At 65.4% G+C, this 56,637-nt stretch carries 50 protein-coding genes (2 of these 50 cut by a window edge); 23 read left to right on the plus strand and 27 right to left on the minus strand.

The genetic code is table 11. The annotated features are described in order from the left end of the window. The 8 genes from V5F77_RS13045 to V5F77_RS13080 all read right to left on the minus strand — a co-directional run. Positions 1–223 carry the beginning of an ABC transporter ATP-binding protein gene (locus tag V5F77_RS13045; RefSeq protein ID WP_429005857.1) on the minus strand. Its footprint begins 512 nt before the window's first position, so the window shows 223 of its 735 coding nt (coding positions 1–223); it begins with the start codon at positions 221–223; the stop codon falls past the left edge of the window. Beyond that, positions 216–971 carry an ABC transporter ATP-binding protein gene (locus tag V5F77_RS13050; protein ID WP_429005786.1) on the minus strand — a complete coding sequence of 252 codons (756 nt, stop codon included), beginning with the start codon at positions 969–971 and terminating at the stop codon, positions 216–218. The genes V5F77_RS13045 and V5F77_RS13050 overlap by 8 nt, the downstream gene beginning before the upstream one ends. Next, positions 968–1,975 (minus strand): branched-chain amino acid ABC transporter permease, encoded by a 1,008-nt coding sequence (locus tag V5F77_RS13055; RefSeq protein WP_429005787.1) that lies wholly within the window; start codon positions 1,973–1,975, stop codon positions 968–970. The genes V5F77_RS13050 and V5F77_RS13055 overlap by 4 nt, the downstream gene beginning before the upstream one ends. A 14-nt stretch (positions 1,976–1,989) precedes the next feature. Next, positions 1,990–2,862 carry a branched-chain amino acid ABC transporter permease gene (locus tag V5F77_RS13060; RefSeq protein WP_429005788.1) on the minus strand — a complete coding sequence of 291 codons (873 nt, stop codon included), beginning with the start codon at positions 2,860–2,862 and terminating at the stop codon, positions 1,990–1,992. Between the two features lie 537 nt (positions 2,863–3,399). Further along, positions 3,400–4,647 (minus strand): ABC transporter substrate-binding protein, encoded by a 1,248-nt coding sequence (locus V5F77_RS13065; RefSeq protein WP_429005789.1) that lies wholly within the window; start codon positions 4,645–4,647, stop codon positions 3,400–3,402. Between the two features lie 32 nt (positions 4,648–4,679). Further along, positions 4,680–7,052 (minus strand): xanthine dehydrogenase family protein molybdopterin-binding subunit, encoded by a 2,373-nt coding sequence (locus V5F77_RS13070; RefSeq protein ID WP_429005790.1) that lies wholly within the window; start codon positions 7,050–7,052, stop codon positions 4,680–4,682. Next, entirely contained in the window at positions 7,049–7,540 is a 492-nt protein-coding gene (locus V5F77_RS13075) for a (2Fe-2S)-binding protein (RefSeq protein WP_429005791.1), read from the minus strand. The genes V5F77_RS13070 and V5F77_RS13075 overlap by 4 nt, the downstream gene beginning before the upstream one ends. Next, entirely contained in the window at positions 7,537–8,397 is an 861-nt protein-coding gene (locus tag V5F77_RS13080; RefSeq protein ID WP_429005792.1) for an FAD binding domain-containing protein, read from the minus strand. The genes V5F77_RS13075 and V5F77_RS13080 overlap by 4 nt, the downstream gene beginning before the upstream one ends. Before the next feature lie 283 nt (positions 8,398–8,680). On the opposite strand from V5F77_RS13080, the gene V5F77_RS13085 reads away from it, so the two are divergent. Both V5F77_RS13085 and V5F77_RS13090 read left to right on the plus strand, forming a co-directional pair. Beyond that, positions 8,681–9,370, plus strand: coding sequence for a TetR/AcrR family transcriptional regulator (locus V5F77_RS13085; protein ID WP_429005858.1), 690 nt, complete (start codon positions 8,681–8,683; stop codon positions 9,368–9,370). A 41-nt stretch (positions 9,371–9,411) separates the two neighbouring features. Beyond that, complete coding sequence (locus V5F77_RS13090) at positions 9,412–10,215, plus strand: bestrophin-like domain (RefSeq protein ID WP_429005793.1); 804 nt, start codon at positions 9,412–9,414, stop codon at positions 10,213–10,215. Positions 10,216–10,303: 88 nt separating this feature from the next. On the opposite strand, the gene V5F77_RS13095 is transcribed toward V5F77_RS13090, so the two are convergent. Continuing rightward, entirely contained in the window at positions 10,304–11,977 is a 1,674-nt protein-coding gene (locus V5F77_RS13095) for an electron transfer flavoprotein-ubiquinone oxidoreductase (protein ID WP_429005794.1), read from the minus strand. A 244-nt stretch (positions 11,978–12,221) separates the two neighbouring features. On the opposite strand from V5F77_RS13095, the gene V5F77_RS13100 reads away from it, so the two are divergent. Further along, positions 12,222–13,172, plus strand: a complete 951-nt coding sequence (locus tag V5F77_RS13100; protein ID WP_429005795.1) for a uracil-DNA glycosylase — start codon at positions 12,222–12,224, stop codon at positions 13,170–13,172. 21 nt (positions 13,173–13,193) lie between these two features. On the opposite strand, the gene V5F77_RS13105 is transcribed toward V5F77_RS13100, so the two are convergent. The 7 genes from V5F77_RS13105 to V5F77_RS13135 form a co-directional block, all read right to left on the minus strand. Next, on the minus strand, positions 13,194–13,676 hold the full coding sequence (locus tag V5F77_RS13105) for a CYTH domain-containing protein (protein WP_429005796.1): 483 nt from the start codon (positions 13,674–13,676) through the stop codon (positions 13,194–13,196). Positions 13,677–13,907: 231 nt separating this feature from the next. After that, positions 13,908–15,377, minus strand: coding sequence for a pyruvate kinase (gene pyk, locus V5F77_RS13110; RefSeq protein ID WP_429005797.1), 1,470 nt, complete (start codon positions 15,375–15,377; stop codon positions 13,908–13,910). A gap of 189 nt (positions 15,378–15,566) precedes the next feature. Next, positions 15,567–16,445: a 2-hydroxy-3-oxopropionate reductase gene (gene glxR / locus V5F77_RS13115; protein WP_429005798.1), complete on the minus strand. Its 879-nt coding sequence runs from the start codon at positions 16,443–16,445 to the stop codon at positions 15,567–15,569. Positions 16,446–16,543: 98 nt separating this feature from the next. Next, a complete protein-coding gene (gene hyi / locus V5F77_RS13120; RefSeq protein WP_429005799.1) occupies positions 16,544–17,320 on the minus strand; it encodes a hydroxypyruvate isomerase in 777 nt (258 codons plus the stop codon). A 256-nt stretch (positions 17,321–17,576) separates the two neighbouring features. Continuing rightward, a complete protein-coding gene (gcl, locus tag V5F77_RS13125) occupies positions 17,577–19,352 on the minus strand; it encodes a glyoxylate carboligase (protein WP_429005800.1) in 1,776 nt (591 codons plus the stop codon). A 464-nt stretch (positions 19,353–19,816) separates the two neighbouring features. Further along, on the minus strand, positions 19,817–21,187 hold the full coding sequence (locus V5F77_RS13130) for an MmgE/PrpD family protein (RefSeq protein ID WP_429005801.1): 1,371 nt from the start codon (positions 21,185–21,187) through the stop codon (positions 19,817–19,819). Further along, complete coding sequence (locus V5F77_RS13135; RefSeq protein ID WP_429005802.1) at positions 21,184–22,014, minus strand: HpcH/HpaI aldolase/citrate lyase family protein; 831 nt, start codon at positions 22,012–22,014, stop codon at positions 21,184–21,186. Before V5F77_RS13135 ends, V5F77_RS13130 begins: the two co-directional genes overlap by 4 nt. Before the next feature lie 292 nt (positions 22,015–22,306). Here V5F77_RS13135 and V5F77_RS13140 point away from each other — a divergent pair, with 292 nt between their 5' ends. The 9 genes from V5F77_RS13140 (at position 22,307) to V5F77_RS13180 (ending at position 32,401) form a co-directional block, all read left to right on the plus strand. After that, on the plus strand, positions 22,307–23,446 hold the full coding sequence (locus V5F77_RS13140) for a CaiB/BaiF CoA transferase family protein (protein WP_429005803.1): 1,140 nt from the start codon (positions 22,307–22,309) through the stop codon (positions 23,444–23,446). Between the two features lie 30 nt (positions 23,447–23,476). Then, positions 23,477–24,163, plus strand: coding sequence for a class I SAM-dependent methyltransferase (locus V5F77_RS13145; protein ID WP_429005804.1), 687 nt, complete (start codon positions 23,477–23,479; stop codon positions 24,161–24,163). Between the two features lie 66 nt (positions 24,164–24,229). After that, positions 24,230–25,186, plus strand: a complete 957-nt coding sequence (locus V5F77_RS13150) for a LysR substrate-binding domain-containing protein (protein WP_429005805.1) — start codon at positions 24,230–24,232, stop codon at positions 25,184–25,186. A 321-nt stretch (positions 25,187–25,507) separates the two neighbouring features. Then, positions 25,508–26,503 (plus strand): TRAP transporter substrate-binding protein, encoded by a 996-nt coding sequence (locus V5F77_RS13155; RefSeq protein ID WP_429005806.1) that lies wholly within the window; start codon positions 25,508–25,510, stop codon positions 26,501–26,503. A gap of 317 nt (positions 26,504–26,820) precedes the next feature. After that, the gene (locus V5F77_RS13160) at positions 26,821–27,447 is read left to right on the plus strand and encodes a TRAP transporter small permease (protein WP_429005859.1); all 627 of its coding nucleotides are present in this window, start codon (positions 26,821–26,823) and stop codon (positions 27,445–27,447) included. Then, on the plus strand, positions 27,444–28,766 hold the full coding sequence (locus tag V5F77_RS13165; RefSeq protein ID WP_429005807.1) for a TRAP transporter large permease: 1,323 nt from the start codon (positions 27,444–27,446) through the stop codon (positions 28,764–28,766). Before V5F77_RS13160 ends, V5F77_RS13165 begins: the two co-directional genes overlap by 4 nt. A 9-nt stretch (positions 28,767–28,775) precedes the next feature. Further along, entirely contained in the window at positions 28,776–30,293 is a 1,518-nt protein-coding gene (locus V5F77_RS13170; RefSeq protein ID WP_429005808.1) for a fumarate hydratase, read from the plus strand. 91 nt (positions 30,294–30,384) lie between these two features. Then, entirely contained in the window at positions 30,385–31,548 is a 1,164-nt protein-coding gene (locus V5F77_RS13175) for an acyl-CoA dehydrogenase family protein (RefSeq protein WP_394066549.1), read from the plus strand. Between the two features lie 7 nt (positions 31,549–31,555). Then, positions 31,556–32,401, plus strand: coding sequence for an FAS1-like dehydratase domain-containing protein (locus tag V5F77_RS13180; RefSeq protein ID WP_429005809.1), 846 nt, complete (start codon positions 31,556–31,558; stop codon positions 32,399–32,401). Between the two features lie 46 nt (positions 32,402–32,447). Here the strand turns inward: V5F77_RS13180 and V5F77_RS13185 are convergent, their stop codons facing one another. Further along, positions 32,448–33,890, minus strand: a complete 1,443-nt coding sequence (locus V5F77_RS13185; RefSeq protein ID WP_429005860.1) for a sensor domain-containing diguanylate cyclase — start codon at positions 33,888–33,890, stop codon at positions 32,448–32,450. Positions 33,891–34,187: 297 nt separating this feature from the next. Between V5F77_RS13185 and pncB the strand changes: the two genes are divergently transcribed. From pncB to V5F77_RS13200, 3 genes are all read left to right on the plus strand, one after another. After that, positions 34,188–35,480 (plus strand): nicotinate phosphoribosyltransferase, encoded by a 1,293-nt coding sequence (pncB, locus tag V5F77_RS13190; RefSeq protein ID WP_429005810.1) that lies wholly within the window; start codon positions 34,188–34,190, stop codon positions 35,478–35,480. 185 nt (positions 35,481–35,665) lie between these two features. After that, a complete protein-coding gene (locus V5F77_RS13195; protein WP_429005811.1) occupies positions 35,666–36,670 on the plus strand; it encodes a BON domain-containing protein in 1,005 nt (334 codons plus the stop codon). A 98-nt stretch (positions 36,671–36,768) separates the two neighbouring features. After that, positions 36,769–37,026: a hypothetical protein gene (locus V5F77_RS13200; protein WP_429005812.1), complete on the plus strand. Its 258-nt coding sequence runs from the start codon at positions 36,769–36,771 to the stop codon at positions 37,024–37,026. A 27-nt stretch (positions 37,027–37,053) separates the two neighbouring features. On the opposite strand, the gene V5F77_RS13205 is transcribed toward V5F77_RS13200, so the two are convergent. Further along, positions 37,054–37,434 carry a hypothetical protein gene (locus V5F77_RS13205; protein WP_429005813.1) on the minus strand — a complete coding sequence of 127 codons (381 nt, stop codon included), beginning with the start codon at positions 37,432–37,434 and terminating at the stop codon, positions 37,054–37,056. Between the two features lie 229 nt (positions 37,435–37,663). Between V5F77_RS13205 and V5F77_RS13210 the strand changes: the two genes are divergently transcribed. The 4 genes from V5F77_RS13210 (at position 37,664) to V5F77_RS13225 (ending at position 41,514) form a co-directional block, all read left to right on the plus strand. Then, on the plus strand, positions 37,664–38,419 hold the full coding sequence (locus V5F77_RS13210) for a chorismate mutase (protein ID WP_429005814.1): 756 nt from the start codon (positions 37,664–37,666) through the stop codon (positions 38,417–38,419). A gap of 78 nt (positions 38,420–38,497) precedes the next feature. After that, positions 38,498–39,247 carry a transaldolase family protein gene (locus V5F77_RS13215; RefSeq protein WP_429005815.1) on the plus strand — a complete coding sequence of 250 codons (750 nt, stop codon included), beginning with the start codon at positions 38,498–38,500 and terminating at the stop codon, positions 39,245–39,247. 491 nt (positions 39,248–39,738) lie between these two features. Further along, positions 39,739–40,761: a Ppx/GppA phosphatase family protein gene (locus V5F77_RS13220; RefSeq protein WP_429005816.1), complete on the plus strand. Its 1,023-nt coding sequence runs from the start codon at positions 39,739–39,741 to the stop codon at positions 40,759–40,761. 9 nt (positions 40,762–40,770) lie between these two features. Then, on the plus strand, positions 40,771–41,514 hold the full coding sequence (locus tag V5F77_RS13225) for an RlmE family RNA methyltransferase (RefSeq protein WP_429005817.1): 744 nt from the start codon (positions 40,771–40,773) through the stop codon (positions 41,512–41,514). A gap of 18 nt (positions 41,515–41,532) precedes the next feature. Here V5F77_RS13225 and V5F77_RS13230 read toward each other — a convergent pair whose 3' ends face one another. The 7 genes from V5F77_RS13230 to urtA form a co-directional block, all read right to left on the minus strand. After that, entirely contained in the window at positions 41,533–41,886 is a 354-nt protein-coding gene (locus V5F77_RS13230) for an FmdB family zinc ribbon protein (protein WP_429005818.1), read from the minus strand. Positions 41,887–41,950: 64 nt separating this feature from the next. Then, positions 41,951–43,180, minus strand: a complete 1,230-nt coding sequence (gene fmdA, locus V5F77_RS13235; RefSeq protein ID WP_429005819.1) for a formamidase — start codon at positions 43,178–43,180, stop codon at positions 41,951–41,953. A 58-nt stretch (positions 43,181–43,238) separates the two neighbouring features. Beyond that, complete coding sequence (gene urtE / locus V5F77_RS13240; protein WP_429005820.1) at positions 43,239–43,928, minus strand: urea ABC transporter ATP-binding subunit UrtE; 690 nt, start codon at positions 43,926–43,928, stop codon at positions 43,239–43,241. A gap of 13 nt (positions 43,929–43,941) precedes the next feature. Beyond that, a complete protein-coding gene (urtD, locus tag V5F77_RS13245; protein WP_429005821.1) occupies positions 43,942–44,709 on the minus strand; it encodes an urea ABC transporter ATP-binding protein UrtD in 768 nt (255 codons plus the stop codon). Positions 44,710–44,721: 12 nt separating this feature from the next. Continuing rightward, the gene (gene urtC / locus V5F77_RS13250; RefSeq protein WP_429005822.1) at positions 44,722–45,861 is read right to left on the minus strand and encodes an urea ABC transporter permease subunit UrtC; all 1,140 of its coding nucleotides are present in this window, start codon (positions 45,859–45,861) and stop codon (positions 44,722–44,724) included. Positions 45,862–45,872: 11 nt separating this feature from the next. After that, complete coding sequence (gene urtB, locus V5F77_RS13255) at positions 45,873–46,796, minus strand: urea ABC transporter permease subunit UrtB (RefSeq protein ID WP_429005823.1); 924 nt, start codon at positions 46,794–46,796, stop codon at positions 45,873–45,875. A gap of 149 nt (positions 46,797–46,945) precedes the next feature. Then, on the minus strand, positions 46,946–48,226 hold the full coding sequence (urtA, locus tag V5F77_RS13260) for an urea ABC transporter substrate-binding protein (protein WP_429005824.1): 1,281 nt from the start codon (positions 48,224–48,226) through the stop codon (positions 46,946–46,948). Positions 48,227–48,743: 517 nt separating this feature from the next. On the opposite strand from urtA, the gene V5F77_RS13265 reads away from it, so the two are divergent. Together V5F77_RS13265 and V5F77_RS13270 are read left to right on the plus strand one after the other, a co-directional pair. Continuing rightward, on the plus strand, positions 48,744–52,109 hold the full coding sequence (locus V5F77_RS13265; protein WP_429005825.1) for a hybrid sensor histidine kinase/response regulator: 3,366 nt from the start codon (positions 48,744–48,746) through the stop codon (positions 52,107–52,109). After that, positions 52,099–53,031 (plus strand): response regulator transcription factor, encoded by a 933-nt coding sequence (locus V5F77_RS13270; protein WP_429005826.1) that lies wholly within the window; start codon positions 52,099–52,101, stop codon positions 53,029–53,031. Before V5F77_RS13265 ends, V5F77_RS13270 begins: the two co-directional genes overlap by 11 nt. Before the next feature lie 54 nt (positions 53,032–53,085). On the opposite strand, the gene V5F77_RS13275 is transcribed toward V5F77_RS13270, so the two are convergent. Both V5F77_RS13275 and V5F77_RS13280 read right to left on the minus strand, forming a co-directional pair. After that, positions 53,086–53,334, minus strand: a complete 249-nt coding sequence (locus V5F77_RS13275; protein WP_429005827.1) for a hypothetical protein — start codon at positions 53,332–53,334, stop codon at positions 53,086–53,088. A 115-nt stretch (positions 53,335–53,449) separates the two neighbouring features. Further along, a complete protein-coding gene (locus V5F77_RS13280; RefSeq protein ID WP_429005828.1) occupies positions 53,450–54,040 on the minus strand; it encodes a hypothetical protein in 591 nt (196 codons plus the stop codon). 241 nt (positions 54,041–54,281) lie between these two features. On the opposite strand from V5F77_RS13280, the gene V5F77_RS13285 reads away from it, so the two are divergent. Together V5F77_RS13285 and bktB are read left to right on the plus strand one after the other, a co-directional pair. Then, positions 54,282–55,739, plus strand: a complete 1,458-nt coding sequence (locus V5F77_RS13285; RefSeq protein WP_429005829.1) for an MFS transporter — start codon at positions 54,282–54,284, stop codon at positions 55,737–55,739. 141 nt (positions 55,740–55,880) lie between these two features. Beyond that, positions 55,881–56,637, plus strand: partial view of a beta-ketothiolase BktB gene (bktB, locus tag V5F77_RS13290; protein ID WP_429005830.1) — the 5' portion only. It continues 422 nt past the right edge of the window; only the first 757 of its 1,179 coding nucleotides appear in the window; its start codon is at positions 55,881–55,883; its stop codon lies beyond the right edge, outside the window.

Consider the following 56,637-nt stretch of genomic DNA (forward strand, 5'->3'; position numbering starts at 1 on the left):
GCTCAGTGCCGTCGAACCGCACGCGCCCGGTGGCGCGGGGAAGACCTCCACCTTGCGCGCGGTGATGGGGCATCAGCCCCATCACCGCGCGCAAGGTGGAGGTCTTCCCCGCGCCGTTGCGGCCGACCAAGGCGACGATCTCGCCCTTCTCCACCTTCAGGCTCACCTTGTGGAGAATATGGCTTGCGCCGTACCAGGCGTCCAGGCCCTCGATCTCAAGCATAGCCATCGTTCTGACCCAGATAGACGCGACGGACTTCCTTGTCCGTCTGGATGGATTGGGGGGTGCCGTCGGCGATCAGCCGGCCGTGATGCAGCACCAGGATGCGATCGCTCAAGCCGAGGATCATCTTCATCTTGTGCTCGACCAGCAGGATGGTGCGCTCGGCGGCGAGCCGCTCGATCAAGGCGACCATCTCCTTGGTCTCCTCCGGCCCCATGCCGGCGGTCGGCTCGTCCAGCAGCAGCAGTTCGGGGTCTGCCACCAGGGCGATGGCGATTTCCAGCGCCCGCTGCTCGCCATGGGCGAGCGCCTTGGCCGTGCGGTGGCCCTTGGCGTGAAGGCCGACAGCGGCGAGCGCCGCGTGCGCCTTCTCGTCGAGTGCGCCATAGCGCGTGCGGTTGGAGAACACGTCGTAGCGGGCAACGAACGCCTGCGCCGCCACGCGCACGTTTTCGTGCACCGAAAGCTCGGGGAAGATGTTGGTGATCTGGTAGGAGCGGGCGATGCCGAGATGCACGAACTTGTGCTGGCGCAGCCCGGTCAAATCCTTCCCCTTGAAGCGGATCGCGCCGGTGGAGGGCGGCAGCACGCCCGACAGCACGTTGAAGAAGGTGCTCTTGCCGGCGCCGTTCGGGCCGATGATGGCGGTCACCTTGCGCGGCGCGAAACTGGCGCTGATATCCGCCAGCGCGACGAACCCGCCGAAGCTGCGGCCGATGTTCTCGACGGAGAGAAGCGGCGTGGTCATCCATGCGTCCTCCGGGAAATGAGGGTGCCCCAGATGCCCTTGGGCAGGAACAGCACGAAGGCGATGAAGATGAGCCCGACGATGAGCTGCCAATGGGAGGTCCAGAGCGAGGCGACATCCTCGATCAGCAGGAACACCAGGGCGCCCACGAACGGCCCGAAGAAGCTGCCGGCGCCGCCGAGCAGCGTCATCATCACCACCAGCCCCGAGGTCTGGTAGTGCAGCGTATCCAGCGGCACGATGGCGAGATGCAGGGCCGAAAGCGCGCCGGCCAGACCGCAGATGAGGCCGGAGAGGATGAAGACGATGAGCTTGGTGCGCTCCACATCATAGCCGCAGGCGCGCGCCCGGGTCTCGTTCTCGCGGATCGCCTCGATCACCGCGCCGAAGGGCGAATTCAGCAGCCGCGAGACGAACCACAGCGCCAGCGCCGCGAACACCATCAGAACATAGTATTTATTCACCGGATTCAAAAAATCCACGGTGAAGCCGAACAGATTGATGGTGGAGACGGTGAAACCGCGCAGGCCGTTTTCGCCGCCGGTCCAGGAACTGGCCTGGAGCGCCACGTAATAGACCAGTTGGGACAGGGCCAAGGTGACCATGGAGAAGTAGATGCCGCGGGTGCGGATCGACAGCGCCCCCATGAGCGCGGCGAGCACGCCCGCGCCCAGCACGCCCACCAGCATGGCGGGGAACCAGCCGAGGCCGAAATGGGCGATGGCGATGCCGGTGAGATAGGCGCCACCGCCGAAGAAGGCCGCGTGGCCGAACGAAAGCAGCCCGGTGTAGCCGAAGAGCAGATTGTAGCCGACCGCGAACAGGCCAAAGACCAGCACGTTCACCGCCAGCGCCTGCGAGGGCAGGACCCACGGCAGGAGACACAAGGCGAGCACCGAGAGCGGCACGCGCCAGCGCTGCAGCATTGCGCCGAAGCCGGTGGCTTTCACGCCCGTCTGCGCGGCCAGCGGCGGCGCGGCGGCGGAGGCCGGGGAGGGGGACATGGAAGGATCTCCGCTCATGCGCGCACGCTCTGACCGAACAGGCCCTGCGGGCGGAACAGAAGGACAAGCGCCATGAGCGCAAACATGACGATGGTGGCCATTTCCGGGGCGAACAGCGCGGTCATGGAGACCGCGACGCCCACCACGAGCCCGGCGATCACCGCGCCGAGCAAGGAGCCCATGCCGCCGATGACGGTGACCACGAAGGCTTCGGCGAGCACCAGCGTGCCCATTTCCGGCGTGACGTTGCGCATGGGCGCGGCGAGCACGCCGCCGAGCGCGGTGAGCGCCACGCCGAGGCCGAACACCACCAGCCACAGGGCGCTGATATCCACCCCGAGCACCCGCATCATCAACGGGTCCTTGGCGCCGGCCCGCACGATCAGGCCGAACTTGGTCTTCTCCAGCGCCAGCCACAGCGCCAGCAGCACCACCGCGACGAGGCCGACCACGAACAGCCGGTAGAGCGGGAAATAGCCGATGCCGAGATCCACCACCCCGCTCAGCGCCTCGGGTGTGGCGAACGGCACGCCATCGGTGCCGAACACGATGCGCACCGCTTCCACCAGCACATAGCCGAGGCCGAAGGTGAGCAGCAGGGGATCATCCACCGAGCGCTTGTAGAGCGGGCGGATGAGGAACCGCTCGATCAGCATGCCGAACGCGCCCACCGCCAGCGGCGCCAGCAGCAGGGCCCACCAGAAATTACCGGTCTGCTCGGCGACCCACACGCCGGCATAGGCGCCCACCATGAACAGTGCGCCATGGGCGAAGTTCACGATGCCCAGCATGCCGAAGATGATGGTGAGGCCGAGCGCCGCCATGATCAGCACCGCGCCCAGCGCGACGCCGGAAAAGAGCTGCATGAGGATGAGTTCGAGATCCATGTCGGTGTCCGGCTCCGGCTTTCTGTGTCGTGTCCTCTCCCCGACGGGGGAGGGGTGAACTTTGGCTTTCCCTTTCGTCTCCCCCCGGAGGAGCGAAGTCGGGAACTCCCCCTCTCCCCGACGGGGAGAGGGTTGGGGTGAGGGGCGCTCCCAGTGCAGCGGGGCTTGATCCCGCCGTGAGGCTCGGCCCCCTCACCCCTCCGCTGCGCGGCCGACCTCTCCCCCTCGGGGAGAGGTGAACTTTGGGCTTTCCCCCTCTTCCCCCTGAGGGGCGAAGTCGGGAACCCCGCTCTCCCCCCGTGAGGGGCGAAACCGGGCCCCCCCCTCTCCCCGAGGGGGAGAGGGTTGGGGTGAGGGGCGCGCCCGGTCAGGCGGGGCTTGATCCCGCCGGAAGGCTCCGCCCCCTCATCCGTCCGCTGCGCGGCCGACCTCTCCCCGTCGGGGAGAGGTGAACTTCAGTCTTTCCCTCCCCCCCGGAGGGGCGAACTCGGGAACTCTCCCTCTCCCCGAGGGGGAGAGGGTTGGGGGTGAGGGGACTCAGGTCGGGAAGCCCAGCTCCGCGCAGGAGCGCAGCATGTCTTCCGAGCCCGGATCATTGGCGATGATGGCGAACAGATCCTGCTCGTTCGCCATGTCGGCCTTCTTCTTGGACTCCAGCACCAGCACCGCCTGCACCGACTGGTGGTCGCAGGCGCGGTAATGCTGGGGACCCTTGGCGACATCGTATTTCAGGTTCTGCAGTGCCTCGACCATCTTGTCGGTATCGGTGCTGCCGGCCTTCTCGATGGCCAGCAGCAACGAGGCGACGCCGGTGAAGCCGTAGGCGCCGTAATCGGTGGGATAGGCTCCGTTATTGGCGGCCTTGAAGGCATCGTTGAACGTCTTGGCCGTGGGCACGGTGCTTTCCAGGCCCCAATAATAGTTCGCGCCGCCGATCACGCCCGCGAACACGTCGGGGCCCACCGCGAGGCGCTGGTTGTGGAGCAGCACCGGCACCACGATCTGCATCTGCTGCTTGAGGCCGAAATCGTTGGCCTGCTTGATGGAATTGGCCTGGTCGCGGCCGAAATTGCAGATCGCCAGGATGTCCGGCTTCATGGAGCGGATGCGCGGCATCAGGGTCGAATAATCGGCGGCGCCGAACGGGTGGAGGATTTCCCCCACGCTCTCCGCGCCGATGGCGGCGGCGGCGCGCTTGAAGCCGCGCAGCATCTCATGGCCATAGGCATAATCCGCCACGAGATAGGCGATCTTGGAGCCCTTCTTGAAGGTCTTCCTGGCGACCGCCGCCGTCGTCATGTGCGGGTTCAGCGCCTCGTGGAAGGTGAAGCGCGAGAAATCCTTCACTTCGTTGATGGTGTCGGACTGGCTGATCGAGACATAGAGCACGCCGCGCGCGCGGGTCACTTCGTTCACCGCCAGCTGCACCGCGCTGGATAGCGCGCCGACGATCGCATGCACCTTGTCCTTCTCGATCAGTTCGAGGGTGCGGGTCGCGGCCTCGCCGGCGTTCAGCTTGTCGTCGCGCACCAGCAGCTCGACCTTGCGGCCGCCGATGCCGCCCTTGTCGTTGACCAGCTTCACCGCCAGTTCGGCGCTCTTCACCTGGTCCTTCGCCTCGGCGCCGAACGGGCCGGTGAGCGGGGTCGGAAAGCCGATGCGGATGGTGTCGGTCTGCGCCCGCAGGATTGCCGGCGCGGCCATGAGGCCGATGCCGGCCCCCATGCCTGCGAGAACGGCACGACGCGATACACCCGATAACGGCGGCAACAGAAAATTGGCCATGTGTCCCTCCCAGGGGGTATTTTTTTGTCGATTCAGATGGTGCCGAGCGCCCTCAGCAGGCGCGCGGGAGTCATGGGGATCTGCGAGATCGCGGCGTTGAACGGGGCGATGGCGTCATTCACCGCGTTCATTGCGGCGGCCGCGGCGGCGGCCGTGCCGGCCTCGCCGCAGCCCTTGGCACCGAGTTCGGTGTCCTTGGTCGGCGTTTCCATGTGGTCGATCAGGATGTCGGGCATTTCGCACGACATGGGCACGAGGTAATCGGCCAGCGAGCCATTGGTGAGCTGGCCGCTTTCGTCATAGAGGCACTCTTCGAAGAAGGCCGCGCCAAGCCCCTGCACCACGCCGCCGCGCACCTGTTCTTCCACCAGCAGGGGATTGATGATGCGGCCGCAATCCTCCACGACGAAATGCTTGAGGATCTTCACCAGCCCGGTCTCGATATCCACCTCCACATGGCAGCCGTGGATGCCGTTGGTGAAGGCGAAGGGATAGCCCTGCGGTGCGTAATGATGCACCGCCGAGAGCTGGGCATTGGTGCCGGCCGGCAGCGTATCCGAGCGGAAATAGGCGATGCGCGCCACTTCCGCGAGGCTGATGCGCGCCTGCCCCGTGGCGCGCTCGACGACTTCGCCGTTCACCAGATCCAGCGCGTCGGGCGTCGCCTGGAGGATGGCGGCGGCGACCGCGAGGACATTGCCCTTGAGCTTGCGCGCCGCCTGGAGCGCGGTCTCCCCGCCGATGCCGGCGCCCCGGCAGGCCCAGGTGGCCCCGCCATGGGGCGTCACTTCGGTATCGCCGGTGATCACCCGCACGATGTCGCGCGAGACGCCGAGATAATCGGCGACGATCTGGCCCATGATGGTTTCGGTGCCCTGGCCCTGCTCGGTCACCGAAATCAGGCAGCGCACCTCGCCGGAGGGCGTGATCTTGATGATGGCGCCGTCCTGCGCCGAGATCCGCGCGCCGCCGACGCCATAGAAGGCGGGAGTGGGATTGGTGATTTCCACGAAGGCGGCGATGCCGATGCCGCGATGGATGCCGCGCGCGCGGGCCTCGGCCTGTTCGCTCCGCAGGCGGTCGTAATTCATCAGCGTGTGCAGCTTGGCGAGGCAGGCCTGATGGGAGAGCGCCTCGAACTTGTAGCCGGTGGCGGAGGCGCAGGGATAGGCGTCGTCGGCGATCATGTTCTTGGCGCGCACCGCGAACGGGTCGAGCCCGGCCTTCTGCCCGGCGAGATCCACCAGCCGCTCGGTGACGGCGCAGGCGATGGGATGGCCGACCGCGCGATACTGGCTGGTCTGCACCTTGTTCTGGAACAGCACCTTCAGGTCCGCGCGATAGCCGGCGAGCGTATAGGGCGCGCCGATGAGGCGGATCACCTGATTGCCCTCCACCGCGCTGGTGCGGGGATAGGTGGAGAAGGCGCCGATGGCGGTTTCGTCCTCCACATCCATGGCGAGGATGGTGCCATCCGCTGCCACGGCCGCGCGCGCCTTCACGCGATGGTCGCGGGCGTGGATGTCGGAGACGAAGGCTTCCGTTCGGTCGGCGACGAATTTCACCGGCCGCCCGAGCAGCATGGAGAGCCCGACCACCGCCATGTCCTCGTGATAGACATGCAGCTTCACGCCGAACGAGCCGCCCACATCCGGCGCCACCACCCGCACGCGGGATTCGGCGATGCCGTAATGGCGGGCGTAGATGTCCTGGAATTGATAGGGCGTCTGGGTCGCGTGATGAACCGTCAGGCGCTCCTCGCTCGGATCGTAATCGGCGATGATGGCGCGCGGTTCCAGGGTCACGCCGGTGTGGCGGCCGAAGTGGAATTCACCCTCCACCACATGGGCGGCCGTGGCGAAGATGTCGTCCACGCCGCCGGTGTCGAGGCCGGCGCGGAAGCACATATTGTCGGAAAGCTCGGGGGCGACGCGGGGCGCGCCCTCGGCCTGGGCCATGTCGAGGTCGGTGACCGGCGGCAATTCCTCGAAGGTGATCGCGACCATTTCCGCCGCATCCTCGGCGAGGGCGCGGGTATCGGCCACTACGGCCACCACTGCCTGTCCGGCCCACACCGCGCGCTCCAAAGGCAGCGGCAATTGGGGCGGCGATTTCATGCCCTTGAAATGGTCGAGCGTCCCCACCCAGGGCGTACAGAGGCGCGCGAGGTCGGCGCCGGTGGCAACCAGGCGCACGCCCGGCATGGCCTGTGCCGCCGCTATGTCCACATCCGCGATCCGGGCATGGGCATAGGGGCTGCGCACGAAGGCGGCATGCAGCATGCGCGGCAAGGTGATGTCGGTGACATAGCGCCCGCGCCCCGCCAGCAGCCGCTTGGCATTGGGGCGGGACATGGGCTGGCCCACATGGCCGGGCCGGTCGAAGGTTTTGGCGGGCGCGTTCATGGTTGGCCCTCCGCGCCGGCGCGCAGCCGCGCCGTGGTCTCGATGGCGTCGACGATCGCCTCATAACCGGTGCAGCGGCAGTAATTTCCGGAGAGCGCGTCGCGGATGTCCTCGCGCGTGGGGATGCCGCCCTGTTCCAGCAGCGCATGGGCATTCACCAGCACGCCGGGGGTGCAGAAGCCGCATTGCAGCGCGTTGCGCTGGTGGAAGGCCTGCTGCAGCTCGGCGATGGCGCCGCGCTCGGAAAGGCCTTCCACCGTCTCGATCACCGCGCCCTCGGCCTGCACGGCGAGGACGAGGCAGGAATGGACGGGAACACCGTCCATCATCACCAGGCAGGCGCCGCAGGCGCCCATCTCGCAGCCCGTATGGGTGCCGGTGAGTTCGAGGTCGAGCCGCAGGAAGTCGGCGAGCGTGGTGCGCGGCGCGACGGCGCGCGCCACCTCCACCCCGTTGACGGTGAGAGCGAGGGGAACGGGGGCGCTCATGTCGGGGAACTCACGGTTTGCAGCAGCCGGCCCAGAAGCACGCGCGCCAGATGGCGCCGCATGGCGGGGGGCAGGTGCTCGTCCTCGGCGGGGTCCAGCTCGGCTTCGATCAGGCCCTGGACGTGGGCGATCAGCGCCGCGTCGATCTTCTGGCCGGCAAGCGCGGCTTCCACGCTTTTCACGCGGACCGGGGTTGCCGCCACGGAGAAGAAGGCGATGCGGATATGTTCGATGCGCCCGTCGTTTTCGAACAGGCCCTGGAGGCCGGCGCCGACCATGGCATAGTCGCCCCGGCGGCGGGTCAATTCGTCGAACGCCCAGCGATGGCGTGGGCCGACGCTGGGAACATGAAGCGCGACCAGGATCTCGCCGGGTTCAAGCGCGGTCTGGTAGAGGTCCTGAAAATAATCGTCGGCCGGGACGAGGCGTGTGCCCGCCGCGCCGAAGATTTCCATCTGCGCGTTCATCGCCAGCATCATGGCGGGAAATTCGGAAGCCGGATCGGCAAGCGCCACGCTGCCCCCGAGGGTGCCGCGATTGCGGATCGCGGGATGCGCCACATAAGGGGCGGCTTTCGCCAGCAAGGGCGCATGGCGGGCGATCAGCGGTTCGGTGAGCATTTGCGCGTGGCGGGTGAGGCCGCCGATGCGCAGCGTGTTGCCGTCCAGCGTGACCCCGCGCATGTCCGGGACACCGGCGAGATCCACCAGAACCTCTGGAGCCTGGAGCCGCAGTGCCAGGGCCGGCACGAGGCTCTGCCCGCCCGAGATATAGCTGGCATCGCCCGCTTGCGCGAACGCCGCGTAAGCGTCGGCCAAGGTCTGGGCGCGGACATAACTGAAGGCGCGAGCTTTCACGCGCAAACTCCCATGGCGTTTCCTCTCGCGATTTTTGTAACCGCTTGGTCACAAAATAGGCCTCGTCTCCGAACGGTTGTCAATACGAAATGACCATTTGGTCACTTTCTTCAGTTGGGCTATCGAAAGACATGCCGTGCGGAGCGGCCTCAGGCGGGAGAGCGTGCTGTTGGAGAAGGGGGCTTCCTCGCGCCGCAAGGCCAATGACCGGACGCAACCGCCCGCGACGCCGCCGGTCGGCGAGGCGCCGGCCGCCCAGGGTGCGCGCCCCAAGCGCCGCAACATGCGGGCGGCGGACCGCGAGCTGGCCATCGTCGAGGAAGCGGCGCGCTTTTTCGCGGAGCATGGATTCGAGGGGCAAACCCGCGAGCTGGCGAAGCGCATGGGAATCACCCATTCCGCCATCTACCGCCATTTCCCCAGCAAGGAAGCGCTGATCGAGCGGGTCTACGAGCACGTCTATCTCAGCCGCTGGAGCCCGGACTGGGAAGGCGTGGTGAAGGACAGGAGCCGCCCGCTGGAAGCCCGGCTGATCGCCTTCTACCTGCAATATGTGGAAAAGGTCTTTGATTATCAGTGGGTGCGGATCTTCGTCTTTTCAGGACTGAAGTCGTTCGACATCACCAACCGCTATCTCGCCATCGTGCGCGACCTGATCATCCTGCCGGCCTGCGCGGAACTGCGGCACGATCTCGGCCTGCCGACGCCACGGGAAGCGCCCATCAGCGAGCGGGAGGCGGAAATGTTCTGGGGCCTGCACGGGCGCATCTTCTACCTGGCGATCCGCCGCTTCGTGTACGGCACGCCGACCCCCGAAAACCTCGACGACGTGGTGCGCGACGCCGTGAAGAGCTTCCTGCACGGTGCCAGCTTCACCATGCGAGGCATTGTCGAAGGCGAGACGGAAGCCGTCGGATCGGACGAAAGCAATCGCGGTGTTGACCTTGGCGGGGCGAAGGGCGGGCAGTACTAAAGCTTTGCCGTGCGCGACGATGAGGCTGGGAAGCTGGGGCTATGGATATCTGGACCTCGATCGTCGCCACATTCGCGCTCATGCTTGTCGCGGCGGGCGCGGGCAGCCTGCTGGCGAAGCGCCTGCCCGAGGCCTGGCTCGGGGAAGGCTCCATCATGAGCCTGAAGGCGAGCATGGCGATGGTTTCCACCATGTCCGCCCTCTTGCTGGGCCTGATGGTCAATTCAGCTCGCTACAATTTCAGCGAAGCCTATTCGGACGTGCAGAAATACGCCGCGAGCATCCAGTTGACGGATCTGGAACTGCTCAATTATGGCACGGCCGCCTGTGGTCTGCGCCACACATTGCAGGATTATGGCCAGCAGTTGCTTGCCGAAACCTGGCAGAACAATGTTGATTTCTCCCAGGCGCGCACCGACGGGTCCACGTTGAAGGTGATCCTGAGGCTCGATTCGCAGGTTCGCGCGCTCGAGCCCAGCACCGAAAGCGAGAAGCAGGCGCGCCTTTCGCTTCTCGCTTTTGCCCATCAGCTGGTCGAATATCGGTGGAAGGTCTCCGGCCTGGCGCGCACTGCGACGCCGTCGATTTTCATCATCGTGGTGATCAGCTGGTTCTCGCTCATCTTCCTGTATCTGGGCGTGTTCGCGCCGCGCAATCCGCTGGTTGCCGTGGGACACGTGCTGGCGATGATCGCGATTTCCGCCGCCATCTTCCTGGTGATCGAGATGGGCGAGCCGTTCGACGGCCTGATCCAGGTTTCGCCGGCGCCCTTGGTGCGGCTGCTCCATCGCATGGAGGCGGAATCCTGCCCCGCGCTGCTTACCCCGGCGGCGCAACCGGGCTGAGACACCACGCCGGCGGTCGCGGCTCCGTGCCCATGCGGCGCCGTGAGCTGCGCCGCATGGGAAGCCAGGCTGGTGGATCCCAACCCGTTCACATATTGGGATAATTCGGCCCGCCGCCGCCTTCCGGCGCGGTCCAGGTGATGTTCTGGTTCGGGTCCTTGATATCGCAGGTCTTGCAGTGGACGCAGTTCTGCGCGTTGATCTGGAAGCGCGGCGCGTCCGCCCCCTCCTCGATCCATTCATAGACGCCGGCCGGGCAATAGCGGTTGGACGGGCCGGCATAGATGTCGTGCTCGGACGACTTCTGCAGCGCCATGTCCTTCACCACCAGATGGACCTGCTGGTCTTCCTCGTGATTCGTGTTGGAGATGAACACCGAGGACAATTTGTCGAAGGTCAGCACGCCGTCCGGCTTGGGATAGGCGATCTTCTTGCACTGCGCCGCCGGCTTCAGGCTCGCGGCGTCGGTCTTGCCATGCTTCAGCGTGCCGAACAGCGAGAAGCCGAACGTGTTGGTCCACATGTCCACGGCGCCGAGGCCGATGCCGATGAAGGTGCCGAACCTCGACCACAGCGGCTTCACATTGCGCACCTTCTTGAGGTCCGCGCCGATGGCCGAGGAGCGCCAGGCATTCTCGTAGGAGATCAATTCGTCGTGGCTACGCCCTTCGGCGAGCACCGGGGCGAGATGATCGGCGGCGAGGATGCCGGAGAGCACCGCATTGTGGCTGCCCTTGATGCGGGGCACGTTCACGAAGCCGGCCGCGCAGCCCACCAGCATGCCGCCGGGGAACGAGAGCTTCGGCACGCTCTGCCAGCCGCCCTCGGTGATGGCGCGCGCGCCGTAGGAGATGCGCTTGGCGCCCTCGAACGTGCCGCGGAACGTCGGGTGGGTCTTGAAGCGCTGGAATTCGTCGAACGGGGAGAGATAGGGGTTCTGGTAATTGAGGTGGACCACGAAGCCCACCATCACCTGCTCGTCTTCCATATGGTAGAGGAAGGCGCCACCGCCGGTGGAATTGCCGAGCGGCCAGCCGAAGGCATGCTGCACCAGGCCGGGATGGTGATGCTCCTTCTTCACCTTCCACAATTCTTTCAGACCAATGCCGTACTTGCCCGGTTCCTTGCCGGCGTCGAGCGCATATTTGGCGATCAATTGCTTGGTGAGGTGGCCGCGCGCGCCTTCCGCGAACACGGTATAGCGGCCGCGCAATTCCATGCCGCGGGTGAATTCGCCCTTCGGCGTGCCGTGCTTGTCCACGCCCATGTCGCCGGTGGCGATGCCGACCACCGCGCCCTTATCGTCGTAAAGGATCTCGTCGGCGGCGAAGCCGGGATAGATCTCGACGCCGAGGGCTTCCGCCTTCTGCGCCAGCCAGCGGCAGGTATTGCCGAGCGAGCCGACATAATTGCCGTGGTTGTTCATCAGCGGCGGCATTAGGAAATTCGGCAGCTTCATGCCGCCGGCCGGGCCGAGCAAATAGAAATGATCCTCGCTCACCGGCGTGACCAGGGGCGCGTCGGCCTCGGTGCGCCAGTCGGGGAACAGCTGATCCAGGCCGGCCGGGTCCACCACCGCGCCGGAGAGGATGTGGGCGCCGACTTCCGAGCCCTTTTCCACCACCACGACGGAAATCTCCTCGCCGCGCTCGGCGGAGAGTTGTTTCAGGCGGATCGCCGTGGCCAGACCGGCAGGACCTGCCCCCACGACGACCACGTCGTAGTCCATGCCTTCGCGTTCCGGCAGTTCCGCCTCGCTCATCGATTGCTCCCGCATACGTCAGTCTTTTATCCTTGGAGTTCTTCCACGGTTGAAGCGATCTGACAATTCGCTCGTACACGCGTCAGCTTCGCGCAGGGGAAGAATTCGCGCGTTTTTTCTGCGGCGGGAGGGCCGCTCGGCGGGGAAGGCAGGGGGGAACAGCAAATCCGCCGCGCACAATCCCTGCGTTCCCTCCCGCCGCATTCCGCTCTATCCTGAGCGCCCCTCGTTCCACCCGGTCCCCATGGCTTCCTCCTCCCTCGACGACTGGCGCGACATTCTGGCCTTCCATGTGGAGGCCGGGGTGGACGTGGCGATTGGCGAGGACCCGGTGGACCGTTTCGCCGAAAGCGCGGCCGCCCTGGCAGCCGCCGCCGCGCGCGGCCAGGGCGCGCCATCGCGCGGCGCCCTAGGCCAGGCCGGCGCTGCCCCTGCGGAGGGCCGCGCCTTTCCCGGTTCCGCGCGGCAGGAGGCGGGCGGTTCCCCTCAAGTCCTTCCCCCTCGCCCTGCGCCGCCCCGCGCCGCGCCCGAACGGGCGGCGGCCAGCGCTGCGGTGCCGCCGCTCTCCGCCGCGCCGCCCGACATGGCGGAGATGGCGGCCCGCGACATGGCGCGTGCCGCCTCAAGCCTGGACGATCTGCGCGCCATCATGGAGGTGTTCGACGGCTGCCCGCTGAAGCGCACTGCCACCCGCATGGTGTTCGCCGATGGCAATCCACACGCCCGCATCATGTTCGTGGGCGAGGCGCCGGGGCGCGACGAGGACGAGCAGGGCCTGCCTTTCGTCGGCCGCTCGGGACGATTGCTCGACCTGATGCTCGGCGCCATCGGCCTCGACCGCACCAGCGCCTACATCGCCAATGTGATTCCCTGGCGCCCGCCGGGCAATCGCACGCCGACCCCGCAGGAAACCGCCATCTGCCTGCCCTTCATCCGCCGCCAAATCGAGCTGGTGGATCCGGACCTCCTGGTGTGCCTCGGCGGCCCTTCGGCGCAGGCGCTGCTGGCGGCGAGCGAGGGCATCACAAAATTGCGCGGGCGGATGATGGAGTACGACACCGGCACGCGGGTCATCCACGCGCTTCCCACCTTCCATCCCGCCTATCTCCTGCGCACGCCGCTCGGCAAGCGCCTGGTCTGGCGCGACCTTTTGGCGATCGAGGCGTTCCTGGCGCAGGGGGCGAAGGCGGGATGACGCGAGCGGCCGGTTGAGGCGCTACAGATCGGCGCTCTCGTAAGAGCCGGTCATGGGTGCGTTCACCAGGGACGAATTGCGGTAGCGCGGATCGTCGGTGACTTCCGCGCCGATCCAGGGCGGCAGGTCGACCTGCTCCTGCGGATCGGTCAATTCCACCTCAGCCAGCACGAGGCCCTTGTTCTCGGCCTCGAACACATCGACGGTCCAGAGCTTGCCGGCGAAATCCAGCTCGTAGCGGGTCTTTTCGATGAGCGGTTTCATGCACTGCTCGGCGAGCATCAGCTCGGCATGATCCAGGGGAATCTCATATTCGAATTCGGGTCGCGACATGCCCTCGGTGCGCCCCTTCACCGTGATGAAGGCCTTGTCGCCCGCGCGGCGGATGCGCACGGTGCATTCCGGGCCGATGCAGAGGTAACCTTGGGAGAAGAGCGCGCCCCGCGCATCCTGTCTCCAGGCATCTGAGGTCACAAGGAATTTTCGTTCGACTTCGACGGGCATTCCGCGATCCTGGGGACAGGCCGCGAAGGGTCTCGCATCTCGACCCAAAGCGCTACCCGTAAAAATACGGTGGACCGTCAGTAAGCGCCGACCTGCGTCTGAAAGGACGCATTTTGATTATTGTCTACGACAATGAAAGGGACGGTTTTTCCCGTTCCGGTGAGTCTGGTATGCGCAATCGCGCATGGATTGCAGGGAGCGCCCGGCGAGCGGGCGTCCCTTTCGCCGCACTCAGGTCTGAACGCCGTCGAACTTGCTCGGCGGGTTGGTGTCGCCGATGGTCGTCACGCGCATGATGTTGGTGGTGCCCGGCTTGGCGAACGGCACGCCGGCGGTGATGGCGAGGCGATCGCCCGGCTTGCCGAGATCCTCTTCCACCGCGATGCGTACGGCTGTGTCCACCATCTCGCCGAACGAATGGATGTCTTCTTCCGCATGCACCGCATGGACGCCATAGGAGAGGGCGAGCCGGCGGGCGGTCTCAAGACTGGTGGTGATGCCAAGGATCGGCATGGGCGGGCGCTCGCGCGCGGCGCGCAGCGCCGTGGTGCCGGAGAGGGTGTAGGCGACGAGCGCGGTCGCATCCACGGCAATGGCGGTCTGGTAGGTGGCCTTGGTCACCGCATCGCCGATGGTCTTGCCCCATTCCGCCTGGGTGGCATCGAGGGTCTGGCGATAGCCGGGGTCACACTCCACATGGCGGATGATGTCGTCCATGAAGGCGACCGCTTCCACCGGATATTGCCCGGCCGCGCTCTCGGCGGAGAGCATCACGCAGTCGGCGCCCTCATAGACGGCGGTGGCGACGTCGGAGACTTCGGCGCGGGTGGGCACCGGCGCGGTGATCATGCTTTCCAGCATCTGCGTCGCCACGATCACCGGCTTTCCGTAGCGGCGCGATTCCGCGATCATCCGCTTCTGGATCGCCGGGATTTCGGGGAGCGAGAGTTCCACGCCGAGGTCGCCGCGCGCCACCATGATGGCATCGGAGAGCTTCACCAACTCGGTGAGATGCTCCACCGCGGCCGGCTTCTCCATCTTCAGCATGACGGCGGCGCCACGGTCGCCGATCAGCGCGCGCGCCTCATGGATGTCGTCGGGGCGCTGCACGAACGAGAGCGCGATCCATTCCACACCCAGGTTGCAGGCGAAATCGAGATCCTTGCGGTCCTTCTCCGTCAGCGGGGAGAGGGGCAGGACCACGTCGGGAATGTTGAAGCCCTTGTTGTTGGACAGCTTGGTGCCGCTGATGACCTGGGCATCCAGCCAGCCGGGGCCCTTGGCCACCACCTTCAGGCGCACCTTGCCGTCGTCGCACAGCACGGTGGAGCCGATCACCAGCGCCTCGATGATATCGGGATGGGGGATCGGCACGCGATTTTCATCGCCCAGCGTCTCGACGTTGGAGTCGAAGCGCAGCACCTTGCCGGGGGCGAAGGTGATGGCATTGTCCACGAACTTGCCGAGGCGGAGCTTGGGGCCCTGGAGATCGGCGATCACGCCGATGGGGCGGCCGACATCCTGTTCCAGCGCGCGGATGCGGGCGAGCACCTCGCCGTGGTTTTCCTGGGTGCCGTGGCTGAAATTCAGGCGGAACACATCGACCCCCGCCAGGAACAATTCCTTCAGCTTTTCCGGGCTGTTGGAGGCGGGCCCGACGGTCGCCACGATCTTGGTGGCACGCGCGCGCTTCGTCGACATTCTCGTCTCCTCCCGTTGAATGGGTCCGGCCGTGTTTTCGGCTTCTGGCTGGAGCCAACCGGTGGCCGCTAGGTCACGGCGGCCGGTTCGCGCCGGCATTTTCGCGCCAGCCCCGGCAGGGCCGGGGCATCGCTTTTTCATAGAGGACTTAGCCGAAAGTTCTATGACTTTCGGCTAGGTTTTCGGTTTTCAGGCGACCTCGTGATTGGCCAGCAGTTCCAGCGCCTGCACCATGGCGGAATGGTCCAGCTTGCCGCCGCCGCGCGCGGCGACCGCATTGAACAATTCCTGGGCGGTGGCGGTGTTGGGCAGCGCGATCTGCAGCGCGCGGGCCGAGGAGAGCGCCAGATTGAGGTCCTTCTGGTGCAGCTCGATGCGGAAGCCGGGGGCGAAATTGCGCTTCACGATGCGCTCGCCATGCACTTCCAGAATGCGCGAATTGGCGAAACCGCCCATCAGCGCCTGGCGCACTTTCGCCGGGTCTGCGCCGGCCTTGGAGGCGAACAGCAGCGCTTCGCTCACCGCCTCGATGGTGAGGGCGACGATGATCTGGTTCGCGACCTTGGTGGTCTGCCCGTCGCCGTTGCCGCCGACCAGGGTGATGTTCTTGCCCATCTTCTCGAACAGGGGCTTCACCTTTTCGAAGGCGGCATCGGGGCCGCCGACCATGATGGTGAGGGAGGCGGCCTTGGCGCCCACATCGCCGCCGGAGACCGGTGCATCGAGATAATCGCAGCCGAGCGCGTTGATCTTCGCGGCGAACTTCTTGGTCTCGACCGGCGAGATGGAGCTCATGTCCACCACGATCTTGCCGGCGGTCAGGCCCTCGGCGACGCCGCCGGCGCCGAACAGGGCTTCGTCCACGTGCGGGGTATCGGGGACCATGAGAATGATGATGTCGGCATTCTTCGCCACTTCGGCCGAGGAGGCGACGGCGGTCGCGCCCTTGTCGGTGACTTCGGCGGGGATCTTGAACACGTCATAGACGAACAGCTTGTGCCCGGCATCGATGAGGTGGCCGGCCATGGGGGTGCCCATGATGCCGAGACCGATGAAACCCACGTTCATGTGCGTATCTCCTGGATTGGTTTCACCCCCGCCGGGCGGGGCAGGGGTGTTTGGTTGGCGGCCGGCGCCAGCGGCGCGCGGCCGATGGCGGGGTCACGTCACTGGTAATCCTTGATCCAGCCGATGCCTTCGTCGGTGGTGGTCTTCGGCTTGTATTCGCAGCCGATCCAGCCGGTGTAGCCGGCCTCGTCGATGGCTTTGAGCACGAACGGATAATTGATCTCGCCGGTGCCGGGCTCGCCACGGCCGGGATTGTCCGCGAGCTGGATATGCTTGATGCGGGCAAGATTGGCGCGGATCGTGGGGACGAGATCCCCTTCCATGATCTGCATGTGATAGATGTCGTACTGGAAGAAGATGTCGTCCGCGCCCACTTCATCGAACAGCGCAAGCGCCTGCTTGGTGTTGGTCAGGTAGAAGCCGGGGATGTCGCGGGTGTTGATGGCTTCCGCCACGAACGGGATGCCCGCCTTCTTCAGCTCGGCGGCGGCGAACTTGAGGTTCGACACCAACGTCTCGTGCACCTTTTCCGCCGGCACGTCCTTGGGGGTCAGGCCCACCAGCACGTTCAGCGTCTGCGTGCCCAGCACCTTGGCATATTCGATGCCCTTGCCGACGCTGTCCTGGAATTCGCCCACCCGGTCCGGCAGCACGGCGATGCCGCGCTCGCCCTTGGCCCAGTCGCCGGCGGGCAGGTTGTGCAGCGCCTGGGTCAGGCCGTTCTGCGCCAGCTTCTCGGCGAGTTGCTCGGCGGGATAGGCATAGGGGAACAGATACTCGACGCCCTTGAAGCCCACCGACGCCGCCTTGGCGAAGCGTTCGGTGAAATCAAGCTCGTTCCAGAGCATTGTGAGATTCGCTGCGAGTTTGGGCATTCACCTCTCCGCTGGCTTAGCCTGCCTTTTGGACGTTTGCGCTCAACTCCCCGGCGGAAGGCAAGATCCGCGTCGGGTTGGTCTTGGATCGGCGGTCCCGGCCGCGGCGCACGCCGGCCCCGTTGCAGGGATGGAGCAAGAGCGGCACGGCTTGTTTGGAGCCTGCCGCCGCAGCACGAGGCGCCGACAGCATCACTTCGCCCGCACGCGGCCGGCGGGAGCCGGCTGCGGCAGGACGGGGCAAAGCTTTAGCAGATCACTCCGCCGGCTCAACCTGCCGGATCTGCTCCACGGGCACGTCGAGGATCTCCTCGAACTCGTTGATCTTGTCGATTTCGACGCCCATGGCGATGTTGGTGACGCGCTCCAGGATGAATTCCAGCACCACCGGCACCTGATGTTCCTGCATCAGTTTCTCGGCATTGATGAAGGCATCCTTGAACTCGTTCGGCGTGCGCACGCGGATCGCCTTGCAGCCGAGGCCCTCGGCCACCGCCACGTGATCCACGCCATAGCCGCCGATGTCGTCGGAATTGATATTCTCGAACGCGAGCGACACCTCGAAATCCATGTCGAAGCCGCGCTGCGCCTGCCGGATCAGCCCGAGGTAGGAATTGTTCACCACCACGTGCAGGTAGGGCAGCTTGTGCTGGGCGCCGACGGCCAGTTCCTCGATCAGGAACTGGAAGTCGTAATCGCCCGAGAGCGCGACGATCTTGGCGTCGGGGCGGGCGGCGCGCACGCCGAGGGCGGCGGGCAGGGTCCAGCCGAGCGGGCCGGCCTGGCCGCAATTGATCCAGTGGCGCGGGTTGTAGACATTGAGGAATTGCGCGCCGGCGATCTGCGAGAGGCCGATGGTGGTGACATAGGTGACATCGCGGCCCAGCGCCTCGTTCATCTCCTCATAGACCCGCTGCGGCTTCAGCGGCACGTTGTCGTAATGCGACTTGCGCAGCATGGTCTGCTTGCGCATGAGGCATTCGTCCGCCCATTTGGAATAGTCGGGCAGCTTGCCGGCGGCCTTCCATTCCTTGGCGACCGCGACGAACAGTTCCAGCGCCGCCTTGGCGTCGGAGACGATGCCGAAATCGGGGCCGAACACGCGGCCGATCTGGGTCGGCTCGATGTCCACATGCACGAACTTGCGGCCCTTGGTGTAGACCTCGACCGAGCCGGTGTGGCGGTTGGCCCAGCGGTTGCCGATGCCGAGCACGAAGTCGGAGGCCAGCATGTTCGCATTGCCGTAGCGATGCGCGGTCTGCAGGCCGCACATGCCGGCCATCAGCGGGTGATCGTCGGGAATGGTGCCCCAGCCCATGAGGGTGGGGATGACCGGCACGCCGGTGACTTCGGCCAGTTCCACCAGCAGGTCGGAGGCGTCCGCATTGATGATGCCGCCGCCGGCGACGATCAGCGGGCGCTCGGACGAGAGCAGGAATTCCAGGCCCTTCTCGGCCTGGGCGCGGGTCGCCTTGGGCTTGTAGACCGGTAGCGGCTCATAGGTGCTCTCGTCGAACTCGATCTCGGCGAGCTGCACGTCGATCGGCAGATCGATCAGCACCGGGCCGGGGCGGCCCGAGCGCATGACGTGGAAGGCCTGCTGGAACACCATGGGCACCAGCGCCGGCTCGCGCACGGTCACGGCCCATTTGGTGACCGGCTTGGCGATGGATTCGATGTCCACCGCCTGGAAATCTTCCTTGTAGAGGCGGGCGCGCGGCGCCTGGCCGGTGATGCACAGGATCGGGATCGAATCCGCCGAGGCGGAATAGAGGCCGGTGATCATGTCGGTGCCGGCGGGGCCGGAGGTGCCGATGCACACGCCGATATTGCCGGCGACCGCGCGGGTATAGCCCTCGGCCATGTGGGAGGCGCCTTCCACATGGCGCGCCAGCACGTGGCGGATGGAACCGCGCAGCTTCATGGCGGAGTAAAGCGGGTTGATGGCCGCGCCGGGAACACCGAAGGCGCAGGTGATGCCTTCCTTCTCGAGAACGCGGACGGCGGCGTCTATGGCACGCATGCGGGGCATGGTGTCCTCCCTTTTGTCGATTGCTCCTTGGATACTCCTGTGGATTCCCCGCATCTATGGATCATATGGCATGACATTGATGCCGAAATGGCAATAATGGAGAAAAAGCTGTGTCGGCTGAACACTTTGGCAGTGCAGCATGGGTGCCGCGGTGCGATTTCGCGTTGCAGGGGGCGGTCGTCGCTAGGGTGCGGGCGTCCTGGGCGCGCGCCGGGGACGGAGGCGCTTCGCCCGCTCGCCGGGCACCCGCGACCACCGTCGCAGAACTTCGTCGGAATACCGGAGAATCGCCGCGGAAATTGCGCGACATACACGCACTTCTCCGGTGTTCTTCTTTGCCAAGTCATTGTTTCACGTGAAACATTTTTCTCAGGGTTTGGGGGTTTCAGGGGCTTTTCGCCGCCCCATGGCGCCCGACGGTGCGCCCCTGTTTCAGCGCGCCGCCCTTTTTCCTCGAAACACCTTCAACCGCGTGCCAGCGCAGCCAACTGGGCCATGTCCGCGATGGCGCCGGTATCGAGAATGGATCGGGCGAGGTCGGCGGTCTTGGTGCCCAGCACCGGCGTCACCAAAGTGGTGAATTTTGCATCCAGCGCCGCATCCACGGGAAACAGGTCCGGCTCGCCGGAAGGGTCGGGAATGCTGGATTCGTAGGTACCGCCGATGGTGGTGACCGTCAGCAGCGCGCCGAACGGATGCGCGCGGCCTTCCAGCGCCGCATCCGCCTCCACATCGATGCGATCGCACAGCGCATCGATGGCGGGATCGCCCAGCCGGTCGTAATCGTCCCAGCCGAAGGCGCCCTGGTCGAGCGCGACGGCGGCGGTGAAGGGCATGGAGAATTGCCCGTCCACCACCGTGCGCGCCCGCCGCTTCTCCTCCAGCGGCGCGCCGGTCAGCGTGATGCCGTTGGGGTGCAGGCCCACCCGCACCTTCACGATATCGGCGGCGGTGAGCTTGTGTTCGGCCCGCAGCGCCAGCAGCCCGTCGAGCGCGGCATGGGTATAGCGGCAGCTCGGATAGGGCTTCAGCCCGATCTTCATGGTCTCGTACACAGTGCCAAGGTCGCGCACCGCCTTGGCGGGGTCGGCGCCGTCGCTATAGCCGTGCAGAAATCCGTGTTGGCCTTCAATGGCCTGCGCGGCGCCCTTGAAGCCTTCGGCTGAAAGGGTCGCGGCGATGAGCCCGTTCATGGCCGCCGCGCCCACCTGATAGCGCTTGTTCCAGGCGCCATTCACCAGGAATTGCAGTGAACCCGCCGCCTGGCTCGCCGCCACCCCGAAGGCGCAGGCGATGCGCTCGGCGTCCAGCCCCAGCAGCTTTCCGGCCGCCGCCGCCGCGCCGAACGTGCCGGCGGTCGCGGTGGGATGAAAGCCGCGCGCATAATGCACGGTCGGATCGAGCGCGACCCCGAGCCGGCAGCACACCTCATAACCGGCGATCACGGCGGTGATGAAATCGCGTCCGCTCGCGCCGGTCATCTCGGCGGCGGCGAAGGCGGCGGAGACCACCGGGGCGCTCGGGTGGAGCGAGGATTCCGCATGGGTGTCGTCGAAATCCAGCGAGTGGCCATAGACGCCGTTCAGCAGCGCTGCGACCGCGGGCGCATAGGTGCGCGGGGCGCCGACGACGGTGCACAGGCCCGGACCATCAAGGCCGAGGCGCGCCAGCATCGCCCGCACGCTGGCGCTGGAATCCGCATCCGCTCCGCCGCGTGCAATATTGCCGAAGAAGTCGAGCACCAGCCGCTCGGCCCGCGCCACCACCTCGGGCGGGATGTCGGCGAAGGCGAGGCCGGCCACATAGCCCGCGAGAATATTGGTTTCGTCGGTCATTTGGCGTCTCCCTGAAGCGCCGTCGTGCCTTGCGCGCGGGCAAGGATGCCTTCGGCCCGAAGCCGCACCGGCGTGTCGACCATGGCCCCGTCCACCTTCACCGCCGCGCCCCCGGCGGCGGAGGCCGCGAGGATGCGCCGCGCCCAGTCGAGGTCGGCTTGCGAGGGCGCGAAGCCCTTGAGAACCGGCGCGATCTGGCGGGGATGGATGCACAGCTTGCCGGCGCAGCCGAGGCTCGCGGCATAAGCCGCCTCGGCCTCGCACAGCGCCGCATCGTCGAAGGCGGCGGTCACGCCGTCGAGCGGACCGGCGAGGCCGGCGAGGCGCGAAGCCAGCACCAGTTCGCTGCGTGCCACGAGCAGGGCATCGTTGCTGTGGGCGCAGCCGAGGTCGGCGGCAAAATCGATGGAGCCGAAGGCGAGGCGCCGCACCTGGGGCGCGGCCGCGATGGCCCGTGCATTGGCGATGCCCCGCGCGCTCTCCACCAGCGCCATCACCGGCAAGCCACTGAGATCGGGAATGTCGGCGACATTTTCGGCCTTGGGCAAGACCAGCCCGGCGAGCGGCAGGCGCCGCGCCAGGGCCACATCCTCTTCATGCCACGGCGTGCCGGCGGGATTGACGCGCAGGAAGATCGGCCCGCCCCCGGACGGGAAGCCGGCGGCGATCGCCTCGCGGGCGCTCGATTTCTCGGCCACCGCAACCGCATCCTCAAGATCGAGGATGATGGCATCGGCGCCTGCGGCCAGCGCCTTGCCGAACCGTTCCGGCCGGTCGCCGGGAACGAACAGCACCACGAGACGCGCATCGAACAGAGTCTGGGACATGGGCGGGCCTGGGCGAGGAGACATGGGCGGGCACAGTGCCGACCGTTGTGGCCGGTGCAAATAGGGAATTGCTTGCGCGCTCATAGCAAAGACCTATGGCCTTCGTGTCGCGCCATTGCCTGTGCCGCATTATCGCTTTGCGCCGCCGCCATACGATTTCATTATGGCGCCTAGGCCGCATGCGTATTTGTGCTCTGGTGGACTTAAGGCGAATGTCGAGGCCTGTCCGCTCCGCTCCACGCGGCGTGAGCGCGTGCCGGCGCCGCCGGCTCCTCCAACTTTTCCGGTCCCGATGCAAAACGATCTCGAAGGCATCCTTGTCGTGTCCGTGGAGCAGGCGGTGGCCGCTCCCTATCTGTCCTGCCGCCTTGCGGATGCCGGGGCGCGGGTGATCAAGATCGAGCGGCCGGAGGGGGATTTCGCCCGCAATTACGATTCCCTGGTCCATGGCGAGAGCGCCTATTTCGTCTGGTTGAACCGGGGGAAGGAGTCGGTCTGCCTCGACCTCAAGGCGCCGGACGATCTCGCGGTGCTGCGGGCGATGGTGGCGCAGGCCGACATCTTCATCCAGAACCTTGCCCCCGGCGCCATCGACCGCCTCGGCTTCGCACCCGAAAAGCTGCGGGCGGAAAATCCGCGCCTCATCACCTGCTCCATCTCCGGCTATGGCGACGAGGGTCCGTACCGCGACCTGAAGGCGTACGACCTGCTGGTGCAGGCGGAAACCGGCCTGTCCTCCATCACCGGCAACGAACACGGCTCGGCGCGGGTGGGCGTCTCAGTGTGCGACATCGCCGCCGGCATGACGGCGCTCCAGTCGGTGATGCAGGCGCTCTATGCCCGCGAGCGCACCGGCGTCGGGCGGCACATCGCGGTGTCGCTCTATCACGCGCTGTCCGACTGGATGAACGTGCCCTACCTGCAATATGTCTATGGCGGCAAGGTGCCGGAGAAGGCGGGGCTCAACCATCCCACCATCGCGCCGTATGGCGCCTATACCTGCGCCGACGGCAAGGCGGTTCTGTTCTCGATCCAGAACGAGCGGGAATGGCAGATGTTCTGCGCCGAGGTGCTGGGCGATGCCGGCATCGCCGTCGATCCCCGGTTCGACAGCAACAACAACCGCGTCGCCGCCCGCCCGGCGCTGGACGAGGCCATCAATGCCGTGTTCTCCACCCTCACTCGCGCGCAGGCGGTGGAGCGGCTGGAGAAGGCCCGCGTCGCCTACGGGCGGGTCAGCACGCTGGAAGATGTCGCGGCCCATCCGCAGAACCGCTATGTGGAGGTGGATACCCCCTCCGGCCCCGTGCGCTGCCTTGCGCCGGGCGCGGTGGTGGACGGCAAGCCGGCGGAATTCCGCGCGGTCCCGGGGCTCGGCGCGCAAACCGATGCGGTTCGCGCCGACTTCGGGTCCGTGCCGGCCTCGGCCTGACGGGACAAGAAACAGGGAAAGGAAACCTCCATGACGGCACGGCCCACCGGCAATGCGCTCGGCCTTCTCGAACGCTGGCTCGATCCCATCGCCGGCCGCAAGATCCTCGATGTCGGCTGCGGCACGGGGGCGCTCGCCGGCGCCCTCGGCGCGCGCGGTGCCGAGGTGACCGGCATCGACCCGCAAGCCGAGGCGATCGCGGCGGCGCGGGCGGCGGCGCCTGCTGCGCGGTTCGAGCAGACCGGCGCGCAGGCCATGCCGTTCGCCGATGGCGCGTTCGGCGTGGCGGTGTTCCTCAACAGCCTGCACCATGTGCCGGCACCGCTCATGGCCGCCGCGCTGCGCGAGGCGGCGCGGGTGAGCGGCGGCAACGTCGTGGTCATCGAGCCTTTGGCGGAAGGCACCTTCTTTGCCTCCATGCTGCCGGTGGAAGACGAGACCGAGATCCGCACACTGGCGCAGCAAGCCCTTTCCACGGTCGCGGAGCAGGGGCTTCGTGTGCTCGACTGCGTGGAATACGACGATCCGCGCCGGTTCCAGGATCTCGACGGCTTCATCGCCAAGCTGGTGGCCGTTGACCCGGCCCGCAAGCCTGTTGCGGCAGCCAAGCGGGACGAACTCCAGGCTCTGTTCTCGGCGAACGCGGTACCGGACGGCACCATGTTCAGCCTGGTGCAGCCGCACCGCGCCCATCGCCTCGGCTTCGCCGCGTCATAGATTTCCCTTCTCGGTGGGGGGGGGCGTATAGTCCCGGCTTCTGACCTTTAGGGGAAGACGCCGACCGTGGACCTACGCCAGCTTCGCTATTTCACCGCCATCGTGGAGATGGGCTCGTTCTCGAAGGCCGCCCATCGCCTGCGCGTGGCCCAGCCGGCGCTGAGCCAGCATGTGCGCAACATGGAGCTGGATCTCGGGGTGGAACTGCTGTTCCGCAGCCCCCAGGGCGTGCGTCCCACCGAGGCGGGCGAGACCTTGCTGCGCCATGCCCGCCTGATCATCGGCCAGATGGAAGTCGCGCGCGAGGCGGTGAAGGGCGGGCAGGCGGAGCCTTCCGGCGAAGTGCGATTCGGCATGCCCGGCACCATCAGCCAGATGCTGTGCGTGCCTTTGCTGAGCGAGGCGCGGCGGCGCTATCCCAAGGTCAAGCTGCGGGTCGCCGAGGCCATGAGCGGCTTCGTGCTGGACTGGCTGCGCGACGGCAAGATCGATCTCGGCGTGCTTTATCGCACCGTCAATGATCGCGGCCTGACCGCCCATCGCGTGCTGTCGGAGGAATTGTGCCTGATCGGCCCCAAGGTGCCGCCGGAAGGGGAAAGCCATCCCTCGGGCGGGCCGGTGCCGCTGGGGCGGGTGGCGCAGCTCACGCTGATTCTGCCGAGCCTGGGCCATGGCCTGCGCGAACTGATCGAGGAGCGGGCCATGTCCGAGGGGGCATTGCTGAGCACCGTCATCGACATCGACACCTATGGCCAGATCAAGCTGCTCGTGGAAGGCGGCCTCGGCTATGCCATCCTGCCGGCGGCGGCGGTGCGGCGCGAGGTGGAGGAGGGGCGGCTTCTCGCCTGGCCGCTGGGCGTGCCGGTGCTCACCCGCGACCTGCACATCGTGCGGCCCTGCGACCGGCCGCTGTCCAACGCCGTGCGCGCCATCGACGCGCTGGCGCATGCCACCTTGATCCGCCTGGTAAAGGAAGGGGCCTGGGGCGCCACCTTGGCCGACGATTTGGAGCAGGGGGGATAGAGGCGCGTGGCTGCGCGACGGGCCCGTCGCCCGGGGGAGGCTCCAATCCCGTTGAGCTACGGGACAAGCGGAGTTGCACCCCGCACTACATCTGCGTGTGTAGCATTACCTTACGGAAGATGATTTTCGGTCCGGCTATAATATTTTGAGATCACAAGCAGCTTTAAATAGTCTTTGCTTCTGACGCCGCGCATTTTCAAGATGCGCCGGCGCCGATGAGGCTGCCGGGTCCGTCACGGCCCGCGAAGGTCCCCAATGTTGCGAGCGGAGCCACCGCTATCAAGAGGGACCGCGTTGGCGGCACGAAGAGGGAGAGACGCTATGAAGAGGTTCGTATTCGGTGCCGTGATGGCGGTTGCGCTGGTGGGCGCCCCCGCGGCCTTTGCCCAGCAGATCGTGATCAAGTTCAGTCACGTCACGACACCCGACACCCCCAAGGGCAAGGGCGCCGAGAAGTTCAAGGAGCTTGCCGAGAAGTACACCAACGGCAAGGTCAAGGTCGAAATCTACCCCAACTCCCAGCTCTACAAGGACAAGGAGGAGATGGAGGCGTTGCAGCTCGGCGCCGTGCAGATGCTCGCGCCCTCGCTCGCCAAGTTCGGCCCGCTCGGCGTGCGGGCGTTCGAGGTGTTCGACCTGCCCTATATCTTCCCAAACAAAGAGTCGCTGCGCCGGGTCACCGGCGGCGAGGTGGGCAAGGCGCTGTTCGCCAAGCTCGAACCCAAGGGCATCAAGGGCCTCGCCTATTGGGACAACGGCTTCAAGATCATGAGCGCCAATTCGCCGATCGCCAAGCCGACTGATTTCCAGGGCCTGAAGATGCGAATCCAGTCCTCCAAGGTTCTGGAGGCGCAGTTCCGCGCCATCGGCGCGCTGCCGCAGGTGATGGCCTTCTCCGAAGTCTACCAGGCGATGCAGACCGGGGTCGTCGACGGATCGGAGAACACGCCGTCCAACATGTACACCCAGAAGCATTATGAAGTGCAGAAGTATGCCCTGGAGACCAACCACGGCTACATCGGCTATGCGGTGATCGTGAACAAGGCGTTCTGGGACGGCCTGCCCGCCGACGTGCGCACCGAGCTCGAGAAGGCGATGGCGGAAGCCACCACCTATTCCAATTCCATCGCCCAGTCGGAGAATGACGAAGCGCTGGCCGACATGAAGAAATCCGGCAAGATCCAGATCTCTGCCCCGACCCCGGAAGCCACCGCCGCCTTCCGCAAGGCGATGGAGGTGGTCTACACCGAGATGGCGAGCCGGATCGGCCAGGACACCATCGATGCGGTGCTGAAAGAGACCAAGGTCAGCCAATGATCGCCTGACCAAGCAATCGCGCTCGCTTTGCGACGCGCGACTGCTTGGTCTCGCTGGATTCGTCCGGCACTGGCCGAGGGCAGGTAAGGCCAATCCAATGGGCGGGCACGCGTGCGAGCGTGTGCCTCCAGCTTGCCGGCGGGCGCGCCGGAATGGCCGCACCAGAGCCATGCAGAACGCATTCGCAAAATGAGAGCATCGTGCAGGCGCCCGGTCACCGGGCCGCCGAGACGCGCCCGAGAGGGGAGGCCATGGAAGATCCGCTGTACAAGCTCTACACGATGCTCGCATTCACGGCGGTGGTGTTCGTCATCTACATGGCGATCGCGATCCGCACCGAGGGCGCGCGCTCCGCACTGGTCCATGTTCTCGACCATCTCGAGGAAACGCTGATCGCCGTGCTGATCGGAGCGGCGACCCTGCTGATCTTCGTGGCCGTCCTCCAGCGCTACGCGGCCGGCACCAAGCTGCTCTATCCCTATGTGGGCCACATCAATCTCGGCTGGGCGCAGGAAGCGTGCATCCTGATGTTCGTGTGGATGGCCAAGATCGGCGCCGCTTACGGCGTGCGCACGGGCATCCATGTGGGCGTCGACGTGCTGGTGAACCGCCTGCCGGACCGCTCGCGCGCCGTGATGATCCTGTTCGGGCTGCTGTGCGGCGCGCTGTTTACGGCCGTGGTCGGCACGTTCGGGGTCAAGTTCGTGATGGCGCGCTATAGCTTCGGCGACATGACCGCCGAGATGGAGCTGCCGTCCTGGATCGTCTATCTCGCGATTCCCATCGGCTCCTATCTCATGTGCTTCCGGTTTCTGCAGGTGGCCTGGTCCTTCTGGCGCACGGGGACCCTGCCGGTGCACGACCACGGCCACGTGGATGGCCTGGATGAAGACCTGCCCGGGGCCGATTCCTCCGATCTGTTTCCGAAGGAGATCCGCCGGTGAGCGCCCTCATCATCTTCGGCCTGTTCCTGCTCCTGATGATGACCGGGATGCCGATTTCCATCGCGCTCGGCATGACGGTCCTGACCTTCGTCTATACGCTGACCAATATCCCGGTCGACATCGTTGCGCAGAAGCTGTTCACCGGCATCGAGAAGTTCGAGATCATGGCGATCCCGTTCTTCATCCTCGCGGGCAATTTCCTCACCCATGGCGGCGTCGCGCGCCGGCTGATCAATTTTGCGACGTCGCTGATCGGCCATTGGCCGGGCGGGCTCGGGCTCGCCGGCGTGCTCGCCTGCGCCCTGTTCGCGGCGGTTTCCGGCTCCTCGCCGGCGACGGTGGTCGCGATCGGGTCGATCATCCTTCCCGCCATGCAGGCGCAGGGCTTTCCGCCGAAGTTCGGCGCCGGCGTGGTCACCACCTCGGGCGCGCTCGGCATCCTCATTCCGCCGTCGATCGTGATGGTGATGTATTCGGTCGCGACCACCGGCCTGCAGATGACCGGGCCGAACGGTGAGCGCGTCACCTCCGCGTCCATCGGCGATCTGTTCATCGCCGGCGTGGTGCCGGGGCTTCTGCTGGCGGTGCTGCTCGGTGCCACCACCTGGTATCGCGCCTGGAAGAATGATTATCCGCGCATGCCGCGTGCGCCGATGATCGCGCGCTGGCGGGCATTCCGCGAGAGCATCTGGGGCCTCGCGCTGATCGTCATCGTGATGGGCGGCATCTATAGCGGCGCCTTCACCCCGACCGAGGCGGCCGCTGTGGCTGCGGTCTATGCCTTTGTCATCGCCGTGTTCGTGTATCGCGACATGAGCCTCAAGGACGTGCCGCGGGTGCTGCTGTCGAGCGCCAGCATGTCGGCGATGCTGCTCTACATCATCTCCAACGCGGCCCTGTTCTCGTTCCTGATGACCAACGAGAACATCCCCCAGGCCATGACGCAATGGATGGTGGACCTCGGCTTCGGCGCCATCGGCTTCCTGCTCATGGTCAACATCCTGCTGCTGCTGGCCGGTAACGTGATGGAGCCGACCTCGATCGTGCTGATCATGGCGCCGATCCTCACGCCCGTGGCGGTGCGGCTCGGCATCGATCCGCTGCATTTCGGCATCATGATCGTGGTGAACATGGAGGTCGGCATGTGCCATCCCCCGGTGGGCCTCAATCTCTACGTGGCGTCCGGCATTACGCGCATGGGCATCAGCGAACTCACCGTGGCGGTGATGCCCTGGCTGCTGGCGATGATCGCCTTTCTGTTGGTCATCACGTATATCCCGGCGATCACCCTGTTCGTCCCGCACTTGCTGGGCCGCTGAGGGGGAAGCATGAAACCGAGCGTCGTCATTGCCGAGGAGGATGTGGTCGCGAGCGTCGCCGACGCCTTGCAATATATCTCCTATTTTCACCCCGCCGATTACATCGTCCATCTCGCGCAAGCCTATGAGCGCGAGGAATCCCCGGCGGCGAAGGATGCCATCGCGCAGATCCTGGTGAATTCGCGCATGGCGGCGCTCGGTCATCGGCCCATCTGCCAGGATACCGGGCTGGTGGTGGCGTTCATCAAGGTGGGCATGGACGTGCGCTTCGATACCGCCCGCTCCCTGGCCGACCTGGTCAATGAGGGCGTGCGCCGGGCCTATCTGGACGCGGACAATCCGCTGCGCGCCTCTATGGTGGAGGATCCTCTGTTCGCCCGCCGCAACACCCGCGACAATGCCCCCGCCGTGGTCCATGTGGAACTGGTGCCGGGTGGCACGGTGGAAATCTCGCTGGCGGCCAAGGGCGGCGGCTCGGAGAACAAGGCGCGCTTCGCGACGCTCAATCCTTCCGCCTCGGTGGTGGACTGGGTGCTGAAGACGGTGCCGGAGCTGGGCGCCGGCTGGTGCCCGCCCGGCATGCTCGGCATCGGCATCGGCGGGAGCGCGGAAAAGGCCATGTTGCTGGCCAAGGAATCCCTGCTCGAACCCATCGACATGACGCAGCTCCTCGCGCGCGGCCCGGCGAGCCGGGAAGAGGAATTGCGCATCGAGCTCTATGAGAAGGTGAATGCGCTCGGCATCGGCGCGCAGGGGCTGGGCGGGCTCACCACCGTGGTGGATGTGAAGATCGCCACCTTCCCCACCCATGCGGCCTCCAAGCCCGTGGCGCTGATTCCCCAATGCGCCGCCAACCGGCACGCCACCATCGTGCTCGACGGCTCCGGCCCGGTGAAGCTCGACCCGCCGGACCTCTCCGCCTGGCCGCAGATCGTACTGGACCAAACGAGCGCGGTCGCGCGGCGGGTGGATCTCGACACGCTGACGCGCGCGGAAGTCGCTTCCTGGCGCATCGGCGAGAAGCTGCTGTTGAACGGGCGCATGCTCACCGGGCGCGATGCCGCCCATGCGCGCCTGTCGCAGATGCTGCGCGCCGGCGAACCCTTGCCGGTGAGCCTGAAGGACCGGGTGATCTATTATGTCGGCCCCGTGGACGCGGTGCGCGAGGAGGCGGTCGGCCCGGCCGGCCCCACCACGTCCACCCGCATGGACGGCTTCACCGACGAGATCCTCGCCGGCACCGGGCTGATTGCCATGATCGGCAAGGCCGAGCGCGGGCCGGTCGCGATCGAGGCCATCGCGCGCCACAAGGCGGCCTATCTGATCGCCATCGGCGGGGCGGCCTATCTGGTGTCGAAGGCCATCAAGAGCGCGCGGGTGCTGGCGTTCGAGGACCTCGGCATGGAGGCGATCCACGAATTTCTGGTGGAGGATATGCCGGTAACGGTGGCCGTCGATAGCGCCGGGCAATCGGTGCACACGCTGGGGCCGGCGCTGTGGCGTACGCGGATCGCCGAGCGGGTATAGCTTTTACCCTCACGGGGCGATCACTTTTATCACTTTCCAAGATGACCCCATCCCTTGCTAGGGAGGGGGTGGTTTGCTTTGGAGTTGTTTCATGCAGGGTCAGGACGAGGAAACATTCGCCGATATCCGCGATGCGGTGCGCAAGCTCTGCGCAGGCTTTCCGGGCGAATATTGGCGCCGCCTCGATCGCGAGGCGGCCTATCCGTCCGAGTTCGTCGCTGCGCTGACCCAGTCCGGCTTCCTGTCCGCCCTGATACCGGAAGCCTATGGCGGGGCCGGCCTGCCCCTGTCCGCCGCAGCCGCCATCTTGGAGGAAGTGCAGCGGGCCGGGTGCAACGGCGGCGCCTGCCATGCCCAGATGTACATCATGGGCGCCTTGCTGCGGCACGGCAACGAGGCCCAGAAGCAGGCCTATCTGCCCAAGATCGCCTCCGGTGAACTGCGCCTTCAGGCCTTCGGCGTCACCGAGCCGACCTCGGGCACGGACACCTCCTCCATCAAGACCTTCGCGGAGAAGCGCGGCGACCATTATGTGGTCAACGGACAGAAGGTGTGGACCTCGCGGGCGGAATATTCCGATCTGATGCTGCTGCTCGCGCGCACCACGCCGAAAGACCAGGTGAAGAAGCGCACCGACGGCCTCTCGGTGTTCATCCTGGACATGCGCGAGGCGCGCAATGCCGGCCTCACCATCCGCCCGATCCGGGCCATGATGAACCATTCCACCACCGAAGTATTCTTCGACAATGTCCGCATTCCGGCCGAGAACCTGATCGGCGAGGAGGGTAAGGGCTTTCGCTACATCCTCTCCGGCATGAATGCCGAGCGCATCCTCATCGGCTCGGAATGCGTGGGCGACGCCAAATGGTTCATCGAGAAGGCCACCGCCTATGCCAAGGAGCGGGTGGTGTTCGGCCGGCCGATCGGCCAGAACCAGGGCATCCAGTTTCCCATCGCCAAGGCCTATGCCCAGATGCGCGCGGCGGAATTGATGGTGCACAAGGCGGCCGAGCGCTTCGAAGCCGGCCTGGATTGCGGCGAGCAGGCCAACATGGCCAAGATGCTGGCGGCGGATGCCTCCTGGGCGGCGGCGGAAGCCTGCGTGCAGACCCATGGCGGCTTCGGATTTGCCGAGGAATATGACGTGGAGCGCAAGTTCCGCGAGACCCGCCTGTATCAGGTGGCGCCGATCTCCACCAATCTCATCCTGAGCTATATCGCCGAGCATGTGCTCGGCCTGCCACGCTCCTATTGAGGTCGACATGAGCGAGCCCCTCGACGTTGACACCCTGCGCGGCTGGATCGGCCGCACCAATGAGGTGAGCGACCTCGTGACCGCCCGCGCGGTGCGCGAGATGCGCGCCACGCTGAACCGCGATCCCGGCGATCCCGCGCCCGGCGATGAGGCGACGCTGACCGCCCATTGGTGCCTCTCGCCGATCACGGTGGAGATGGACCGCCTGGGGCCGGACGGGCATCCCGCGCGCGGCGGGTTCTTGCCGCCCGTTCCGCTGCCGCGCCGCATGTGGGCGGGCGGGGCGCTCACATTCCACGATGCGCTGCGGGTGCGCGATGAAGCCCGGCGCCTGTCGCGCATCGAGGATGTGGTGGTGAAGGAAGGGCGCACGGGCACGTTGTGCTTCGTCACCGTCGCGCACAATATCTATACGCCGCGCGGCCTTGCCATCGTCGAGCGGCAGGACATCGTCTATCGCGGCGTGGATGCGCCGGCGGGCGGCGCGGGCAAGAGCGAGCCGCCGCCGGTCGCCACGTGGCAGGAGGAGGTGGACACTTCCCCGGTGCTGCTGTTCCGCTATTCCGCCGTGACTTTCAACGGCCACCGCATCCACTACGACCGCACCTATTGCCAGCAGGAAGAGGGCTATCCCGGCCTGGTCGTGCACGGGCCGTTGCAGGCGACCTTGCTGGTGGAATTCGCCGCGCGCCTGCTGGGGCGGCCGCTGAATCACTTCGCGTTCCGCAGCGTGCGGCCGATCTTCGACGGCCAGCCCATGCGCCTCAATGCCAAGCAAGGGGGGCAGGGTCTCGAATTGTGGACGTCCTCGGGCGACGACGGCCGGCCCTGCATGATTGCCGAGGCGAACTGAGCACGGACTGCGCCGGTTTGAGGAGCGCGTCCTTGGCGCGCGCCCCTCAAACAATTTCGACGCGGTTCTTGCCGTTGCGCTTGGCCCGGTAGAGCGCCTCGTCGGCCTTGGCGATCAACTGGTCGATGGGCGAGCCATTCTCCATCTGGGTGTAGACGTGCACCCCGGCGCTCACGGTGAGGCGCTGGGGCAGAGCGGTGCTTGAGGCGATGGCCTGGCGCACGCGTTCGGCCACTTTCGTGGCTTCGGGTGCCGCAGTCTGTGGCAACAGCAGAAGAAATTCTTCGCCACCGAAGCGGCAGACCGCGTCCTGGGCGCGCGAGGCATCGCGCATGCACCGCGCCACTTCCTTGAGCGCGACATCTCCCACAAGATGGCCGTACCGGTCGTTGTACCGCTTGAAATCATCCACATCGACCATGATGAAGGCGAGCGGCGTGCCCTTCGCATTGGCGAGCGCCATCTCCTGGTCCAGCCGCTGGCGCAGTGCGCGGCGATTGAGAATGCCGGTCAAAGGGTCCAGGGAGGCAAGCTGGGTAAGCCGGCCGTTGGCCTCCTCGAGCTCCTTGCGCTTCTGATTCAACTCCTGGATCAGCGCTCTCTGGTCGCTGATGTCCTGGATCTGAGAAATGAAGCAGCGCGGCGAACCATTTTCATTGTGCACCAGGGCGACGTTCAACTGGGTCCAGAACACCGTCCCGTCGGGCCGGACATAGCGCTTCTCCAGTTCATATTCGGAAATGGCCCCGGAACTGATCTGCGCGATATAATCGAGATCCGCCTCCAGATCCTCGGGATAGGTCAGGGACCGGAAATCCCGCGCCTGCAGTTCGGCCTCGGAATAGCCGAACAGGCGGCAGGCGGCGGGATTGGCACGCAGGAACTTGCCGTCGAGGCTGACCAGCGCGATGCCGATGGGCGCATTGGCGAAGGCGGTCTGGAAGAAGGCGATGGCGTCGGAACGTTCCTTTTCCACCAGCCGCCGCTCGGTCTCCAGCATGTCGCGCTCGATGGCGCGGCCGAGCGCCTCCGCCAGCAGTTCGATGAAGGCGAGCAGATCCGGGCAGAAGGGCTCGGCGCGCGGCTCAGGGTCCAGAAGGCTCAGCACGCCGAAGATGCGGTCGCCGATCCGGATCGGCGCGCCGATATAGCTCTCCAGCTTGCTCTCGGCATAGAGCGCGTGGGTGCGCAACTCATGGTCGAGCCCCACGTGGGGACAACTGATCGCTCGCCCGGTCCGCACAGCCACCACCGCGAACGTGCCTTCGAGCGGCGTGGCCACGCCCTCCTGAAGCGGCAGGGGTCGTGAGGATTGCATGCGGCGCGGTATGAGCTTGCTGCCTTCCAAGGAGCTGATGATCGCCACGTCCATGGCGACGACGGTCCGGACGGTCGTCAAGTAATGATCGTACGTCTCCGAAATCGTGCAATTGGTCAGGTTTAGAAGCCTGCGCAACGCGCTTAATGCCTCGGCCCAGTCCCCACCCATCACGTCACTACACTGCGGCTTGCTCAACTGTACCTCCACATAACCGCCGCTCTGGATGAAAAAGATCGAGTTGTCACGTGAAGTCACGTGGGTTCATAGAATTGCAGCCGTCAAGCCCAATTCGGCTCTCAATCAACGTCCGCTAACATAAATTCTACAATGCGCACCGCTGCGTATTCCATCAAACTGCGCCCCTTTAAGGGCTCCGTGGCCTGTGGAACTCCGATTTTATCGGTTGAAGTGGATGTACACCCTGATTGGGGTGGTATAGCAGTCTCCGCCCGGAGCGGGATTGCCATGACCGACATTGCCACGCGCGTTTATAATCATACTTGGAAGATCGACCCCATCGTTCGTTCGGTACTTGATACCGACTTCTACAAACTATTGATGGGACAAACTATTTTCCGCCGGCATCGGGATGTGAAGGTCACCTTCGGCATCCACAACCGCACCAGCCGGGTGCGCCTCGCCGACATTATCGATATCGGCGCGCTGCGCGAGCAATTGGATCATGTCCGTTCGCTCTCGCTCACGCGAGGGGAGTCCACCTGGCTGCGCGGCAACATGTTCTACGGCAAGCGCCAGATGTTCTCGCCCGATTACGTCGCGTGGCTGGAGAACTTCCGTTTTCCCGCCTACCACCTCGAAAAGTGGGATGGGCAGTACGAGCTGGTGTTCGAGGGGCCATGGGTCGAGACCACCATGTGGGAGATCCCGGCGCTCGCCATCATCAACGAGCTGCGCTCGCGCGCGGTGCTCAAGGATCTGGGAAAGTTCGAGCTGCAGATTCTCTATGCCCGCGCCATGACGCGGGTTTGGGAGAAGATCGATACCATCAAAGCGCTCGGCCCGGTGAATGTCGCGGATTTCGGCACGCGGCGCCGCCACGGCTATCTCTGGCAGGACTGGTGCGTGCAGGCCCTTATGGAAGGGCTGGGGGACACCTTCCTCGGCACCTCCAATTGCGTGATCGCCATGCGCCGCGAGGTGGAGGCGACAGGGACCAATGCTCATGAGCTGCCGATGGTCTATTCCGCCCTCGCCCGCACCGATGCGGCGCTGCTGCAGGCGCCCTATCAGGTTTTGGCCGATTGGCAGGAGGATTACGAAGGCAACCTGCGGATCATGCTGCCGGATACCTATGGCACGAGCGGGTTCCTCGCCCACGCCCCGGACTGGCTGACCGCCTGGACCGGTATCCGCATCGACAGCAAGGATCCCATCGAGGGTGGCGAGGAGGTGATCGCCTGGTGGAAGGCGCGCGGGCAGGATCCGCGCGAGAAGCTCGCGATCTTCTCCGACGGCCTCGACGTCGAGGAAGTCGCCCGCATCCATGCCCGCTTCGCCGGCCGGATGCGGCTCGGCTTCGGATGGGGCACGCTGCTCACAAACGACTTCCGCGGCCTTGCCCCTGATGGCGTGCTGGATCCGATTTCCATCGTCTGCAAGGTGATCTCCGCCAACGGCCATCCCGCCGTGAAGCTCTCCGACAACCCGACCAAGGCCATGGGGCCGCCCGCGGAGATCGAGCGGTACCGGCGCCTGTTCGAGGTTGGACCCCAGACCGCGCGACCCGCAGTGGTCTAGCTTGGTCATCGCCGAGATTAAGCTGAGACTAGCTCCTCCGCTCGCGATTGCCTTCTACGAAGCATGCAATAACTTGAGGCAACTGCATTTCATTTGAGCAATGCTGCTCTGCATTATCGGAACCTCTTGGGCCGGGCACGGTTTTTTCGGCATGGGGAAGGCCCCGATCCAAGCAGGAGGAATGCATGCCTCAGAACTGGCGCGCCGAAGACCGGCACCGCAATGACGATCGGTACGGCTCCGATTGGAGAAGTGAAGACAATTTCCGCAGTGGTCCGCGTGGCAACGACGCGCGCGAGACGTACGGCCGCGGACGCGATCAGGGATCGCGTGATGAGGTCGGGCGTGGCGGCGAACGGTATTTCTCGTCGGAATCCACCTATGGCAACCGCCCCGGCTGGCGTGATCCTTCGGGCGCGCGCGAATCGCGTGATGATCGTGATGGGCGCTACCAGGATTATGGAAGCGGACCTCACCGCGATTATGGCCGCGGCCCGCACGAGGATTACGGCTCGGGCCACGAGGAGCACGCGCGCGACGAGCATTATTTCGGCGGCGGCACCTATCCCCGGTCAGACTTCGGATACGGACGCACCCGCGACTCCGAGGCCCGCTTCAGCCGTGACCCTGCGGCCCGGCGCCCGGACTGGGGCCGCGAGGAATGGGGCATGTCCGGGCCTCAGCAAACAGCGCGCGGCTCTTACGGTCGCGAAGATGCGTCGCGCGGCGACGAGCGCGGCCTCTGGGACCGGGCAACCGACGAGGTGTCCTCCTGGTTCGGCGACACCGAAGCGGAAAGGCGCCGGCGCGAAGACCAATACCGCGGCCGTGGACCCAAGAACTATACCCGCTCCGACGATCGGTTGCGGGAGGACGTGAGCGATCACCTGACCGACGACCGCTTGGTGGATGCCTCCGAGATCGAGGTGAGCGTCAGCTCCGGCGAAGTCACCTTGACCGGGACTGTCGCCGACCGCGCCCAGCGTCGCCGCGCGGAGGATGTGGCGGAATGGGTCTCGGGCGTCCGTCATGTGCAGAATAATCTGCGGGTGAGCGAAATGACCTCCGGCCTCGGCCAGGGACATGCCGCCGGCACGCACTCAACCGGTGCGCAGGGATCGGGCACACAGGCGCTCGGCTCGCAAGGGTCCACTACCCAGGGCGACGCGACGGGCTCCGTGAAGCGCTGACCTCTCACGCGACCTTGAAAAGGCGTCCCATTCACGGGGCGCCTTTTTTGTCGGCACGGCGCTTGCTTGTGAAACGGTGGAAATTGGGGAGACCTGCCGTGTCCGATAAAGTCGTCAGCCTGCGAGGCGCTGCCATTGCGCCGGCCCCAGCACCCAATCCCACGCTTGTCGCCGAGCTTGAGCGCCTGCTGGAGGCTGCCCGGGCGGGCGAACTGATCGGTCTTGCAGGGACCTTCCTGCACAAGGATCAAAATGTGTCCTACGCCTATGCGGGCAGTGTCGGCGGTTATGGAATGATTGGTGGCCTGGCGTGTCTCAAGGCCCGGCTGGTGGCGCGCCAGGAATGGGACGCCTGACGGTTCTCTTCGGTCAAGCGGCGCCCCTTACGATGCCGGGTGGCCCGCGCGACGTATCTGGAGCGGCCGCATGGCGACAGACAGGAGCGAGCGGTAGCGACGCCGCGCATCGCTCACCGTTCCATTGTCGCCGATCGCCGCTTCCTGCAACTCCGCCAGGGCAAACGGGCTCGGCTCCACCGGAAGGGCCACGACTTCCGGCACGGCCTCGAGCAGATCGAGCAGATCACGCGCGGTGAGCGCGGAAAGGGCCTGGCTCATGAGCCGGCATTGGTAGGCTTGGCGTTCGGGGGACAGTCGATCCCACGGCTCAAGCAGGGAATAGCGCGCTCGCGCAGCCGCATGGGCTTTCTTTGCCATCCGCTGCACTAAATTCGCCGTCACCATCGCACCCTCTTCGCGCCGCATGCACGTCGCCACCTTGCGTCATGGGTGTTTCCGGACCCTTTCCAGGGATGCAATCGCCCCTTGCGAGGCATGGTGATCGTGTGGCTTGGTCAACGAAGTGTTAGCGCCTTGCTGGCGCGCATCGGGATCGGTTCTCATGCGTTTTCACTATCTTTTTGTTTTTGCTTGCAGTCTCGCTTGTGCTTCAGCTCCGGTGGCTTGGGCGCAGGGAACCCCCGATCCCAAATCCGTGGCTTCGGCCGGCGCCGCTCCTCCCGCCGCATCCCGCCCGCTCGAAATGCTGCGGGCGGAGATCGACCGGGTAGACGGCGACCTGCTGGGGCTCCTGAACGCGCGGGCCGACATCGTCGCGGAAGTTGGGGCCGGGAAGTCCACGAGTGGTGCTCCGGTGTTTCGTCCGGGGCGGCAGACGGCCCTTCTAAACCGGCTGATCGCTCGCAACGCGGGTCCGCAGGCGACGCAGACGATCGTACAGGTGTGGACCGCGATCATCGCCGGGTCGATCCTTCAGCAGAAGCCCGATTTCCGCGTGGCGGTGGCCGGTGGCGAAGCCGAGGCCATCGCGGCGCAGGCGTTTTTCGGCACTGCCATCCCGCAAGCGCGCATTCCTCAGGCGGCCGAGGCGATCGCGGCGCTGGCTGCGGGCAAGGTGGAGGCGGCGGTGCTGCCGGTCGCCGGCACTTGGTGGCTGTCCTTGCCCGAGGGCGTGCGGATCGTCGCCGGCGCGCCGCTGCTGCGGCCTGCCGATGCGCCGCCGCAGGTTCTGGTCCTGACCCGCTACGAGGCTGACCCGTCCGGCCACGACCGGCGCCTGGTGCGCCTCGCACAGCCGCAGCAAGCGGGTCTCGGGGCGATACCCCTTGCCCAGGCCGGCGGCGAAAGCCTGCTCGTTTTGCCGGCGGGAAGCGCGGTCCCTTCGGGCGCGGTCCCTTCGGGCGCGGTCGCCCTCGGCCTGATGGCGGCTCCGCTGGTGCCACGGCACTGAAGGGTTAGGCTTCACCCGTGACGCGGCCGCGTCCGCGCGCTATAGGGATGCCGAAAATAAACGTCGGGAGAAAGAGCCATGGCCGTTAAGCTTGCCGATCTCAAGGTGAAGCTGTTCACCGACGGCGCCGACAAGGCGCAGATCGTCGAGATGGCGAAGCAGGCCCATATCGCCGGCTTCACCACCAATCCCTCGCTCCTGCGCAAGGCTGGCGTTTCCGATTACGAAGCCTATGCCCGCGATCTCGTGGCGGCGGTGCCAGACCGGCACATCTCGTTCGAGGTGTTTTCCGATGAGGTCGACGAGATACGTGCCCAAGCCCGCGTCATCGCCACCTGGGGCGAGAACGTGCATGTAAAGCTGCCGGTCTCCACCACCCGTGGCGAGACGCTCTACGATCTGGTGCGAGATCTGGTGCAGGACGGGGTCAAGGTGAACCTCACCGCCATCTTCTCCGTGCCGCAGGTGGAATTGGGCGTGGCGGCGCTGGCGGGCGGTGCGCCCTCCATCATCTCGGTATTTGCCGGACGTCTGGCGGATCTCGGCATCGATTATGTGCCCGCGATTTCCAAGGCGGTGGACCTCTCCCGCGCGACCTCGAACGTGGAAGTCATCTGGGCCTCCACCCGCGAGGTATGGAACGTGATCGAGGCGGACCGCCTGGGCTGCCAGATCATCACCGCACCCGCCGACGTGCTGAAGAAACTGCCCGCGCTCGGCACCAAGACCGCCGAGCAACTCTCCCTCGACGCGGTCAAGGCGTTCCGCGACGACGCCCTCGCCACCGGCCTCACTCTGGACCTGTCTGGCCGCCGCGCCGCCGAATAGGGCTGCCGGCCGGCCTCTCCCGCAAAGTGGGGAGGCCGGCGCATTGCGCGTTTGTCTCCCGGTGTTACACTTCGTATCGAAGCGACATTTTGACCGCAGGTACGCGAAGCTGAAAACCGGCGCGGGTGCAGGGCGGCGAGGGGTTTGAGATGAGGGACGAGACGCACGGGCCCGCAAGGGGTCCGGAGCGCTCTTGCCAGGAAAATGGGGCCGGGCCTCGCTTTCCTCCGATCCGCACCGCCACCGGCGGGGACACAGCGGCAGGGATCTTGCGTGGTTTTGGGGCGGACGCCGGAAACTGCTGTGAGCCTGACCCGTTTGCCGCGCCTTGTCCGCCGTCCGAGCCTGTCCGCGCCTTCGGTGACCAGCCCGCCCGTGCTTCGCAGGTAAAGGGCGATTCGCCCCGCGTCCCGCTCGGCGACGATGTTTGCGGCAATGACGAGAGCGAGGCGCCGCGCGCGCCGGTTTTCGCCCGTTCGGGGGCTGCAAGCGTGCAGGGCGGAGAGCAAGCCCCGGCCTCGGCCCCCTGCGACCGCGTTTATGCCGCGCTTGATCTCGGCACCAACAATTGTCGCCTTTTGGTCGCCCGGCCCACCTCCCGCAATTTCCGCGTGGTGGATGCTTTCTCCCGCATCGTGCGTCTGGGCGAAGGGCTTTCCGGCAGCGGCCGGCTCGGCGCACCGGCGATGGCGCGTGCCATCGCCGCGCTCGAAGTCTGCGCCGGCAAGATTGCGGCGCGGGGCGTGTCGCGCGCCCGCCTCATCGCCACGGAAGCGTGCCGGGCGGCGGAGAATGGCATGGATTTCTGTGCCGAGGTGGAGCGCCGCACCGGCCTGGTGCTGGAAGTCGTGGACCGCCGAACGGAAGCGGGCCTTGCTGCCTCTGGCTGTGCACCCCTGGTGGACCCCTCCTGCGACGGCGCCATTTTGTTCGACATCGGCGGTGGCTCCACCGAGGTGGTCTGGTTGGGCCGCCGGGCTTCAGGAGACGATGGACCGCCGCGCGCCCGCATCCGCTCCTGGGCCTCCATGCCCGTCGGCGTGGTCTCGCTCGCCGAGCGCCACGGCGGCGTGAAGGTCTCGCGCGAGCTGTTCACCCAGATGGTGGACGAGGTACTCGACATGCTGGAGGGGGTGCGCCAAAGCTGGGGCGTGCGCCCGCCGGGCCGCATCCACCTGCTCGGCACGTCGGGCACCGTGACCACTGTCGCCGGCATCCATCTCGGGCTTGAGCGCTACGATCGGGCCCGCGTGGACGGCGCCTGGCTCAACGCCCGCGATATCAACGAGGTGGTTGACCGGCTGGTGGACATGTCTTTCGAGGAGCGGGTCTCAAACCCTTGCATCGGCGCGCAGCGGGCGGATCTGGTGCTTGCCGGCTGTGCCATCATGGAAGCGGTGCGGGAGGCTTTTCCCACCGATCGCCTGCGGGTGGCCGATCGGGGCTTGCGCGAAGGCATGCTGGTGCAGTTGATGCGGGCGGACGGGGCGTGGCGTCGCCATCGGTCCCAATAGGAGCATCGCGTGACCAATCCAACCCGGGGCCCGGACGGGCGGCCGCTGAAAGTGCGTGTGAAGAACGCGCGCAGCCGCACCACCTCCTCGCAGAAATGGCTGCAGCGGCAGTTGAACGACCCTTATGTCGCCCGCGCCAAGCGGGAAGGCTATCGCTCGCGCGCGGCGTTCAAGCTGATCGAGATGGACGAAAAAGCCCATTTGCTGAAGCGTGGCATGCGCATCGTGGATCTTGGTGCGGCCCCTGGCGGCTGGAGCCAAGTGGCGGCCAAGAAAATCGGCCTGGAAGAGGGGAGCGGCAAGATCGTCGCCATCGACTTGCTGGAGATGGAGCCGGTGACCGGCGTGATCTTCGAGCAGCTCGACTTCCTCGACGAAAAGGCCCCGGCGCGGCTTTTGGAATTGCTGGACGGGCGTGCCGACATCGTCATGTCCGACATGGCGGCCAACGCCACCGGACACAAGAAGACCGACCATATCAAGATCGTCGCGCTCGTTGAGCTGGCGGCGGAATTCGCCCGTCAGGTGCTGGCACCGGGCGGGACGTTTCTCGCCAAGGTCATCCAGGGCGGCACGGAAGGCGTGCTTTTGACCGACCTGAAGCGGGATTTCACGTCGGTTAAGCATCTCAAGCCCGCGGCGAGCCGCGCGGATTCCGCCGAACTTTACGTGCTCGCCACGGGGTTTCGCGGCAAGGCCGATCCGCTGGTCGGCGAAGAGGGCTATGCGCCTATCGGACGAACGGCGGACTGAACGTTTTTCCGCGCCGACCTAATGGCTAATCATCCAGGGCCGGGCCGAGGGAAAGCTCTTCGCGCCGTTCTGCGCGGTCTTCGTTCGGCTCTTCATGCCGCCCGAGCAGCAGCCGCAGCCGGCGCTATGCTTGGATGAAGCCTGCGCCGCCGCGAACTGGCCCACGCTCATTGGGGCATTGGCGCTGCGCTCGTTGGTGGAAAGCGCCGTGCGGCGGCCTGAATCCATCGTGGCGAGGCGCGGCGCGCTGAGAATCGCGCGGGGCGCGGGGGTCGCGCACTCCGGGCAGTCCTGGGGGTGGTTGTATTCGCTCATGGGCCGGGTCTGGGTGAAGGGGCCGCAGGCGTCGCACATATAATCATAGACCGGCATGTCGTCCTCGCTGCTGGTAGGAGACGACCGGGGCGCGCGGCCCCGGCCGGATCGCTTCATCCGATCACAGATCGAGCGAGAGCGGCATGTCGATGGAGCCGTCGAGGAACTTCGTGGGCCCGGCGGACGTGGGATTGATATCGAAATCGAAGATTTCGGTGGGCAGCCAGAGCGTGGCGCAGGCGTTGGGAATATCCACCACGCCGGAAATATGCCCCTGCACCGGCGCGGTGCCGAGGATGGAATAGGCCTGCGCGCCGGAATAGCCGAATTTCTTGAGATATTCGATGGCGTTGAGGCACGCCTGACGATACGCGACGTGCACATCGAGATAGTGCTGGCCGCCGTTTTCGTCCACCGATATGCCCTCGAAGATCAGATAGTCCTTATAATTGGGTGTGATGGGCGAGGGCTTGAAGATCGGGTTCTTGATCCCGTACTTCGCCATGCCGCCCTTCAGCACGTCCACCTTCAGGTGCACCCAGCCGGCCATCTCGATGGCGCCGCAGAAGGTGATTTCGCCGTCGCCCTGGGAGAAGTGCAGGTCGCCCATGGAAAGGCCGCCGCCGTCCACATAGACCGGGAAATAGATCTTCGAGCCGCGCGAGAGATCCTTGATGTCGCAATTGCCGCCATGCTCGCGTGGCGGCACGGTACGCGCGCCCTCGGCTGCCGCCTTGGCCTTCGCCTCGCCGGTGAGCCGGCCCATGTGGGCGGTGGGGCCGAACGGCGGATTGGCGAGCGGGGGAACGCGGGTCGGATTGGTGGCGATGAAATCCACCTCGCGCTTGTTCCAGGTCTCCAGCAGCTTGGGATCGGGCAGGCAGCCGATCAGGCCCGGATGAATGAGGCCGGCGAAATTCACCCCCGGAATATGCCGGGAGGAAGTGAACATGCCCTTGAAATCCCATATGGATTTCTGAGCGGAAGGGAAGTGGTCGGTTAAGAACCCGCCGCCGTTCTTCTTCGAGAAGAAGCCGTTGAAGCCCCACTGGCTGTCCGGCATGGCGCCGATATCCAGCAGGTCCACCACCAGCAGATCGCCGGGCTCTGCGCCCTTCACGCCGATGGGGCCGGAGAGGAAATGCACGATCGACAGATCGATGTCGCGCACATCGTCGGCGCTGTCGTTGTTCTGGATGAATCCGCCGGTCCAATCATAGGTCTCGACGATGAAATCGTCGCCCGGCTTCACCCAGGCCACCATTGGAATGTCGGGGTGCCAGCGATTGTGCACCATGTCATTGTCGTAGGCGGATTGGTTGAGATCGACCTTAATCAAAGTATCGGCCATGGACAGCTCCCAGCTTGCTTGACTCTCTTGGGCGAAGGGACGGCGTGAGGCGGGGGCCTCACACCGAGAGAAATTTGGCGACCTTGGCTTCGTCGATATCGGCCCGCAGGTCCTCATGGACGATCGAACCGTTCTCCAGCACCAGCACCCGGTCGGCGATATCGAGGGCGAAGGAGAGCACCTGTTCCGACACCACGATGGAGAGGCCCTTCTCATCGCGGATGCGCTTCAGCGTGCGGGCCATCTCGCGGATGATGGAGGGCTGGATGCCCTCGGTCGGCTCATCCAGAAGCAGCACCTTGGGTTTGGTGGCGAGCGCGCGGGCGATGGCGAGCTGCTGCTGCTGGCCGCCCGAGAGATTGCCGCCGCGCCGCTTCTTCATGTCGAGCAACACCGGAAACAGCTCGTAGATGTCGCCCGGCACTTTACGCGCGCCGGATGAGACGAGGCCGGTCTCGATATTCTCCTCCACCGTCATGGCGGAGAAGATCATGCGGCCCTGCGGCACATAGGCGACGCCTTTCGCCACCCGCTCATAGCTTTTGAGTGCGGTGATCTCGCTTTGGCCGATGGAGACCTTGCCGGAACGGGTCGGCACCACGCCCATGAGCGATTTCATCAACGTGGTCTTACCCATGCCGTTGCGGCCCATGATGGCAACGATCTCATTGGGCGCGACGGTGAAATTCAGGCCGTGCAGAACCTCGCTCTGCCCGTAGGAGACGACGAGGTTGGAAACGTCGAGCATTTTTGTCGCCCTCTCAATGGCCGAGATAGACTTCGATCACCTTCGGATCGGCCTTCACCTTGGCCATGGATCCTTCGGAGAGGATCTTGCCCTGGTGCAGGACCGTGACCTTGTGGGCGATGTCCTCGACGAACTTCATGTCGTGCTCGATCACGATCACCGAGCGGTCCTTGATGATGGTGTTGAGCAATTCGGCGGTCTTCTTGCGCTCGGCGACGCTCATCCCGGCCACGGGCTCGTCGAGCATCAGCAGCTCGGGGTCCTGGATCAGCAGCATGCCGATCTCCAGCCACTGCTTCTGCCCGTGGCTGAGGAACTCGGCTTTGCGGTGAAGCTGATCGGCGAGAAAAATGGTCTCGGCCACGTGCTGCACCCGGTCGCGTACTTCCGCGTCGCGCTTGAAGGCGAGGGCACCCAGCACGCCGCGTCCGCGCGGGAACGAGATTTCCAGATTCTCGAAGACACTCAGATCGTCATAGATCGAAGGGTTCTGGAACTTGCGGCCCACCCCTTTGCGGACGATCTCATATTCCTTCAGCTTGGTCAGTTCGGTGTTCTTGAACCGCACGGAGCCCGAGGTCGCCTTGGTGCGCCCGCAGATGAGATCGAGCACCGTGGTCTTGCCGGCGCCGTTGGGGCCGATGATGACGCGGATCTCGTTTTCATCGACATAGAAGGAAAGGTCGTCCACCGCCTTGAAGCCGTCGAAGGACACGGTGAGCCCCTCCACGGCGAGGAGGAAATCGGGCGCGATCTGGTCGGTGATGGGAGCGGCATTCATGGGTTTGTCTCCTCACTCGGCCAGGGTCGGGGCGGCGGCGGGCGCGGCATCCCCGCCTGGGGTGCGCTTGCGGGTGAACAGCGCGTCGATGCGCGGCTCGACATAGGAGCGGTAGAGCCCGGCGAGGCCGTTGGGGAACAGCAGCACCACGGCGATGAACAGGCCGCCGAGGCCGAACAGCCACAATTCCGGGAAGCTCTCGGAAAACGAGGTCTTGGCCCAATTCACCAGTAGCGTGCCGTACACCGCGCCGAGCAGAGAGAGCCGCCCGCCCACCGCCGCATAGATCACCATCTCGATGGAGGGCACGATGCCGACGAAGGAGGGCGACATGAAGCCCACCTGCAAGGTGAACATGGCCCCGCCAATGCCGGCCAGCGCCGCCGCGAAGCAGAACACGAAGATCTTGTAGCTGGCGACGTCGTAGCCGGAGAAGCGGACGCGGTCCTCCTTGTCGCGCATGGCGACGAGGATGCGGCCGAGCTTGGAGCGGCGAACGAACTGGCACAGCAGAATGCAGCCGATCAGAAGGCCGCCATTGACGAAATAAAGGATGGTCTTCGCGCCATCGGTGCGGATGTCCCAGCCGTGCAGGGTGCGCAGATCGGTGATGCCGTTGATGCCGCCGGTGTAGCCCTGTTGGCCGACGATGAGGATCGTCACGATCGCCGCCATCGCCTGGGTGATGATGGCGAAATAGACCCCGCCGACGCGCCGTTTGAACAGGGCGAAGGCGATAATCAGCGCAAGGATGGCCGGCACCAGAACCACCGCTGCCAGCGAGAACCCCAGCGATTTGAACGGCACCCAGAAGAAGGGCAGTTCGGTGATCTGGTTCCAGTCCATGAAGTCGGGAATGCCGGGCGTGGACTGGATCTTGGTCGCTTCGATACTGGAGGATTCCAGCTTCAGATACATGGCCATGCAATAGCCGCCGAGGCCGAAGAACACACCTTGGCCGAGCGAAAGAATGCCGGCATTGCCCCAGCACAGCACCAGGCCCACGGCGACGAAGGCATAGGTGAGATATTTGCCCACCATGTTGAGGCGGAAGGGATCGAGGATCGCCGGCAGGATCACGAACAGCAGGGCGGCCAGCAGCAGCACGCCGATGAGATCCTTGGAGCGCAGGGTGAAAGGTTCGCTTTGCATCTGTGCGCTCCTCAGCGGCGGACTTTGAGGACGAAGAGGCCTTCGGGGCGCACCATCAAGATGCCCACGACCACCATGAGGGTCAGCACTTTGGCCATGGAGCCGGACATGAAGAATTCCATGGTCGATTGGGCCTGGGAGATGGTGAAGGCTGAGGCGATGGTGCCGAGCAGGCTCGCCGCGCCGCCGAACACCACCACCAGGAAGGTGTCGACGATGTAGAGTTGGCCCGCCGTGGGACCGGTGGAGCCGATCATGGTGAAGGCGCTCCCCGCGATGCCGGCGATGCCGCAGCCGAGGCCGAAGGTGTAGCGGTCCACCCGCTCGGTATTGATGCCCACCGCCCCCGCCATGGTGCGGTTCTGCATCACCGAGCGCACCTGCAGCCCCCAGCGCGAGCGGTACATGAGGAGATAGACCGCGCCGGCGATCAGCGTGGTGAGGCCCATGACGAACAGGCCGTTGATTTGCACATCTATGGTGTCGGTGACGGGAAGCGAACCCATCATCCAGTCGGGCAGTTCAACACCGACTTCGCGGGCACCGAAGATGGAGCGGAACGCCTGCTGCATGATGAGGGAGAGACCCCAGGTGGCGAGCAGGGTGTCCAGCGGGCGCTTGTAGAGAAAGCGGATCATGCCCCATTCCACCAGCATGCCCAGCGCCCCGCTGGCGAGGAAGGCGACCCCCATGGCAACGAAGAAGTAGATGGGATAAAGGCCAGGCAAATAGCTCTGGAAGAGCTGCGAGGTCAGATAGGTCATATAAGCGCCGAGGATCATGAATTCGCCATGCGCCATGTTGATCACGCCCATCTGACCAAAGATGATGGCCAGCCCGAGCGACATCAATACGAAGACCGAAAACAGGATCAGGCCCGCGAACGCCTGCATGGCGAAGATGGAGCCGAGCTCCCCGAGCGAATATCCCAGCATCAAAGCACCCCCGTGGTGATTTCCTGCCCCTCTCCCCGAGGGGGAGAGGGTTGGGGTAAGGGGCTGTGACTTCACCGGAGAGTCGCGAGCCCCTCACCCGCCGCTTGCGGCGTCAACCTCTCCCCTCGGGGAGAGGTGAAAGCCTCAACTCATTGGTAGCCCTTGGGGAAGGGGTTCGGCTCCACCAGCTCGGCGGTCTCGAAGACGACATCGTACTGGCCGTCGGGGCGGGCCTTGCCGACGCGGGTCTTGCTCCACAGATGATGGTTCTCGTGGATGCGCACATAGCCTTCCGGCGCCTTGTCGAAGGCAACGCCGGGGGAGGCGGCGGCGATCTTGTCGATGTCGAACGAGCCGGCCTTTTCCGCCGTGAGCTTCCACAGCCAGGGGCCGAGATAGGCGGCTTGCGTCACGTCGCCGATCACAATCTTATCGCCATAGGTCTTCTTGAACGCTTCGACGAATGCCTTGTTGTTGGGATTGTCGAGGGACTGGAAGTATTTCATGCAGGCGAAGGCACCCGCGATATTTTCCCCGCCGATGCCCAGGATCTCGTCCTCGGTGACCGAGATGGTGAGCAGCGTCTGCTTGGAGAGGTCGATGCCCGCGGCCTTGAGCTGCTTGTAGAAGGCGACGTTGGAGCCGCCGACGATGATGGCATAGATCACGTCGGGCTTGGTGAGCTTGATTTTGTTGATGGCCGAATTGAACTGCGTATGGCCGAGCGGGAAATATTCTTCGCCCACCACCTTGAGCTTGAGAAAGTTCTCGATGTGCTTGCGCGCGATTTTATTTGAAGTGCGCGGCCAGATATAGTCGGAGCCGAGCAGGTAGAAGGTCTGGGCGCCGCGTTCTTTCACCACCCAATTGAGGCCGGCGATGATCTGCTGGGTTGCTTCCTGGCCGGTGTAGATGACGTTCTTCGACTGCTCCAGTCCCTCGTAGAAAGTCGGGTAATAGAGCATGCCGTTATATTGCTCGAACACCGGCAGAACCGCTTTGCGCGAGGCGGAGGTCCAGCAGCCGAACACCGAGGCGCACTTGTCCTGCACCAGGAGCTTCTTGGCCTTCTCGGCGAAGGTCGGCCAGTCCGAGGCGCCGTCTTCCTGGATGTATTTGATCTTGCGGCCGAGGATGCCGCCCGACGCGTTGATCTGGTCGATGGCCAGCTTCTCGGCCTGAACCGAGCCGGTTTCGGAGATCGCCATGGTGCCGGTGACGGAATGCAGGATGCCGACGGTGACTTCCGTATCGGTAACGGCCAATCCTGTTGTATTCACCGCAGACGTGGCCGGTGCCTGTGCGGCGGCCTGGCTCGAAAATAAGGTTGTGGCCGGGATGAGGGAGGCAAGAGGAAGGGCTGCTGCCCCCCTCAAGACGTCCCGTCGTGTTGCACTCATCTTGCTGTTGCGATCATCGCTGCCCGACATAAAGGTCCCCTCCAGCGCATTACGGATCGAAAACAGGACCGAACGAAGTCCTGCCTGGGTTCCATGGTTCCGGGGATGATGCGCCGCAGCAATACGGTGATTGACGTATATGGGCGAGCGACGAACGCCCTATGATCGCTCGGGCAGAAGAGGTTTTTCCGCATGCTTTGTAATTTGCGCGCGCGGGCGCGCGGGCCCGCAGCGTGCAGGCGCGGGGACGCGTCTCTCTTGGGATGGGGGAATATTGAATACTGGTCGTGAGAGCGGGGGAAATGCTTGCGAATTGGTCAGGGGGCGGCAAGGAGCGCGATAAATTCAGCCACGCGTCGACAAATAGGCCATGGCATAATGAATTATCTTGTGGATGCCGCTCCGGTTCGTCATGGCCGGGCTCGTCCCGGCCAACCACGCGGTGCCGCTGGGGGTGGTCACGCGGGGTGGGATGGGCGGCGAGGCAGGGATGTCTGGCGCAGGGTCGGGCATGACGTTGGGGAAATTCATAAGGGCCGGGGAACAAATGGCCGGGGAACAGCGGATCGTTCGAGTTCGGCGGCAGTACAACAAATGGGTCGTCAACGAGACCCTGGAAGACTATGCCCTGCGCTTCACCGCCAAGAGCGCACGGCGCTGGTCGTCATTCCGTGTCGCCAATACCGCGCTCGGCGCGATCTCCTTCCTCGCGCTTGAAGCCATCGGCGGGGCAATCACGCTTTCGTTCGGTTTCACCAATGCCATCGCCGCCATCCTGGTGGTCAGCGCGATCATTTTCGCCGCCGGTTTTCCGATCTGCTTCTATGCCGCGAAATTCGGCGTCGATATCGATTTGCTCACGCGCGGCGCGGGCTTCGGCTATATCGGCTCCACCTTCACCTCGCTGATCTATGCGTCGTTTACCTTCCTGTTCTTCGCCATCGAGGCGGCGATCATGTCGCTGGCACTGGAGATGTGCTTCGGCATCCCGCTTGCGTTGGGTTACATCATCAGCGCGCTGGTGGTGATCCCGCTGGTCACCCACGGCATCACGCTTATTTCCCGGTTTCAGATGTGGACCCAGCCGGTATGGCTGGCGCTGCACATCATTCCGCTCGCCTATATCGCCTTCACCCACGGGGAGGATCTTACCGCCTGGACCGATTTTACCGGCCGGCTGGGGCCGGCGGACGGCAGCTTCTCATGGCTCGCCTTCGGCGGCGCCTCCACCGTGGTCTTCGCTTTGGTGGCGCAGATCGGCGAGCAGGTGGATTTCCTGCGCTTCCTGCCGCGCCGGGAGGCCGGCAACCGGTTCAATTGGTGGGCCAGCCTTCTGGCGGCCGGGCCGGGGTGGATCATTCCCGGTGCGCTGAAGATGATGATCGGCTCGTTCCTGGCCTATCTCGCGCTCCAGCACGGAATCAGCCTGGAACATGCCGCCGAGCCGACGCAGATGTATCTCGTCGCCTTCGGGGCCATGCTGCCCTCCCAGCAGGCGGCCCTCGCCTTTACCGGCATCTTCGTCATCATCTCCCAGCTCAAGATCAATGTGACGAACGCTTATGCCGGCTCCATCGCATGGTCGAACTTCTTTTCGCGCCTGACGCATTCCCATCCCGGGCGGGTGGTGTGGCTGGTGTTCAACGTTGCGATTGCCTTGATGCTGATGGAACTCGGCATCTACAAGGCGCTGGACGAAATCCTCGGCCTCTATGCCATCGTCGCCATCGCCTGGGTGGCGGCTTTGGTGTCAGACCTCGTGGTCAACAAGCCGCTCGGGCTTTCCCCGCCCACCATCGAGTTCAAGCGCGCCCACCTCTATGACATCAACCCGGTCGGGGTCGGCTCCGTGGCCTTGGGGACGGCGGTGGCGGTTCTGGCCTATTCCGGCCAGTTCGGGCGCATGCTGCAGGCGTTCGCACCGTTCGTCGCGCTAGCCGTCTCTTTCCTGGCGGCGCCGGCCATCGCATTGGCCACCAAGGGCCGCTATTACACGGCGCGCGCGCCGAAGGTGCAGTGGAGCGGGAAGGGCACGATCCGGTGCTGCGTATGCGAGCACAAGTTCGAGCATGAGGATATGGCCCAATGCCCGTTGTATGCGGGCCCCATTTGTTCCCTGTGCTGCTCGCTTGATGCCCGCTGCCGCGACCGCTGCAAGGACGGTGCGCGCGCGGCCGACCAGATCCTGGCCTTCCTGACCGCCACCTTACCGCATTGGGCGGTGAAGCGGCTGAATTCCCGGATCGGCCATTATACCGCGATATTGGCGACGCTCGCGTCGCTCATCGCCGTCATCCTGGCCATCATCTATTTCCACGCCACGTTCGAATCCCCCGCCTATGGCGACGCCATCCGCACCACCTTGTGGACGGTCTATTTCGTCCTCATCATCGTCGTTGGGGTGGTGGCGTGGTTGTTCGTGCTTGCGCAGGAAAGCCGAAACGTGGCGCAGGAGGAAAGCCAGCGCCAGACTACGCTGCTGATGCGCGAAATCGAGGCGCACAAGCGCACCGATGCCAAGCTCCAGCGTGCCAAGGAGGTGGCGGAGGCCGCGAACCTCGCAAAAAGTCGCTATGTTGTGGGCATCAGCCACGAATTGCGCACGCCGCTGAACGCCATTCTCGGCTATGCCCAGTTGCTGGAACGCGACACCACCATTCCCGCCGGCCGGCGGGACGCGATCCGCGTGGTCCGCCGCAGCGCCGAGCATCTCTCCGGCCTCATCGACGGCTTGCTGGACATCTCCAAGATCGAGGCCGGCCGCCTGCATCTCAACCGGGATAAGGTGCGCATCCACGAATTGCTCGACCAGGTGGTCGACATGTTCCGTTTGCAGGCGAAGGCCAAGGACATCGATTTTCGCTACACCCGCTCCGAGCGTTTGCCGCCGGTGGTGTTTACCGACGAAAAGCGGCTGCGGCAGATCCTCATCAACCTGCTGTCCAATGCCATCAAGTTCACCGCCGCGGGCCACGTGGCCCTGCGCGTTTCGTTCCGCAATCAGGTGGCGGAATTCGAGGTTGAGGATACCGGCCTCGGGGTCGCCGAGGAGGACCGCACGCGCATCTTCGAGCCGTTCGAGCGCGGCGGGCGGGCCGGCACCTACACTGGCATCGGCCTTGGCCTGACCATCACCAAGCTGTTGACCGAGATCATGGGCGGCGAGATCGTGCTGAGGAACGGGCCGCAGGGCGGCTCGATCTTCGCCGTTCGCCTCCTGTTGTCGGAGGTCTCCACCCCGGACGATGCCGCTCCGGCCGAGCGGCGTGTCACAGGCTATCGGGGGGAGCCGCGCACACTGCTGGTGGCCGACGATGACCCGGCCCATCGCGATCTCATGTGTGAATTGCTGCGCCCGCTCGGTTTCGTCGTCTTCACCGCGCCGGATGGCGGCGTTTGCCTGGAACTGGCGGCGCAGACCCAGCCGGACCTCATTTTGCTGGATATCGCCATGCCCGGCCTCAACGGCTGGCAGGCGGCGCGCCGCCTGCGCGCGAAAGTGGCGCCAAGCGCACGCATCATCATGATTTCCGCCAACGCCGGCGACATTGGCCGGCCCGAGGCGGAGGGCCGCCACCACGACCAGCAGATGGTCAAGCCGGTGGACCTGCGCCAATTGCTCGAGCAATTGCGGGTGCTGCTGGGCCTCGAATGGATCTACGATGACGATCCCGCCCCGGAGTCCGCCCCGCGGCCCGGCGAATTGATCGCGCCTGAAAACCGCCACATCGAGGAATTGTTGAAGCTCGGGCGCATCGGCTATGTCCGCGGCATCCAGGCCAAGCTCCGGGCGCTCGGCGAGGAATCCCCAGACCATGCGGAGTTCGTCGCGCAGATGAGCGACATCGTCCGCAGCTTCGATCTCAACCGTTACATGACTGTCCTGGAGGGTCTGCGCAGCGATGATGCATAGCGCCAAGCGACGCGACATCGTCCTGGTGGTGGACGACAGTCCGGAAACCCTGAGCATGCTCACCGACGCTCTGGAGGAGGCGGGCATCACCGTGCTGGTGGCGGTCGAGGGCGCGAACGCCCTCGCCCTGGTGGAGCAGATCACCCCGGATATCATCCTGATGGATGCCATCATGCCGGGCATGACCGGCTTCGAGACCTGCCGCGCGCTGAAGACCAACAAGGCCCTCGCCCATGTCCCGGTCATCTTCATGACCGGGCTCTCCGAGACCGAGCACATCGTCCAGGGCCTGGAGGCCGGCGGTGTGGACTACGTCACCAAGCCGATCGTACCGAGCGAAATCATCGCCCGCATGAAGGTGCATCTCGCCAACGCCCGCCAGACTCAGGGCGCGCAGGTGGCGCTTGATGCGGCCGGTCGGTTCCTGCTGGCCGCCAATCTCGACGGGCGGGTGCTCTGGAGCACCCCCCATGCCACCCGCCTGATGGCGCAGATCGCCCCCGCCCAGCCCGGTGAAGGCTTTGTGCTGCCGCAGGCGGTCCATCGCTGGCTGGAGGCATGCCAGACCTCGGACGCGGCGCAGCGCGATGGCATCGACCTCTCCCGCCTCGCCGATCCCCCACGCGCGCTGAAGCTCGCCTATGTCGGCCAGATCGGTGGACGCGAGTTCCTGCTGCGCGTGATCGACGAGGTGCCGGCGCGGGAGGAAGAGGTGCTCCGCCGGGCGCTTTCCATCACCCAGCGCGAGGCGGAGGTGCTGGCCTGGATCGCCCGTGGCAAGTCGAATCGGGACATTGCCCAGATCCTGGGCCTCAGCCCACGGACGGTGAACAAGCACCTGGAGCAGATCTACGCGAAGATCGGCGTCGAAAATCGCGCCTCCGCTACCGCGCTGGCCGTGCGCGCCCTGTCCGGCCAATGAAAAGGGCGCCCGAGGGGGCGCCCTTAAGCGTTACGACGTCCAATTTCGCGGGGCTCAGCGGCCCCAGCCCGGCGGAACACCGTGGCGCGAAATGGCATCCACGATCTCGCGCTGGCGTCGGTCGGAGCGCTTCATGTGCACGGCGATCACCGCATGGGCGGAGGGCACCGCGAAAAACAGCGGGAAGATCAGGCCGAGCAGGATGCACGGCACGATCAGCACCAGATTGACGATCGCCGACAGCGGCTGCGCGTTGAGCAGCAGGCCAAGCGGCGGAAGCAAGGCGGCGACGATGTAAATCATGGGCGTGCGGCACTCCTGCGAACCAAGAGTCCATATGGGAATGCTCCCGCGCCCTTCAAGATTTAGGGATGCGCTCCGGCCAACAAATGCTTGACCGCTTCCGACAGCGGCCAGCCTAGGACGCGAGCCTTGGCATGGTGTCCTCGCGGCGGGCGGCGATCCAGACGCCGGCGCCGTCCACGATGCCCGGCCCCACCGAAAATCCCGCTTTGGCCAGCAGGCCGCGCAGGGCCGGCAGGGCGCCGCGCCCTGCCGAGCGGGCTACGTGCACCAGCACCCACCCGCCCCGGCGCACGAAGCTGCGGTTCCGCTCGATGGCGGCGGCGAAATCCTCCTCGGCTGGAAGATGGTCGATGATCAAAGCATCGGCGGCGCCGTGAGCGACCTTGTCGAGGTTGCGGGGGGCACAGCCAACATTGGTGAAACCCGAGCGCCACAGGGCGAGCGCGAGGTTGAGGCCCTCCCGCCCAAGCACGACAACGTGATCACAGGGCCTCAGATGGGCGAAAGCGGCGATTTCCTCGATCGACCATGTGGGCGTGCTCGCAGATATCGCGTGGGATGGGTCGGCCGTCGGCGCTGTGGCGGACCGGAGCGAAAGTCCCTCGCACTGCGATTGATGCCGCCCGGCGGGACTGAACGGCTCCGGTTCGATTTCAGGGTCGTCTTGGCGATGCCGCACGGCGGCAGAAATGGCCAGGGGCATTGAGCCCTCCTTCATTGACGCCAGCGCAGGGCGAACCTGGCGCTGCGGAAGACAGGATGCAACGGCCCCAATAAGGGCTCCATCCGGAAGGCGGTGCTTTGGCATAAAGCGGGAATAAGCGGGCTGGAACCTCGCCGTACGCGGCTTTGCGCGCATCGGCGAACCGCGACGGCAAGCCATGGCGGGATGGAAAAAGATGGTTTAAGAGGGCAGTCCAAGCGGAGCAAGATTGCCTGCGCCCATGCTTTCCCGCCAGATTCCCCGCGAAATCCTGATCCCTCTGATCGTCGCCTGCGCGCTGTTCATGGAACAGGTGGATTCGACCGTCATCTCCACCTCGCTGCCGGCCATCGCCGCCTCGCTCGGGGAGGACCCGGTCGCGCTGAAGCTGGCCCTGACCTCCTATCTCCTGAGTCTCGCGGTGTTCATTCCCGCCAGCGGCTGGGCCGCCGACCGCTATGGCGCGCGCACCGTATTTCGGGCTGCCATCGTTATCTTCACCATCGGCTCGATCCTCTGCGGCATGTCCACCAGCCTGTCGGACTTCGTGCTTTATCGCATCATCCAGGGCATGGGCGGGGCGATGATGGTGCCGGTGGGTCGGCTCGTGATCCTGCGCAGCATCCCGAAGGCGCAATTGGTGTCCGCGCTGGCGTGGCTCACCGTTCCCGCGTTGATGGGGCCGGTGCTGGGGCCGCCGCTGGGCGGGTTCATCACCACCTATTTCGACTGGCGGCTGATCTTCTACATCAATGTTCCCATTGGGATTTTGGGCATCGTGCTGGCGACCCGCTTCATCGAAAACGTGCGCGAGGAGGATGTGCCGCCGCTCGACCTGCACGGCCTCGTGCTCTCCGGGATCGGGCTTTCTGGACTTGTGTTCGGATTCGCCGTGATGGGACAGGAGCTTGTGCCGCTTTGGGTGGCCGGGAGCGTGACCGCGATCGGTGCCGTGGCGCTCGCTCTTTACGTGCGCCATGCGCACGCCACGCCGCATGCGGTGCTGGATCTCAACCTGCTGCGATTGCCGACATTTCGTGCCGGTGTGATTGGCGCATCGCTGTTCCGCATCGGCATCGGCGCGCTGCCCTTCCTGCTGCCGTTGATGCTGCAGCTCACCTTCGGCCTGTCGCCGTTCGCCTCCGGCCTGATGACGTTCGCCTCTTCGGCCGGTGCGCTCATCATGAAGACCACCGCGGCCCCCATCATCCGCCGCTTCGGATTTCGCCGCGTCCTTGTGGTGAACAGTCTGATTTCCGCAGCTTTCATCGCTTCTAACGCGTTGTTCACGCCGAGTACGCCGACGTTCGTCATCATGTCCGTGCTCCTGATCGGCGGCTTCTTCCGCTCGCTCGAATTCACCGCGCTGAACGCCATCGCCTATGCCGACGTGGAGCCCTCCTCCATGAGCCGCGCGACCTCCTTTGCCAGCGTCGGGCAGCAGGTGTCGATCTCGCTCGGGGTGGCCGTTGCCGGCCTGATCCTGGAGGTGATGCGCGATCTCCGGGGCGAGACCAATCTGGTGTTGGCGGATTTCACGCCGGCCTTCCTGATCGTCGCCCTGATCAGCGCCACCTCGGTCATCAGCTTCCTTCGCTTGCCCAAGGATGCCGGCGCGGAGATGGCGGGCCGCAAGGTCTCGCCGGTGGAGAAGGACAGCCTGCCGGATCCGCGCGAAGAGGTGCAGCCCAACCCCTGATCGGCCGCACCCACCGCCCGCAATCGCGCATACGATGTCTGCCAAAGATGCCACGGCCCCTATTGCGCGGGGACCCATCGCGGGTTTAGGCCGAAGACCGAACGGCGGTTCGCCCGCCCTCAGGGAGGCTCAAGAACAAGCATGTCTCAATCCGTCATGATCCTGTCCGGCGTGCGCACCGCCATCGGCACCTTCGGCGGCGCGCTCGCGTCGGTTCCTCCCACCGTCCTCGGCAGCCTCGTGGCGCGCGAGGCGCTGAAGCGGGCGGAAGTCGAGGGGGCGGAGGTCGGCACGGTCGTGTTCGGCCATGTCATCATCACCGAGCCGCGCGATGCCTATCTCAGCCGGGTCGCGGCCATGGAGGGTGGCATCCCCAAGGAGGTGCCGGCCATGAACGTGAACCGCCTCTGTGGGAGCGGGGCCCAGGCGGTGGTTTCGGCGGCACAGGCGATTCTGCTCGGCGATTGTGAGGTTGCACTTGCCGGCGGCGCGGAATGCATGAGCCGCTCGCCCCATCTCTTGTCCAGCTCGCGCTTTGGCCAGCGCATGGGCGACATGGCCGCGACCGACCTCATGATCGGCGTGCTCACCGACCCGTTCGGCCACGGCGGCATGGGCATCACCGGCGAGAATGTCGCGGAGAAATGGAACATCAGCCGCGCGGCTCAGGACGAACTGGCGCTCACCAGCCAGCAGCGCGCCCGCGCGGCCATCGAGGCGGGGCGTTTCCGCGACCAGATCCTGCCGGTAACGGTCACGGTCGGGCGCAAGGAAACGGTGTTTGACACCGACGAGCATCCCAAGGCAACCACCGCCGAGATCCTCGCCAGCTTGCGCCCGGCCTTCAAGAAAGGCGGTAGCGTGACTGCCGGCAATTCCTCCGGCATCAATGATGGCG

Origin of the sequence: Roseixanthobacter psychrophilus (assembly GCF_043195195.1) — a bacterium.
Lineage (GTDB): Bacteria > Pseudomonadota > Alphaproteobacteria > Rhizobiales > Xanthobacteraceae > NCEH01.

Excerpts from the sequence above, each read along its gene's own strand:
- V5F77_RS13065 (WP_429005789.1), bottom strand. The coding sequence starts at position 4,647 with ATGGCCAATTTTCTGTTGCCGCCGTTATCGGGTGTATCGCGTCGTGCC.
- pncB (WP_429005810.1), top strand. The coding sequence starts at position 34,188 with ATGACCGACATTGCCACGCGCGTTTATAATCATACTTGGAAGATCGAC.
- V5F77_RS13095 (WP_429005794.1), bottom strand. The coding sequence starts at position 11,977 with ATGAGCGAGGCGGAACTGCCGGAACGCGAAGGCATGGACTACGACGTG.
- V5F77_RS13170 (WP_429005808.1), top strand. The coding sequence starts at position 28,776 with ATGAAACCGAGCGTCGTCATTGCCGAGGAGGATGTGGTCGCGAGCGTC.
- V5F77_RS13140 (WP_429005803.1), top strand. The coding sequence starts at position 22,307 with ATGCAAAACGATCTCGAAGGCATCCTTGTCGTGTCCGTGGAGCAGGCG.
- V5F77_RS13195 (WP_429005811.1), top strand. The coding sequence starts at position 35,666 with ATGCCTCAGAACTGGCGCGCCGAAGACCGGCACCGCAATGACGATCGG.
- V5F77_RS13265 (WP_429005825.1), top strand. The coding sequence starts at position 48,744 with ATGGCCGGGGAACAGCGGATCGTTCGAGTTCGGCGGCAGTACAACAAA.
- V5F77_RS13270 (WP_429005826.1), top strand. The coding sequence starts at position 52,099 with ATGATGCATAGCGCCAAGCGACGCGACATCGTCCTGGTGGTGGACGAC.
- V5F77_RS13130 (WP_429005801.1), bottom strand. The coding sequence starts at position 21,187 with ATGACCGACGAAACCAATATTCTCGCGGGCTATGTGGCCGGCCTCGCC.
- urtD (WP_429005821.1), bottom strand. The coding sequence starts at position 44,709 with ATGAATGCCGCTCCCATCACCGACCAGATCGCGCCCGATTTCCTCCTC.
- V5F77_RS13085 (WP_429005858.1), top strand. The coding sequence starts at position 8,681 with ATGCGGGCGGCGGACCGCGAGCTGGCCATCGTCGAGGAAGCGGCGCGC.
- urtB (WP_429005823.1), bottom strand. The coding sequence starts at position 46,796 with ATGCTGGGATATTCGCTCGGGGAGCTCGGCTCCATCTTCGCCATGCAG.
- glxR (WP_429005798.1), bottom strand. The coding sequence starts at position 16,445 with ATGAACGTGGGTTTCATCGGTCTCGGCATCATGGGCACCCCCATGGCC.
- V5F77_RS13055 (WP_429005787.1), bottom strand. The coding sequence starts at position 1,975 with ATGTCCCCCTCCCCGGCCTCCGCCGCCGCGCCGCCGCTGGCCGCGCAG.
- V5F77_RS13275 (WP_429005827.1), bottom strand. The coding sequence starts at position 53,334 with ATGATTTACATCGTCGCCGCCTTGCTTCCGCCGCTTGGCCTGCTGCTC.
- V5F77_RS13160 (WP_429005859.1), top strand. The coding sequence starts at position 26,821 with ATGGCGATCGCGATCCGCACCGAGGGCGCGCGCTCCGCACTGGTCCAT.
- V5F77_RS13100 (WP_429005795.1), top strand. The coding sequence starts at position 12,222 with ATGGCTTCCTCCTCCCTCGACGACTGGCGCGACATTCTGGCCTTCCAT.
- fmdA (WP_429005819.1), bottom strand. The coding sequence starts at position 43,180 with ATGGCCGATACTTTGATTAAGGTCGATCTCAACCAATCCGCCTACGAC.
- V5F77_RS13050 (WP_429005786.1), bottom strand. The coding sequence starts at position 971 with ATGACCACGCCGCTTCTCTCCGTCGAGAACATCGGCCGCAGCTTCGGC.
- pyk (WP_429005797.1), bottom strand. The coding sequence starts at position 15,377 with ATGTCGACGAAGCGCGCGCGTGCCACCAAGATCGTGGCGACCGTCGGG.
- V5F77_RS13185 (WP_429005860.1), bottom strand. The coding sequence starts at position 33,890 with ATGGGTGGGGACTGGGCCGAGGCATTAAGCGCGTTGCGCAGGCTTCTA.
- V5F77_RS13280 (WP_429005828.1), bottom strand. The coding sequence starts at position 54,040 with ATGCCCCTGGCCATTTCTGCCGCCGTGCGGCATCGCCAAGACGACCCT.
- V5F77_RS13105 (WP_429005796.1), bottom strand. The coding sequence starts at position 13,676 with ATGCCCGTCGAAGTCGAACGAAAATTCCTTGTGACCTCAGATGCCTGG.
- V5F77_RS13060 (WP_429005788.1), bottom strand. The coding sequence starts at position 2,862 with ATGGATCTCGAACTCATCCTCATGCAGCTCTTTTCCGGCGTCGCGCTG.
- gcl (WP_429005800.1), bottom strand. The coding sequence starts at position 19,352 with ATGCCCCGCATGCGTGCCATAGACGCCGCCGTCCGCGTTCTCGAGAAG.
- V5F77_RS13285 (WP_429005829.1), top strand. The coding sequence starts at position 54,282 with ATGCTTTCCCGCCAGATTCCCCGCGAAATCCTGATCCCTCTGATCGTC.
- urtE (WP_429005820.1), bottom strand. The coding sequence starts at position 43,928 with ATGCTCGACGTTTCCAACCTCGTCGTCTCCTACGGGCAGAGCGAGGTT.
- V5F77_RS13090 (WP_429005793.1), top strand. The coding sequence starts at position 9,412 with ATGGATATCTGGACCTCGATCGTCGCCACATTCGCGCTCATGCTTGTC.
- hyi (WP_429005799.1), bottom strand. The coding sequence starts at position 17,320 with ATGCCCAAACTCGCAGCGAATCTCACAATGCTCTGGAACGAGCTTGAT.
- V5F77_RS13075 (WP_429005791.1), bottom strand. The coding sequence starts at position 7,540 with ATGAGCGCCCCCGTTCCCCTCGCTCTCACCGTCAACGGGGTGGAGGTG.
- V5F77_RS13215 (WP_429005815.1), top strand. The coding sequence starts at position 38,498 with ATGGCCGTTAAGCTTGCCGATCTCAAGGTGAAGCTGTTCACCGACGGC.
- urtA (WP_429005824.1), bottom strand. The coding sequence starts at position 48,226 with ATGTCGGGCAGCGATGATCGCAACAGCAAGATGAGTGCAACACGACGG.
- V5F77_RS13070 (WP_429005790.1), bottom strand. The coding sequence starts at position 7,052 with ATGAACGCGCCCGCCAAAACCTTCGACCGGCCCGGCCATGTGGGCCAG.
- V5F77_RS13180 (WP_429005809.1), top strand. The coding sequence starts at position 31,556 with ATGAGCGAGCCCCTCGACGTTGACACCCTGCGCGGCTGGATCGGCCGC.
- V5F77_RS13155 (WP_429005806.1), top strand. The coding sequence starts at position 25,508 with ATGAAGAGGTTCGTATTCGGTGCCGTGATGGCGGTTGCGCTGGTGGGC.
- V5F77_RS13205 (WP_429005813.1), bottom strand. The coding sequence starts at position 37,434 with ATGCGGCGCGAAGAGGGTGCGATGGTGACGGCGAATTTAGTGCAGCGG.
- V5F77_RS13175 (WP_394066549.1), top strand. The coding sequence starts at position 30,385 with ATGCAGGGTCAGGACGAGGAAACATTCGCCGATATCCGCGATGCGGTG.
- V5F77_RS13230 (WP_429005818.1), bottom strand. The coding sequence starts at position 41,886 with ATGCCGGTCTATGATTATATGTGCGACGCCTGCGGCCCCTTCACCCAG.
- V5F77_RS13135 (WP_429005802.1), bottom strand. The coding sequence starts at position 22,014 with ATGTCCCAGACTCTGTTCGATGCGCGTCTCGTGGTGCTGTTCGTTCCC.
- urtC (WP_429005822.1), bottom strand. The coding sequence starts at position 45,861 with ATGCAAAGCGAACCTTTCACCCTGCGCTCCAAGGATCTCATCGGCGTG.
- V5F77_RS13145 (WP_429005804.1), top strand. The coding sequence starts at position 23,477 with ATGACGGCACGGCCCACCGGCAATGCGCTCGGCCTTCTCGAACGCTGG.